General features: G+C 40.5%; 53 protein-coding genes and 1 pseudogene (1 of these 54 running past the window's edge). 10 read left to right on the top strand and 44 right to left on the bottom strand.

The genetic code is table 11. The annotated features are described in order from the left end of the window. The 9 genes from ftsH to pth form a co-directional block, all read right to left on the bottom strand. Nucleotides 1–465, bottom strand: partial view of an ATP-dependent zinc metalloprotease FtsH gene (gene ftsH, locus QOW94_RS05985; RefSeq protein ID WP_283679352.1) — the 5' portion only. It extends 1647 nt beyond the left edge of the window; the window shows 465 of its 2112 coding nt (coding positions 1–465); its start codon is at nucleotides 463–465; its stop codon lies beyond the left edge, outside the window. A gap of 68 nt (nucleotides 466–533) precedes the next feature. After that, nucleotides 534–1076: a hypoxanthine phosphoribosyltransferase gene (hpt, locus tag QOW94_RS05980; RefSeq protein ID WP_283679351.1), complete on the bottom strand. Its 543-nt coding sequence runs from the start codon at nucleotides 1074–1076 to the stop codon at nucleotides 534–536. 9 nt (nucleotides 1077–1085) lie between these two features. Next, entirely contained in the window at nucleotides 1086–2456 is a 1371-nt protein-coding gene (gene tilS, locus QOW94_RS05975) for a tRNA lysidine(34) synthetase TilS (RefSeq protein ID WP_283679350.1), read from the bottom strand. 93 nt (nucleotides 2457–2549) lie between these two features. Continuing rightward, entirely contained in the window at nucleotides 2550–3041 is a 492-nt protein-coding gene (locus QOW94_RS05970; protein WP_283679349.1) for a S1 domain-containing RNA-binding protein, read from the bottom strand. A 165-nt stretch (nucleotides 3042–3206) separates the two neighbouring features. Then, on the bottom strand, nucleotides 3207–3599 hold the full coding sequence (locus QOW94_RS05965; RefSeq protein ID WP_283679348.1) for an FtsB family cell division protein: 393 nt from the start codon (nucleotides 3597–3599) through the stop codon (nucleotides 3207–3209). A 94-nt stretch (nucleotides 3600–3693) separates the two neighbouring features. Beyond that, a complete protein-coding gene (locus QOW94_RS05960) occupies nucleotides 3694–3966 on the bottom strand; it encodes an RNA-binding S4 domain-containing protein (protein ID WP_283679347.1) in 273 nt (90 codons plus the stop codon). Continuing rightward, complete coding sequence (locus tag QOW94_RS05955; RefSeq protein WP_283679345.1) at nucleotides 3953–5554, bottom strand: putative polysaccharide biosynthesis protein; 1602 nt, start codon at nucleotides 5552–5554, stop codon at nucleotides 3953–3955. The genes QOW94_RS05960 and QOW94_RS05955 overlap by 14 nt, the downstream gene beginning before the upstream one ends. Then, on the bottom strand, nucleotides 5526–9056 hold the full coding sequence (mfd, locus tag QOW94_RS05950) for a transcription-repair coupling factor (RefSeq protein ID WP_283679344.1): 3531 nt from the start codon (nucleotides 9054–9056) through the stop codon (nucleotides 5526–5528). Before mfd ends, QOW94_RS05955 begins: the two co-directional genes overlap by 29 nt. 32 nt (nucleotides 9057–9088) lie before the next feature. Further along, nucleotides 9089–9646 (bottom strand): aminoacyl-tRNA hydrolase, encoded by a 558-nt coding sequence (gene pth / locus QOW94_RS05945; RefSeq protein WP_283679342.1) that lies wholly within the window; start codon nucleotides 9644–9646, stop codon nucleotides 9089–9091. A gap of 192 nt (nucleotides 9647–9838) precedes the next feature. Between pth and QOW94_RS05940 the strand changes: the two genes are divergently transcribed. Then, nucleotides 9839–10795 carry an L-lactate dehydrogenase gene (locus QOW94_RS05940; RefSeq protein ID WP_283679341.1) on the top strand — a complete coding sequence of 319 codons (957 nt, stop codon included), beginning with the start codon at nucleotides 9839–9841 and terminating at the stop codon, nucleotides 10793–10795. Nucleotides 10796–10994: 199 nt separating this feature from the next. After that, a complete protein-coding gene (cbpA, locus tag QOW94_RS05935; RefSeq protein ID WP_283679340.1) occupies nucleotides 10995–11636 on the top strand; it encodes a cyclic di-AMP binding protein CbpA in 642 nt (213 codons plus the stop codon). Between the two features lie 145 nt (nucleotides 11637–11781). Here cbpA and QOW94_RS05930 read toward each other — a convergent pair whose 3' ends face one another. The 7 genes from QOW94_RS05930 to QOW94_RS05900 form a co-directional block, all read right to left on the bottom strand. Further along, nucleotides 11782–12138 carry a type II toxin-antitoxin system PemK/MazF family toxin gene (locus QOW94_RS05930; RefSeq protein WP_283679339.1) on the bottom strand — a complete coding sequence of 119 codons (357 nt, stop codon included), beginning with the start codon at nucleotides 12136–12138 and terminating at the stop codon, nucleotides 11782–11784. Nucleotides 12139–12166: 28 nt separating this feature from the next. Further along, nucleotides 12167–12457, bottom strand: coding sequence for an antitoxin (locus tag QOW94_RS05925; protein ID WP_283679338.1), 291 nt, complete (start codon nucleotides 12455–12457; stop codon nucleotides 12167–12169). An 88-nt stretch (nucleotides 12458–12545) separates the two neighbouring features. Next, nucleotides 12546–13670, bottom strand: a complete 1125-nt coding sequence (alr, locus tag QOW94_RS05920; RefSeq protein ID WP_283679337.1) for an alanine racemase — start codon at nucleotides 13668–13670, stop codon at nucleotides 12546–12548. Between the two features lie 4 nt (nucleotides 13671–13674). Continuing rightward, complete coding sequence (gene acpS / locus QOW94_RS05915) at nucleotides 13675–14034, bottom strand: holo-ACP synthase (protein WP_283679336.1); 360 nt, start codon at nucleotides 14032–14034, stop codon at nucleotides 13675–13677. Nucleotides 14035–14103: 69 nt separating this feature from the next. Further along, entirely contained in the window at nucleotides 14104–15648 is a 1545-nt protein-coding gene (gene cshA / locus QOW94_RS05910; protein ID WP_283679335.1) for a degradosome RNA helicase CshA, read from the bottom strand. Nucleotides 15649–15891: 243 nt separating this feature from the next. Further along, nucleotides 15892–17268, bottom strand: coding sequence for a UDP-N-acetylmuramoyl-tripeptide--D-alanyl-D-alanine ligase (locus tag QOW94_RS05905; protein WP_283679334.1), 1377 nt, complete (start codon nucleotides 17266–17268; stop codon nucleotides 15892–15894). A gap of 67 nt (nucleotides 17269–17335) precedes the next feature. After that, entirely contained in the window at nucleotides 17336–18091 is a 756-nt protein-coding gene (locus QOW94_RS05900) for a hypothetical protein (RefSeq protein ID WP_283679333.1), read from the bottom strand. Nucleotides 18092–18228: 137 nt separating this feature from the next. On the opposite strand from QOW94_RS05900, the gene QOW94_RS05895 reads away from it, so the two are divergent. Continuing rightward, complete coding sequence (locus tag QOW94_RS05895) at nucleotides 18229–18696, top strand: low molecular weight protein-tyrosine-phosphatase (RefSeq protein ID WP_283679332.1); 468 nt, start codon at nucleotides 18229–18231, stop codon at nucleotides 18694–18696. On the opposite strand, the gene QOW94_RS05890 is transcribed toward QOW94_RS05895, so the two are convergent. Beyond that, the gene (locus tag QOW94_RS05890) at nucleotides 18693–19439 is read right to left on the bottom strand and encodes a class A sortase (protein WP_283679331.1); all 747 of its coding nucleotides are present in this window, start codon (nucleotides 19437–19439) and stop codon (nucleotides 18693–18695) included. The two genes, QOW94_RS05895 and QOW94_RS05890, sit on opposite strands and share 4 nt — an antisense overlap. Between QOW94_RS05890 and QOW94_RS05885 the strand changes: the two are divergent. Then, nucleotides 19417–20682 (top strand): annotated as a pseudogene (locus QOW94_RS05885) (multidrug efflux MFS transporter). The gene QOW94_RS05890 and the pseudogene QOW94_RS05885 sit on opposite strands and share 23 nt — an antisense overlap. Nucleotides 20683–20788: 106 nt before the next feature. Here QOW94_RS05885 and QOW94_RS05880 read toward each other — a convergent pair. From QOW94_RS05880 to QOW94_RS05860, 5 genes are all read right to left on the bottom strand, one after another. Then, nucleotides 20789–21040, bottom strand: a complete 252-nt coding sequence (locus tag QOW94_RS05880; protein WP_283679330.1) for a type B 50S ribosomal protein L31 — start codon at nucleotides 21038–21040, stop codon at nucleotides 20789–20791. Between the two features lie 109 nt (nucleotides 21041–21149). Beyond that, on the bottom strand, nucleotides 21150–22421 hold the full coding sequence (gene murA / locus QOW94_RS05875) for a UDP-N-acetylglucosamine 1-carboxyvinyltransferase (RefSeq protein WP_283679329.1): 1272 nt from the start codon (nucleotides 22419–22421) through the stop codon (nucleotides 21150–21152). A 244-nt stretch (nucleotides 22422–22665) separates the two neighbouring features. Further along, nucleotides 22666–24282: a CTP synthase gene (gene pyrG, locus QOW94_RS05870; RefSeq protein ID WP_283679328.1), complete on the bottom strand. Its 1617-nt coding sequence runs from the start codon at nucleotides 24280–24282 to the stop codon at nucleotides 22666–22668. 162 nt (nucleotides 24283–24444) lie between these two features. Continuing rightward, the gene (rpoE, locus tag QOW94_RS05865) at nucleotides 24445–25077 is read right to left on the bottom strand and encodes a DNA-directed RNA polymerase subunit delta (protein ID WP_283679327.1); all 633 of its coding nucleotides are present in this window, start codon (nucleotides 25075–25077) and stop codon (nucleotides 24445–24447) included. 44 nt (nucleotides 25078–25121) lie between these two features. Then, nucleotides 25122–25532 carry a YwiB family protein gene (locus QOW94_RS05860; protein WP_283679357.1) on the bottom strand — a complete coding sequence of 137 codons (411 nt, stop codon included), beginning with the start codon at nucleotides 25530–25532 and terminating at the stop codon, nucleotides 25122–25124. Nucleotides 25533–25751: 219 nt separating this feature from the next. Here QOW94_RS05860 and QOW94_RS05855 point away from each other — a divergent pair, with 219 nt between their 5' ends. From QOW94_RS05855 to yidA, 3 genes are read left to right on the top strand one after another with little or no spacing between them, the layout of a single operon-like run. Next, nucleotides 25752–26573, top strand: coding sequence for a lipoyl protein ligase domain-containing protein (locus tag QOW94_RS05855; RefSeq protein ID WP_283679326.1), 822 nt, complete (start codon nucleotides 25752–25754; stop codon nucleotides 26571–26573). A 14-nt stretch (nucleotides 26574–26587) separates the two neighbouring features. Beyond that, a complete protein-coding gene (locus tag QOW94_RS05850) occupies nucleotides 26588–27919 on the top strand; it encodes an HD domain-containing protein (RefSeq protein WP_283679325.1) in 1332 nt (443 codons plus the stop codon). A 10-nt stretch (nucleotides 27920–27929) separates the two neighbouring features. Continuing rightward, nucleotides 27930–28742: a sugar-phosphatase gene (gene yidA / locus QOW94_RS05845; protein ID WP_283679324.1), complete on the top strand. Its 813-nt coding sequence runs from the start codon at nucleotides 27930–27932 to the stop codon at nucleotides 28740–28742. 59 nt (nucleotides 28743–28801) lie between these two features. On the opposite strand, the gene QOW94_RS05840 is transcribed toward yidA, so the two are convergent. The 18 genes from QOW94_RS05840 to trpS all read right to left on the bottom strand — a co-directional run bounded on the left by QOW94_RS05840 (nucleotide 28802) and on the right by trpS (nucleotide 45620). Then, nucleotides 28802–29158, bottom strand: coding sequence for a DUF3899 domain-containing protein (locus QOW94_RS05840; protein WP_283679323.1), 357 nt, complete (start codon nucleotides 29156–29158; stop codon nucleotides 28802–28804). Next, nucleotides 29155–30138, bottom strand: coding sequence for a ribose-phosphate diphosphokinase (locus tag QOW94_RS05835; RefSeq protein ID WP_283679322.1), 984 nt, complete (start codon nucleotides 30136–30138; stop codon nucleotides 29155–29157). The genes QOW94_RS05840 and QOW94_RS05835 overlap by 4 nt, the downstream gene beginning before the upstream one ends. Before the next feature lie 62 nt (nucleotides 30139–30200). Continuing rightward, nucleotides 30201–31577, bottom strand: a complete 1377-nt coding sequence (gene glmU, locus QOW94_RS05830; protein ID WP_283679321.1) for a bifunctional UDP-N-acetylglucosamine diphosphorylase/glucosamine-1-phosphate N-acetyltransferase GlmU — start codon at nucleotides 31575–31577, stop codon at nucleotides 30201–30203. Nucleotides 31578–31603: 26 nt separating this feature from the next. After that, nucleotides 31604–32419: a pur operon repressor gene (gene purR, locus QOW94_RS05825; protein WP_283679320.1), complete on the bottom strand. Its 816-nt coding sequence runs from the start codon at nucleotides 32417–32419 to the stop codon at nucleotides 31604–31606. 96 nt (nucleotides 32420–32515) lie between these two features. Then, complete coding sequence (locus tag QOW94_RS05820) at nucleotides 32516–33316, bottom strand: metal ABC transporter permease (protein ID WP_283679319.1); 801 nt, start codon at nucleotides 33314–33316, stop codon at nucleotides 32516–32518. Next, on the bottom strand, nucleotides 33309–33992 hold the full coding sequence (locus QOW94_RS05815; RefSeq protein ID WP_283679318.1) for a metal ABC transporter ATP-binding protein: 684 nt from the start codon (nucleotides 33990–33992) through the stop codon (nucleotides 33309–33311). Before QOW94_RS05815 ends, QOW94_RS05820 begins: the two co-directional genes overlap by 8 nt. 56 nt (nucleotides 33993–34048) lie before the next feature. Beyond that, the gene (gene ispE / locus QOW94_RS05810; protein ID WP_283679317.1) at nucleotides 34049–34939 is read right to left on the bottom strand and encodes a 4-(cytidine 5'-diphospho)-2-C-methyl-D-erythritol kinase; all 891 of its coding nucleotides are present in this window, start codon (nucleotides 34937–34939) and stop codon (nucleotides 34049–34051) included. 113 nt (nucleotides 34940–35052) lie between these two features. Then, nucleotides 35053–35301 (bottom strand): Veg family protein, encoded by a 249-nt coding sequence (locus QOW94_RS05805; RefSeq protein ID WP_283679316.1) that lies wholly within the window; start codon nucleotides 35299–35301, stop codon nucleotides 35053–35055. Nucleotides 35302–35398: 97 nt separating this feature from the next. Beyond that, the gene (rsmA, locus tag QOW94_RS05800; protein ID WP_283679315.1) at nucleotides 35399–36295 is read right to left on the bottom strand and encodes a 16S rRNA (adenine(1518)-N(6)/adenine(1519)-N(6))-dimethyltransferase RsmA; all 897 of its coding nucleotides are present in this window, start codon (nucleotides 36293–36295) and stop codon (nucleotides 35399–35401) included. After that, nucleotides 36288–36851, bottom strand: coding sequence for a ribonuclease M5 (rnmV, locus tag QOW94_RS05795; RefSeq protein ID WP_283679314.1), 564 nt, complete (start codon nucleotides 36849–36851; stop codon nucleotides 36288–36290). Before rnmV ends, rsmA begins: the two co-directional genes overlap by 8 nt. After that, nucleotides 36848–37624, bottom strand: a complete 777-nt coding sequence (locus tag QOW94_RS05790; RefSeq protein WP_283679313.1) for a TatD family hydrolase — start codon at nucleotides 37622–37624, stop codon at nucleotides 36848–36850. The genes rnmV and QOW94_RS05790 overlap by 4 nt, the downstream gene beginning before the upstream one ends. Nucleotides 37625–37678: 54 nt before the next feature. Then, the gene (metG, locus tag QOW94_RS05785) at nucleotides 37679–39706 is read right to left on the bottom strand and encodes a methionine--tRNA ligase (RefSeq protein ID WP_283679312.1); all 2028 of its coding nucleotides are present in this window, start codon (nucleotides 39704–39706) and stop codon (nucleotides 37679–37681) included. Between the two features lie 87 nt (nucleotides 39707–39793). Then, nucleotides 39794–40639 (bottom strand): DUF72 domain-containing protein, encoded by an 846-nt coding sequence (locus tag QOW94_RS05780; protein WP_283679311.1) that lies wholly within the window; start codon nucleotides 40637–40639, stop codon nucleotides 39794–39796. Between the two features lie 16 nt (nucleotides 40640–40655). Beyond that, nucleotides 40656–41369: an NAD-dependent protein deacylase gene (locus tag QOW94_RS05775; protein WP_283679310.1), complete on the bottom strand. Its 714-nt coding sequence runs from the start codon at nucleotides 41367–41369 to the stop codon at nucleotides 40656–40658. Nucleotides 41370–41393: 24 nt separating this feature from the next. Continuing rightward, nucleotides 41394–42359 (bottom strand): IpaB/EvcA family protein, encoded by a 966-nt coding sequence (locus QOW94_RS05770; protein ID WP_283679309.1) that lies wholly within the window; start codon nucleotides 42357–42359, stop codon nucleotides 41394–41396. Nucleotide 42360: 1 nt separating this feature from the next. After that, on the bottom strand, nucleotides 42361–43626 hold the full coding sequence (locus QOW94_RS05765) for a hydroxymethylglutaryl-CoA reductase, degradative (RefSeq protein WP_283679308.1): 1266 nt from the start codon (nucleotides 43624–43626) through the stop codon (nucleotides 42361–42363). Nucleotides 43627–43648: 22 nt separating this feature from the next. Then, nucleotides 43649–44584, bottom strand: a complete 936-nt coding sequence (locus QOW94_RS05760; protein ID WP_283679307.1) for a Ppx/GppA family phosphatase — start codon at nucleotides 44582–44584, stop codon at nucleotides 43649–43651. A gap of 19 nt (nucleotides 44585–44603) precedes the next feature. Further along, entirely contained in the window at nucleotides 44604–45620 is a 1017-nt protein-coding gene (gene trpS, locus QOW94_RS05755; protein WP_283679306.1) for a tryptophan--tRNA ligase, read from the bottom strand. Nucleotides 45621–45959: 339 nt separating this feature from the next. On the opposite strand from trpS, the gene helD reads away from it, so the two are divergent. Further along, on the top strand, nucleotides 45960–48275 hold the full coding sequence (gene helD, locus QOW94_RS05750; RefSeq protein WP_283679304.1) for an RNA polymerase recycling motor HelD: 2316 nt from the start codon (nucleotides 45960–45962) through the stop codon (nucleotides 48273–48275). Between the two features lie 157 nt (nucleotides 48276–48432). Then, nucleotides 48433–49410, top strand: a complete 978-nt coding sequence (locus tag QOW94_RS05745) for a polyprenyl synthetase family protein (RefSeq protein WP_283679303.1) — start codon at nucleotides 48433–48435, stop codon at nucleotides 49408–49410. Nucleotides 49411–49469: 59 nt separating this feature from the next. On the opposite strand, the gene cydC is transcribed toward QOW94_RS05745, so the two are convergent. From cydC to QOW94_RS05725, 4 genes are all read right to left on the bottom strand, one after another. Continuing rightward, nucleotides 49470–51212: a thiol reductant ABC exporter subunit CydC gene (gene cydC, locus QOW94_RS05740; RefSeq protein ID WP_283679302.1), complete on the bottom strand. Its 1743-nt coding sequence runs from the start codon at nucleotides 51210–51212 to the stop codon at nucleotides 49470–49472. After that, complete coding sequence (gene cydD, locus QOW94_RS05735; protein ID WP_283679301.1) at nucleotides 51209–52945, bottom strand: thiol reductant ABC exporter subunit CydD; 1737 nt, start codon at nucleotides 52943–52945, stop codon at nucleotides 51209–51211. Before cydD ends, cydC begins: the two co-directional genes overlap by 4 nt. Before the next feature lie 135 nt (nucleotides 52946–53080). Beyond that, nucleotides 53081–54094 (bottom strand): cytochrome d ubiquinol oxidase subunit II, encoded by a 1014-nt coding sequence (gene cydB, locus QOW94_RS05730; RefSeq protein ID WP_283679300.1) that lies wholly within the window; start codon nucleotides 54092–54094, stop codon nucleotides 53081–53083. Continuing rightward, a complete protein-coding gene (locus QOW94_RS05725) occupies nucleotides 54087–55550 on the bottom strand; it encodes a cytochrome ubiquinol oxidase subunit I (RefSeq protein WP_502867249.1) in 1464 nt (487 codons plus the stop codon). The genes cydB and QOW94_RS05725 overlap by 8 nt, the downstream gene beginning before the upstream one ends. A 297-nt stretch (nucleotides 55551–55847) precedes the next feature. Between QOW94_RS05725 and QOW94_RS05720 the strand changes: the two genes are divergently transcribed. Further along, complete coding sequence (locus QOW94_RS05720) at nucleotides 55848–57491, top strand: NAD(P)/FAD-dependent oxidoreductase (RefSeq protein WP_283679298.1); 1644 nt, start codon at nucleotides 55848–55850, stop codon at nucleotides 57489–57491. Nucleotides 57492–57671 lie beyond the last annotated feature (180 nt).

Here is a 57671-nt window from a genome sequence, read left to right as displayed (position 1 = left end):
CATTACATAGATCATCCAAATGAATATGATTAGAGGCAGTACGTAAACTAATAAGTTAACCCAAAAACCACTAGATTCTTCGGGCTTAGCATTCATTTTAACGTCGTTAGACTGAGCAGCCTTAGTAATTTCAGCAATTGAAGAGTTATTTTCAAGAACACTAGACGTGAACTTCTTGACCTGCTTGGTTTGAGTTTGACCACCAATTAGAAGGCCAGTTTGCTCCTTAACTGACTGAGCTTTTCGATACTCACCGGTAATCTTATATACACCACCAGATGGTTGAATCGAGAAGTTTTTGATCTTATCGTCCTTAAGATTCTGGACGAATTGGCTAGACCGTATTTCTTCCGATTGAGTTGTGGTGTTGCTTCCGTTAAAGAAATAGATAACTCCCATAACCAACAAGAAGACCACGATGTAAAATAGACTGTTTCTAAAAAGCCCATTTTTATTTGAGTTCATCAACGTCCTCCTAGAATAAAATTTGTTTTTATATTTTTGATATTACCACATTTGACTAATTTTGACTATTAATTGTGCGAATAAACTTCAGGCTTTAAAACACCAATATACGGTAGATTTCTGTACTTTTCAGCATAGTCCAAACCATAACCGACAACGAATTCATTTGGAACCTCAAAGCCGATAAAATCGGACTTTGCCTCAACGACTCTCCCGGCTGGTTTATCAAGTAATGTACAAACCTTGATTGAGTTAGCTCCCCGTTCCTTCAAATTATCAATTAAAAATTTAAGGGTTCGACCAGTCTCAACAATGTCTTCCATAATCAAAACATCCCGACCACTAACATCAGTTGAGATATCATTTACTAATTGGACTTCTCCAGAAGATTGAGTCGTACCATGATAACTAGAAACATCAATAAAGTCCATTTCCATTTTCATATCGATATTTCTGACCACGTCAGTTGTGAAAAAGATTGCCCCCTTCAAAACGCTGATGACTACCGGAACCTTACCGCGATAGTCGTCTTTGACCTCTTCTCCAAGCCGTTTACAAGCATTTTGAATCTCTTCTTCACTATAAAGCACCTTTAAGATGTCGTTATCCATTTACAAATACTACCTTTCGTTTTTATTCACCAAGTAATACACTTTTGCACCGGCTCTATTCCGCTGATACGCAACCCGATATCCCAAAACCGCCAATATCGTTCCTTGATTGGAAACTAAAACTCGTATTAGCTCTCGTTGATCATTGGGAACCTTTCTATCGATCATCAACCTTGATACTTTTTGATGCTCAGTCTCACTAATGGCAAACTTATCACCTGAATTTATGGTTCGTACGGCTAAGGGAAAATCCCGTTCTGTCAGCAATAATTTTGCACATTGATAACCATCATGATTATCGATGTGCGTAAAAATGCCGAACGGTAACATCCCATCAAGCCGATTCCACCTGTCTAATACTAACATATCTTCAGTAGTTTTTTTATTGATTTTTTCGTGAATCTTATCCGCTTTTTTTATCGAAACAATCCCATACTCTTTAGACAAAAACGTCGATTTTGATAACAAGATTCTACCCTGCGGTTTTGATTCATTATTTATCAACTTAATTAATTGGACCAATTTTGAATCCGTAACGCTTTTAGTCTCCCCGTACCTACCTATGAGCTCCATGATTGCAAGTTTTTGAGTAGCTTCTGAGTATCGTTGTATTTTGTCAATCTCAAAACTGAAACGCTCCTTACTTGGAACTTTGATTTGACTAATGACTATATCAATCAGTTCTTTTTGACTGGCCAAAAGCTGGCGTAACTGGTTCGAATAACTCTCAAAATGGGCAAGCGCTTGGTCATTTTCCTGAACCAGGGCGGGCAAAATATCCAACCTTACCCTGTTACGAAACACATCACGTTCTTTATTAGTCTCATCTTCATACCAGTGAATATAATGGTTACTAGCATAAAAAATCAATTCTTCTTTTTTAAAACTTAACAACGGTCTAACTAATCGATACCCATGGAAGTTCCGAACTGGAGCAATTCCAATCAGTGAAGATAATCTACCACCACGAACCAATTTCATTAGCATACTTTCTGCAAGATCGTTTTGATGATGGGCCGTTGCCAAGATATCAATCCCAGTTTCATCTAAAACCCGCCTAAAGAATGAATACCTAAACTTACGACTCGCTGCTTCTACACCGGCTTTTGGATGATCAGATGGCATCCAATCTGCGGTGTACAGCGGTATGTGATTGCTCTCACAGTATTCCTTGATGAACTCCGTTTCTTCAACTGACTGCCGTCTCAAATGGTGATTTACATATGCAACTGCAACATTTAGTTTTAACTGAGAATGGAGTAACAGATTTAGTAACACCATTGAATCGACCCCTGTCGAAACTGCAACCAAAACTTTATTCTCTTCCTGAATCAGTCCGGAATGGACAAGATTATTATCAAACTCTTTTTGTAAATCCATTTAGATTCCCTTCAGTATAAAGAAAAAGCGACCATTTCAATTGTTGAAATGACCACCATTTTTCTATTTAATATCTCGTCTGCATAAATCAGACTAGCTTCGACGACCACCACGGCCACCACGTTTTCCTTCGGTGTTCTTCCGCAATGTGGATAACCGGTCCTCACTTTGCTTCAAAAATCCTGACATCAAGTCATCAAAACTATCGGTCTTAGATCCACCATGACCCTTGTTGCCTCGGTCATTCGAACGATTATTTTTTTCATGATAGTTTGAATGGTGATTACTCTCATGTTGAGAATCATGATTCCTATGACCTTCATGGTGTTCACGGTGCTCAGTTTCACTGTGCTCTTGAGCTTTTCTTATTGATAGGCTGATTTTGTTATCGCCTTCGATTTTCATTACCTTAACGGTAACCTCATCGCCGACTTTTAAAATATCATGAATATCCTTAACAAAGCCATCCGAAACCTCACTAATGTGAACAAGACCTGTCTTGTGTTCGCCTAAGTCAACGAAAGCCCCAAAATTAGTAATTCCTGAAACCTTACCGTTAACTTTTTCCCCAACTTCAATTGCCATGTAAACGAATGTTCCTCCTATGTAAATGTGGTTCAAGTATACCACATTTTATTTGATTTCAATTAACAGTCTTATAAAGATTTAACATTTCAAACAAAAAGTGTGTCAGAAGTTCCCCCGTTACTCTTCCAGACACACCCTTAGCTATTTAAATATCATGAAATCCTAGCGTAAATCGTCAATCGACTTATCTGGGAAGCTGTAAACAGTTTCTCCAGGTTTCGTGTAGTAATACCGCTGCCTTATCAACTTTTCAACGTAACTCTTATCGTTTAGCTGATCAACTTTGACGGTTAGCTCTTTATTCTTAGCCTTTTGTTGACGTAAGTTAGCCTGGCGATTTTCAATTTGACCATTAACTTGCATTAAGTTGGCTTTCGCTTGGATAATCTGAACAGCACAAATGAAAGTAAAAGCAACAATAACTGAGATCAAGCCAATTGCCCGTCTGCGCCGTCGCCGACTCAAATTAACAAAAATCTTGTGCTTTTGAAGTTCTTGTTCCTTTTTTCTTGTGAAGTCATTTTCTAATTTTTTTATTTTATTGGACTGTGTCATGTTAAATCCCCCGATCAAATAACACATCTTTCCTTTCATATTACAACATCCAGTTAAACATTGTCTAGAAAGAGTTCTTTAATCGGGAATTTTTTTACCGTTCGCGAAAATCTTGCTGATAATCTTCGCTTATAATTTCATACATTCTCTGAGCATCGTCCTTCTTTGTAGTATCCAATAACTCATGAACTTTGACGGTCAGGGTCTTATTACCAAATTTGATGACTAGTTCATCCCCCGTGGATACGTCTGTCGAAGATTTAGCTACCCGACCATTTACCGTAATTCGCCCTTGATCAGCAATTTCTTTTGCCACCGAACGACGCTTGATGATTCGTGACACCTTTAAAAATTTATCTATTCTCATATCTTGACCTTCTTCTTAAGATTTTGGAAACCAGTGGAATCGATAACCACTCTCGCCGATTAAACACAGAGAGCCACATACATAATGCAAAGAATGTAACTACCCCAACTGGAACACTGATTGCTACCTGAATTAAATCAGATAGTCTTGAAGTATCATTACCAAGTATGCTTACAACGATTCTACGAGCAAAGTCGACTATCATTCCCATGCCAACCCCAGTGACTCCTATCTTCAATATTTGACGGTGGTTGAAATATTCATAAATATTATGGCCATCAATTAGTCTAATGATAACAATCGTAACAACTAAGCCAATCAAAGTGGCATAACTTGCACCCATTATTGAGAAAGTAGCTACAAACATTCGATTGATCAAAATTTTAACCAGCAATCCGCCAGCAATTCCTATCATACTTGGAAGATAAGTGGACCGGCTTTGCATAAGAGTATTGTATATCAAAATGATAGAGGTAAGTAGGATGCTAAGACAATAAAATCCAATAGTCAGACTGTATTCATCAGTCGCAAATAGCAGCTTATTAACTTGAGCACACAGAACCAATATTCCAATACTCATCGCGACAGCTAATGCAACATTAACCGATGCCATCGAGGAGGCCAAGTGACGATACGTTTTATCTTGACGGAGATTAATTGCCTTAACGAGCCCTGGTAGGGCAGCACTAGTAGCAGAAGTTGTAATTACCAACCCTAGTTGGACCAGAGTTTGAGACCGATCATATACCCCTTTGATCGATTGAGCTTGTGGCATCGAGAAGCCATATTTTAACAAACCAGAAACAACGCTGAATGAATCCACTAACTGGAACAACAACATTACCGACACAACCAAGCAAATTGTGCCACCTTCCAGTAGCAAAGCTTTTAAAATCCCTCGTTTGTCAATAACCGGTCTTGTTTTAAAATCCAAGTTAACTCTATGGCGGTAATAAAAAATCAAGCATGCAGAACCAACTGTCGCAATTGGAGCACTCAACATAGCGAAAGTTCCCATTTCATGAGGTTCCAATGCAACCTTAGCAGACCACCAGGCAACAACTAAGATGACTGTCACCCGAATGACTTGTTCAAAAACCTGTGATACCGCGGTTGGAATCATTTGTAAGTTTCCTTGAAAATACCCCCGCCAACTTGATAAAAATGGGACCAGCAAGAACATCCAAGAAACCGACTGGATTACGGGAGCAAGCTGAACATCCGTCATCATTCTAGCGATAAAATTAGCCCCAATCTGAAGACTAAAGAATATTAGGATGCAGACTAAAGCCAAACTTTTCTCAACGAATCTTACCGTTTCAACCTGCTCAGCATGATTTTTTGAATCAACCACTAGTTTTGATATCAGGACGGGCAATCCGGTTAATGCAATTGTCATCGCAATACCGTAAAAAGGATAAATCTGCTGATATACGTAAAAGCCAACGTTGCCCACCATATTCTGAAACGGAATTCGGTAAATCGCACTCAGAAATTTAGCAACAAACGCAGCAATCGTAAGCATTGACGTTCCAGCAACAATTATCTGCCGGCGTGATTTAGTTTTCTGATTTCTCATCTTGCTCATCGTTATCAGCTCTACTCGAGGCAAGATCACTTAACAGTGCGTTAAGTTGATCCAGCCAATCCTTCATCGTTTTTTGAATCGTCAGCTTGATTTGATATTTATCATCCGCAGAGTTAACTGCCGCTCTGTATTTGGTCTGAGCGATTGCCTTCAACAACTGCTTACTATCAAACACCTTTGAAGCCATTTTACTAAACGTAATCGTTAATACAAAATCTTTTCGTTGAATTTTTTCGACAAGCGCGTTATCTGCGTTCATCTTAATTTCAGCGATTTTTACTAAGTTGGTTACTGCATCTGGAAAATCACCAAATCTATCTATCAAGTCATCGGTAATTTCATCAACTTGATCCTTGTTTTCAACTTGCCTAATTCGCTTGTACAACTCAATTTTTTGTTGGTTATCATTGATGTAGTCATCGGGCAGATAGGCTTCAATATCAAGTTCAATCGTCGCATCAGTTCTATCGACCACTTGCGTACCACGCTTTTTACTAACCGCATCCACAAGCATTTGAGTATACAAATCATATCCGACAGAATCAACAAATCCATGCTGTTGTTTGCCAAGCAGGTTACCAGCACCACGAATCGACAGATCTCTCATCGCTATTTTGAATCCAGAACCAAGCTCCGTGAAATCACGAATTGCCTCCAGCCGTTTCTCACCGACCTCAGTCAACACTTTGTTCGGCTGGTACATAAAATAAGCATACGCAACCCGGCTACTTCGACCAATTCGGCCCCGAAGTTGATACAACTGTGAGAGTCCCATTTTATCAGCATTTTCAACAAACATCGTGTTGACGTTAGGAATATCAACCCCAGTTTCAATAATCGTTGTTGTAACCAATACATCAAAATCACCATTAATAAACTGATACAGAACATCTTCAAGAGTATTTTCGTTCATCTGCCCGTGAATATATGCGATTTTTGCATCCGGCACTAACTGATTGAGTTGATCAACTGTCTTTTCAATATCACCCACTCGGTTATGGAGATAAAACACCTGTCCACCACGATCCATTTCGCGATGTATGGCATCCCTAATTGCCGGTGCATTCTGTTCCATCACGTAGGTTTGAATTGGATACCGATTAGTTGGTGGCGTCTCAATAACTGACAAATCACGAATTCCCATCATCGACATATTAAGCGTTCGAGGGATTGGCGTTGCTGTCAACGTCAACACATCAACGTCACTTCTAATTTCTTTAATTCGTTCCTTGTGTTTAACTCCAAATCGTTGCTCTTCATCGATTATGAGTAGTCCTAGGTCTTTAAACTTAACATCCTTTGAGAGTAACCGATGGGTACCAACCACCACATCCACAGTCCCGTTAGCTAAGCCCGCAAGAGTATCCTTAACCTGTGCTCGGCTCTGGAACCGTGATAACACGCGAACCTCAATTGGGTTGCCAGTAAACCGATCACTCATTGTCTCAAAGTGCTGTTCCGCCAAAATTGTTGTTGGAACTAAAAAAGCAACCTGCTTACCAACTTCGACGGCCTTGAACGCAGCTCTGAGAGCCACCTCGGTTTTACCATACCCAACATCCCCAACTAGCAACCGATCCATTGGTCTAGGGGTTTCCATATCTCGTTTGATTTCATTGATACTACGCATTTGATCTGGGGTCTCAGTATAGGCAAAGGCATCGTCAAACTCGTGCTGTAGGGTATCATCCTTAGGAAAAGCGTAACCCTTTTGAGCACTTCGTTTGGCATACAATTCAATTAAATCATCAGCGATGTCCTCAATCTTGCTAGCAACTTTTTGCTTGGTTTTAGCCCATTCACTACCACCAAGTTTATTGATGCGAGGCTTTTTGTCCTCAGATGAAACGTACTTCTGAATTAAATTTAACTGAGTGACCGGAATAAATAATTGGGCATTATCCTTATAGGTAATCGTTAGGTAGTCTTGGTGCTTCCCATCGACTTCCATCGTCTTCATGCCCTCGTAGCGACCAATTCCGTGATTGACATGAACGACGTAATCGCCTGGCTTCAAATCAGTATAGCTTTTGATTCGCTCAGCATTATTAAACGTAGTCATCCGTCGTTTTTTCTTGGTGACCTTTTGGAACATTTCCTTTTCGGTCAAAATGACTAATTTGGAAGCTGGAACTTCAAAACCACCCGTCAAACCATTATTTAATATCTGGACCCGATTTTCCATAATGTTATCGGCATCAGTACTGACCGCACTAATTTCGAAGTCATTTAGCGTTAATTTGACTTTCTGAACTCTGTTATTATCACCGATTAGAATCAAAACAGTAGTACCTAGCTTCTGCCACCGATCAATTTCGCCCTTAAGCATTGGCATCGATGAAAAGAACTGTTGAACAGGGCGGGTCGTGATTGTATTTAGCCCATCAAATTTCATATTACCAAGCCCTTTTTGGAACAGGGACAGCAGAATTTTAGCGTGTTTATCTCTTTTAAACTCAGTCTTGAAATCGGTTGTGTAACTAATACCAGGCAGAAACTGATGATCATCAGCTTTCGAAGCTAGCCAATCATCAATATCTAATTCAAGTTGTTTGTCAGATTCAACTTCTTTAGTGTATTCATCAAACAAAACAACCCCGTTGTCGGATAAGTAATCCAACAGCGAGTTATTCTTTGGATAAATTAGTTTTGAGTAAAGTAACCACGCTGGATCATTGATTCCGTTATCCAAGTCAGCAGTTTGGCGCTCAATATTGTTAGCCAATATTTTAAAAGCATCATCATCTAATTCAGCCTTTTCTGCATCAAGCTTTTCGGTCAACTGCGCGATTAAATCTTGGCGCTGATCATCAGTTAACAACAGGTCCGTTGCCGGCAATACCTTAACGTGGTCAATGCTTTTAATACTTCTTTGACTAGCAACGTCAAACGTTCGCATTGAATCAACTTCGGTATCGAAAAAATCAATTCTAATTGGCTCATCTTGATTAAGTGGGTAGATATCAACAATAGATCCCCTTATCGAAAAGTCGCCTGGGGCAGCCACCATTTTCACAAAGGAATACCCCATTTGATGAAGTTTTAGTTTTAATTTACCAAGTTCAAATTCACTGTCCATCCCAATTTCGAGATTAGCATCACCAAACTGTTCTGGGCTAGGAAGAAGGCGCCTGATTCCTGAAACGGAAGTAACGATGATCCCAGGTTTACCTGATAATAGATGGTTTAGCGCCAACACTCTGGCCGCTTTATACTCAGGAGAACTGGTGGCCAATTCACTTGCACCAATTTCTTCAACTGGAAATTCAAATACCTTATTTTCATCAGTAAGACTTGATAGGTCGCTCACAAATTGATCCGCCGCTGCGAGGGTTTCTAAGACGACTATCACGGGAGACTGTATGGTTTGTAGAATATTGTTTGCAAACACAGCCCGAGCAGAACCATTCATCCCAGTGACAAGTTGGCGACTATTGGGCGTTATTCCAGCAACCACCGCTTTAAATTCAGGAATTTGTTCAAAAATATGATTGAGTTGCAAAATGCCTACCCTCCTACGGTTTTACGGTAATTCTAATTATACTTATTTTCTAGTTCTTGGATTGTCATGCCCTTAATCCAATCTTCAATTGCTGAAACGGCATGATCCTTAGCTTGATTAAATTCTGGTAGCTGGTCCTTTGTAAACTTACCCAAAACATAATCAACCACTTTTGCCTTAGCCGGATGCTGAATTCCAACTTTAATCCGGGTAAACTCAGTCGTTCCTAAGTGGTTGATAATACTCTTTATTCCATTATGACCACCAGCGGAGCCAGAATTTCTTAGCCGAATTTTACCAATAGGCAAGTCCATATCATCATGAACGACGATGATATCATCCGTTGGAATATCAAAATAGTCACTGATTGGGTTAACGGCCCGACCAGACTCATTCATAAACGTTGTTGGTTCAACAACAATGACTTTTTCTCCGTTTACGATTCCCGTTCCGTACTTAGCATCCATTTTTCTCGTTGAAATTTCAATATTATTATCTTGGGCAAATTGGTCTACCACCATAAAACCAGTGTTATGGCGAGTTTCAGTATACTGAGGGCCAATATTTCCAAGGCCAACGATCATTTTCATTATAAATTCCTCACTTTTCTAGCACGAAAAGCTGAACAAAGGATTGTTCAGCAACTGTACTTTTGCATCCGATAAATTATAACACAAACCACTCTCCTCAACTCTAACCCGTAACAAAATTTTCAACCCAGATTGTGAAAATCAGAACTAATATATGATATACTTTACTTGTGCCAATAAAATGTTTAGGAGATGATCTTTTTGACACTAGAACGACAAAAAGTAGCTTTAATCGGTGACGGTGCTGTTGGTTCAGCCTACGCCTACGCAATGATGCAACAAGGACTTGCTGAAGAGTTTGTAATTGTTGATGTTGTTAAAGAAAGAACTGAAGGGGACGCTCTTGACCTTGAAGATGCCCAAGTATTTACTTCACCAAAACACGTCTTCTCAGGTGACTATTCTGACTGTGCTGACGCTGACTTAGCAGTTATTACTGCTGGTGCAGCTCAAAAGCCCGGCGAAACCCGATTAGACTTAGTTAACAAGAACCTCAAGATTATGCAATCAATTATCAAACCTTTGGTTGCTTCTGGATTCAAGGGCATTATCGTTGTTGCCGCTAACCCAGTTGATATCTTGACTTACGCTGCCCAAAAGTTCTCTGGCTTCCCAAAGAACAAGGTATTCGGTAGTGGTACTTCATTGGATACTTCACGTTTACAAATTGCTTTGAGCAAGAAGTTGAACCTTAACCCACAATCAATCAACGCATACATTTTGGGTGAACATGGTGATTCAGAATTCGCTGCATACACTGCTGCAACTGTTGGTGGCGAACCACTTCTTAACCGTGCAAAACGGGCCGGCCTTTCTGATAAGGACCTTGAAGAAATCGAAGATGGTACTCGTAAGAAAGCTTACGAAATCATTAACCGTAAGGGTGCTACATTCTACGGTGTAAGTACTGCTTTGATGAGAATTTCAAAGGCAATCCTTCGCGATGAAAACACTGTTCTCCCTGTTGGTGCTCCAATGGACGGCCAATACGGCTTGAACGACATTTACATCGGTACTCCAGCCGTTATTAACGCATCTGGTGTTGCTGAAGTAATCGAAGTTCCATTAAGCGACAGTGAAAAAGAAAAGATGCAAAAGTCAGCTGATACATTAAGAAAGACTACTGAAGACGGTATGTCAAACCTTTAATATCAACTAACATTTTGTGATTTTACTGATCCCCCACCTTAATTTGGCGGGGGATTTTTATTTGTAAATAACCTGGCTATCATACCTTTCTTATCAAAATTAGAAATTTTTTAATACTTTTGTCATCTTTTTTCGCCTTTTTGTCGGTATCCTATGGTATTATTAAAATGTAAGTTTTTAAAAATCGGGAGGAATTCTCATGTTATTAAAAAGCCTTGTAAAGCCTAAAGAACGGTTAGTCACGGTTACCGAAAATGCCACGCTTGAAGAAGCTCTGACCATTCTAGAAGATTCAGGCTATCGTTGTGTTCCCATCTTGGATGAAACTGGTACTATTTTCAGAGGGAACATCTACAAAATGCACATTTACCGCCATAAGTCACGTGGTGGCGACATGTCATTACCAGTAACTACATTACTAAAAAACGCCACCAAATTTATCAACATCAACTCAGCGTTTTTCCAAATTTTCTTCTCAATCAAGGATTTACCATTCATTGCAGTTCTTGATGAACGAAACAATTTCTACGGAATCCTCACCCATACCCGACTTCTAGACATGTTATCTCAGTCTTGGAATGTTAACATTGGTAGCTACGTTCTTACCGTTGTTTCCAGTGGCGAACGTGGTGACCTTGAAGAAATTGCCCGAATCATAACTAAGTATACTTCCATCGCAAGTGTTATTTCCCTTGATGCTCAGGAAGGAGAACTGGTTCACCGAATCATGTTCACCCTTCCCGCTGAAGTCGATGAAGATCGTTTAAACCGAATTATCGCTGCTTTAGAGCGAAAAGAATTCAGAGTTCCTGAGGTTGAAAATCTTAAGGACGAACAATAAATAGTACTGATAAAAAAGGACCAAAAGTCAAATGACTTTTGGTCCTTTTTTAACCCTCAAAATACAGTTTCAACCATTCATCTAGTTAAAACTACCCTCTAAAATAAGATAATTCGTACTATGTAAAGTGGCATCCTATTCAAAATCAATCATCGGCGATTCCAAGGCTAATTCGTAGCGCCTTATCTACCTTCACCATCTTGCCATTTGAGAGATGAGTTACCTTATCTCGCAAACGCTGTTTATCAATTGTTCTGACCTGTTCAAGAAGAATCACAGAATCTCTTTCGATTCCGTCCCCTGCGGAGATTCCGACATGAGTCGGCATTTTCGGTTTAGAGATTCGTGCCGTAATTGCGGCAACGATAACTGTCGGACTGTAATGATTGCCAATATCATTTTGGACAATCAGTACGGGCCGCATTCCTCCTTGCTCAGAGCCAACAACCGGTGAAAGATCTGCATAGAAAATGTCACCACGCTTAAACGCGACATCTACCATTAAAACATTCCCCCATTAAAATAAAAATTTAATTGGCCTGATTGTTCTCAAAGCTCTGGTTTCGAAACTGGGTTAGGTGCAGTTCAGCATCGTCCTCACTTGCTAAGAAGTCTTTTGTTATTTCACGATTTAAATTGGCCATCTCTCGATAACCAGTCATCAGAGAATTAATTGTCTTGGGATCCTCGAAAAAGTAGTTCAATAAGATGTTGGCTGACGACTTTTGGGAAGACTCCATTGTCTTGCAAAAATGCTCAACTTTCAGATTGAAATGGTCGTTGATCACTAACGAAAAATTCTTTTTACTCGCTTTTTCCATAGCAATACCCCTAATTTCTAAACTTTACCTACTAATATACCATTAAAAAGCATAAACAACAAAGGATTCCCAAAATTTATCCGGGCTTTTATACGTACTTACGTTTTAGTCGGTCGCTAAAACCGCAAATTATCTCATAGTTAATTGTCCCAACATATTCGGCTAAGTCCTCAACATTGATTTCAGCATCGCCTGATTTACCAATAATCACGACTGGTTCGCCAAACTGGTACTCTTTATCAAGTCGAATCATAATCTGATCCATGCAGACCCGACCAACAATTTCACATTTATGCCCATCAACCAAAACTGAAAATCCTTGTAACTTGCGACACAACCCGTCAGCGTAACCAATTGGCACAGTGCCAATCCATTCATCCTGGGCAGCCTCATAAGTTGCTCCGTATCCAATGTGAGAACCTTTCTTAACTTTCTTCACGTAAACTAAGTTTGATTCTAAACTCAAAGCTGGCTTTAAAGGATAAGGAGTAGAGGTAATTTCTCGTTGAGAAGGATTTAGCCCATAAGCTGCGATTCCTAGTCTGATCATATTGCCACCACAGGCTTTATGCCAAAGGCTAGCAGCTGAGTTAGCCACGTGAACGTATTTTGGCTTGCGACTAAGTTCAGCCATAAACTTTTTGAACTTAGTTACCTGACTATCAAAATAAGAAGTATTCCTCTCATCTGCGGTTGCGAAGTGGGTAAATACCCCCTCCACCTCAACAAAGTCACTAGCAGTTTTAATCTCATAAACTGCATCGGCAAATTCAGCTGGTTCTTGAAACCCAATTCTGCCCATGCCTGTATCAATAGCCAAGTGAATCTTAAGTTTGGTTTGACAGCCAGCCTTTTTAAGATGATCAGCTGCCAACTGTACCCACTTAGGTGAACTAACGGTCATAGAGATATCATTCTTTACCGCTACAATCGCATCCTCTGGATTACTAATTCCCAAAACTAGAATTGGTTGAGAGAACCCAGCTGCTCTTAATTCAAGCGCCTCATCCATCAAAGCAACACAAAAGCCATCAGCTCCAGCCTGTTCCGCCGCCCTAGCAACTTGAACCGCCCCGTGACCATAACCGTTTGCTTTAAGAACAACAAACAAGCTGTCACCATTTGTTAAGTTTTCCCGTGCATGGGTAATATTTTCTCTAATCGCAGCTAGGTTAATTAATAACTGCGTATCTCTCAAAGTAGCGACTACCATTGAGTTAATTCCTCTTTTCTAGTAATACTTCCGTCATTACCATTGAATTGGTATGCGAAATTGATAAGTGGGCAACTAAATCGTAAGGCTGCTCTTTAATAATTGGCTTGCCGTGATCGTCATTGACAATAGTTATATCCTGAAAATGGACTTTTGAACCCAGACCAGATCCGATTGCCTTTGAGTATGACTCCTTGGCCGAAAAGCGACCAGTAACAAACTCCAATTTTCGTTTATCTGACAAACTTGCCATGGCTTTAATTTCCGTTGGCGTCAAAATTCGATTTAAAAACTTCGGACTCCGTTCAAGAGCCGATTTTACTCTGTTAATTTCGGTGATATCAACACCAATTCCCAAAATCATGACAACTTCACCTACATTTCCAGTCTATATATTACCATAAAAAGCCAGGTATCCGGCTTTTTATCGCGGTTACCTGGCATTTTTTATTGTAAATTTATGATTACTGCTGTTGTTTGACTTGTGGTCACCCTTGATGCGTGAGCCAGACTTGTCATACTTCTTGTGGCTAGAATGGTTCCGATCGCGATCATTACTTCTTGAACGACCGCCACCATTGCGTCCACCGCCGTTACGGTTGCCACCGCCATTACGACGACCACCACCGTTACGACGACCACCACCATTACCACGACGACCGTGACGAGAAAGTGGTCGTTCGGGAGTGATTTTGACCTTAACGTACTCTCTAGTAGTATCGTTAAGTAAAGCGGCAACCAAATCAGTTGCTTCGTACTCGTCAAGAAGCTTAGTAGCCATCTTTTCGTACTTAGCAGTGTTAGTGTGCTTAACTAAGCGACCAATTTCTTCTTCAGCTGAGTTAAGTTGACCAATAAAGGCCTCATCGTCAGTAGGTGGCTTCAAAGGCAACATTCTCACCTTGGTCAATTTTTCAATTTCCCGAAGGTAATCCATTTCGTTTGGCGTAGCAAACGTAACAGAAACACCATGTTGGCCGGCACGACCAGTTCTACCAACTCTATGAACATAACTATCAGGATCTGAAGGAATATCGTAGTTATACACGTGCGTTACTCCAGAAATGTCAATTCCTCGAGCAGCCACATCAGTGGCAACTAAAATATCGATCCGGCCCTTCTTAAAGTCGTTCATAATTTGAGTTCTTCTTGACTGAGTCAAATCACCATGAAGGCCTTCAGCTTTATATCCACGAGCTTCAAGTCCCTTGGCAACTTCGTCAACTCGACGCTTAGTCCGACCGAAGACAATGGTTACCTCTGGGTTTTGAACGTCAAAGAATTTAGTCATTGTATCAAACTTTTCAAATTCTTTAACTCGTACATAGTACTGATCAATCAAGTCAGTGGTTAATTCCTTAGCCTTGATCTTAACGTGATGAGGGTCCTTCATAAATTGAACCCCGACCCGTTTGATTTCTGGAGGCATCGTTGCTGAGAAGAGCAATGTTTGCCGTTCTTCAGGAGTCTTGCTGATAATAGACTCGATGTCATCTAAGAATCCCATGTTAAGCATTTCATCTGCTTCATCAAGAACTAAGAATTTAAGATGTTCTAATTTAAGGGTATGACGACTAATATGATCAAGGATTCTTCCTGGAGTTCCAACCACAATTTGTGGATGGCTCTTCAAAGAGTTGATTTGGCGTCTGATATCAGCACCACCGTATACAACTTGAACCTTTGCCTTTTCGTCTTTACCTAATCGATACAACTCTTCTTGAGTTTGAATCGCTAATTCTCTAGTTGGGGAAATAACTAAGGCCTGGATGTCTGGATTATTTAAATCAATATTTTGTAAGATTGGCAAACCAAAAGCAGCTGTTTTACCAGTACCAGTTTGCGCTTGTCCAATAACATCCTTACCTTGCAACACCATCGGAATTGTTTCCGCTTGGATTGGGGTTGCCTCTTCAAAACCGCTGTTAGAAATTGCTGTTAATAAGCGGTCTGATAATCCTAATTCACTAAACTTCAAAAATGTTTCCTCCTAAAATTCGAAACAACAGGGTACCACCAACCGCTGGGAAAAAATCCGTTTTCCTTGGAGCGCGCTTGGCTTGACCTAATGATTCCTAAATCAATAACCTGACAAGTATACAACGTTCACCTTTAATTAGCAAATAAGATTGCAACTGTCAACAACATAAAAAGGGCTCAAAGTAGTCACTGATCCACTCTGCCCCCTCACTACGTACTATTCTACTACAAACGTTTTTATCTATACTAGCTGCGAAACAATATTTTCTAAATGAATCCCATGACTCGCTTTCAACATGATTGCATCGCCTGGTTTAGCCAGACTCTGAAGCTCGCTAGTCACCTGATCAAGTGAATCTTTACTAAACAGACGAACGTGATCACCGTATTCTGGAGCTAGCTTATCATACAGTGCCTTGATGTCCGAACCCACTAAGAAAACATCATTGATTTTACTTGGATTGAGCTCGCTTGCCAACGATGCATGCATCGCAGGCGAATCCGTACCGAGTTCAAGCATGTCACCTAGCACGACTATTTTTTTACCAGCCACTTCAGTCCCCGAGAAAACAGCGAGAACTTTTTTAGCAGCCGTTGGGTTTGAATTATAGACATCACTTAAAATCGCAACATCATTCTTACCATTTAACCATTCAGTCCGGTTTTTAGTTAAATCAAGTTCCTTCAAACAGTTAACCGCGACTTCTGGCCTAATTCGGAACACTTTACCAACTGCTAATGCCGCCAAAGCGTTTGTAACGTTATATTCACCGATTACCGGAATTGTATACTCGATGTCTTCAGAAATATTAGCCTTGAATTTTGTCTCGTACTTACAATCAATAATTTCTGTTGGATATAGATTATTGTGTTTATCAGTACCAAACGTCATCTTTTGAAAATCAAGAGATTCAGCCCTTTCATTCAACAATGGTTCGTCGCCATTATAAATGAAAAAGCCATCTTCTTTAAGGCCGTGAGTAATTTCCATTTTGGCATCAGCAATCTTATCCCTAGTCTTAAAGAACTCAATATGGGCTTCACCAATCATTGTAATGACCGCAACATCAGGTGATACTAACCTGCTTAGAAAATCGAGTTGACCTGGTCGATCCATCCCTAACTCAACAACTAAAAACTCAGTATTAGATTCCATCTGCAACACAGTATACGGTACACCAATCTCATTGTTGAAGTTATCATGCGTTTTTACCACGTTGAAATTCTTACTTAAAACTGCTGCAACCATATCCTTAGTGGTTGTTTTACCATTACTACCAGTAATAGCAACGACCCGTGGATTGATTTTATCAAGGTAATAACGACTCAACGCTTGAAATGAAGTTAATGGGTCATCAACAATCAATACCGGAATAGAAACTGGCAGTTCCTCGAGATGGTCACGAGCAAACAAAGCAGCGGCCGCACCATTAGCAGCCGCACTATTGATGTAGTTATGACCATCATGCTCTCCCTTTAGTGGAATAAACAACCCATCCTGCGTAATATTGCGACTGTCAAAATTCACATTCGTTATTTCTATTTGAGCCTGTTTATCAGACACGTATGTAGTATCAGCATCGATTGCCTTAGCAATCTCAGCAATTGTCATTCTCATTTAAATACTCCCGTTAACAAAAATATTGTAAGTGAAACTATTATATCATGAGTAAGCCCTCTGGAGCCTACTCATCCCACTCAAGTTCCCAATCAGATTTTGCCAAATCATAGGTTAACTCACCAACTGGGTGGGTATTTTCCATTAACCTTGAAGTTTTAATAACCGCTGAAAGTTGTTCAGGATTATTAAGCATTCTCAAAGGAATTGGATATTTTTTGTGCTTCTCACTGACTGAATCAAACACAATAAACAGACCGTCATTTGCTCTAGTGATCAAATCAATTAGCATCGCGTTGTCGATATCCTTGATTGCAAGTGGCCGCAGAAATACCCGCCGAGAATTGTGGATCTCCCGAAGCTTTCGTTTAATGGCAATTTCAAGAATGTGATTAAATTCGGAAAATCGGCGGTAATAGGTCCTTAATAGTCCATCACCGTCGGTCAAATAAATGTACCGATTAAGCAACTTTGAAGAGAACGGTCTAGACGACATTGGCGTTTGCATGTGACCTAAATACAATAACTCAGCAATTTCATAGGCCGTTAAACTATTTAAACTTTCTTCACTAGCAAAATCAATTATCTTCTTTTCAGTATGCGGATCCCTCAAAAGATACCTTCTTAGGTCTCCTGATCCGCGCAACAATTCGAATCTAGAATGAGAATTATAACCATTGGCAGCATTACGATTGCCATCGAGCAAAATGACATTATCAGGCAACTCTTCCAATCCGTTCATAAAGTCAGCAGCAGTGATTCCGCTAGACATTATCATGTTTGCGATTGGATTCGTATTGATAAATAAAAAGTTGCCTTTCATCTTGGTTATTCCCCATTCCGTTTTATAATTTAATTGTACTCTAAAAGTTTAATTTATGCTTTGCAAAACTTAAATAAATTTGCTCTTTATGATTAAGATTGGTAATATGACTCTTAGTGAATTAATGAGGTGAAATAATGGCTAACGTTTTATTTGTTTGTCTTGGCAATATCTGTCGCTCTCAGATGGCCGAAACCATATTCAAAAAAATGGTTTCCGATGAAAATCTTAGCGATGTAATTGAAGTTGACTCTGCTGGAACTAGTTCTGAGGAACAGGGGAACCCTCCTCACCCAGGAGCTGTTGCTGAACTACAAAAACGTGGTTTGAGTATGGCAGGCCAAGTTTCCAGACCAATTACCAACGAAGACTTTGATTGGGCAGACCTAATTATCGGAATGGACAATCAAAATATCTTTAACTTGAACCGGGTTGCCAATAGTGATGACAAGGCAAAGATACATCTTTGCTTGGACATTGTTAACGGTAAAAAAGGAGAAGAAATTCAGGATCCTTGGTATGATCATCGATTTGACCGAACATACCAACAATTATCCGAATCTCTTCCTCTATGGTTGGATTACGTTAAGAATAATCTACTTTAACTATTGACGGGCCTCTCGAAGGCCTGTTTTATTTTGGCGCTAACATCAGAGAGTTTCTGCTTACCAACGTATGAACCACGAACCATCAGCCGATTTGTTCCTGTTTTATCACAAGTGACAAGCGTGATGATTTTTTTCTTTGTTTGGTTAACTACTGATACTTTATATGCGGAAATAAACTTTTTTTCGTATATCTTGTACTTGAAGACATTTTTCATATCAGTAAGGTATAAATTTTCGCCGACTTTAGTCCGATAGTATAGCGGTCCAAATAAAACATCATGGTTGATCATATGATGGCCAGCAAGTGGATAATTACCGACTCCCATTTTCTGATCAGGGCGCATTGTTCCTGCAGCCAATGCTAGTGTGTTATTACTAACACCCAGGCCAATCGGTAAGTGGATTTTTGACTTTGGAACCAGAATTTGGCCCACAACTTGGACCGCATTCTTCTTAAGCCTAGCCCTGGTAGTGGTTTGTAAATCTAACGACTTTACCCCACCAAAATCATATGAGACTCCATGGGATTTTTGGTTAGCTCTGGGCGATTTCCGTTTTGCATTACTATTACTAGCTTGGCGTTGGAGCTTTTCAGATTTAACCACCGCATCTCTGGTAACCTTAGGTTGATATGATTTTATTAAATAGGTTTTTATCTGCCTGTTAAATATTAGGGCCAATGAGAGTACGAATAGGCAGACTAACAACGCTCCACTAATGATCTTAACGATTTTTTTCATTTTCACTACTCCATTTTTGAAAGGAACTGATTTATTGGCAAAAAAATATTCGTGGCAACAAAACTTAATTGTCCTGTGGTTTGGAACATTCATGGCCGGAGTTGGTTTCTCAGAAATTATGCCATTTCTATAGCTCTACGTTGATACCTTAGGTAATTTTACAAGAGATCAACTTAGTTTGTACAGTGGAATGGCCTACGCCGCCAGTTACTTAATGACTGCCATCGTCTCGCCACTTTGGGGTAAACTAGCCGATAGAACGGGACGAAAACTAATGCTGGTACGAGCATCATTTGGAATGGCCCTTGTGTTCTTTCTAATGGGATCTGCCACAAACGTTTGGCAATTGATTGTCTACAGACTGATCCAAGGAATTTTCTCGGGCTATATAAGTAACGCAAACGCATTAATCGCCACTCAAGTTCCTAAAAACAAAAGCGGTCAGGCCCTTGGCACCCTTGTCACAGGTAATGTTTCCGGAATGCTAATTGGCCCACTGCTAGGTGGAATTCTGGCTTCTTTCTTCAGTTATCGGGTCACATTTTTCATAACTGGTGGCTTATTGATGTCTGTATTTATTTTAACCCTTTTATTTGTCCATGAAAACTTTAAGCCCGTTGGTAAAGAAGCCATGTTGACAACTCGAGGGGTGGTTAAATCACTGGGAAACGCCCCGTTGGTATTCGGAATGTTTGTGACAACTATGATTATTCAGGCTGCTAACAATTCAATTGCTCCAATCTTGGCTTTATACGTTCGGGAGATTATGCATAATGCTCCGACAACCACATTTTTTAGTGGAGTCGTTGCCGCGGTACCAGGAATAGCAACCCTATTTGCTGCTCCCATTCTTGGTCGAATAGGTGACCGAATCGGCTCTGATAAAATCTTGATGATTGGGTTTGCCCTTGCCATTGTGGTCTACGTGCCAATGGCATTTGTCACCAATGTCTGGCAGTTAATTGGTCTTAGATTCCTGATTGGAATTTCAAACGCCTCGATGCTTCCTGCTGTCCAGGCAATCTTGGCTAAAAACACCCCAAATGAAGTCACCGGTCGGGTGTTCAGTTGGAATCAATCATTCCAAGCAATGGGCAACGTTGCTGGCCCCATGATTGGGTCAGTCGTTTCCACTACTTTTGACTACGCCGGAGTATTTATTTCGACTGCTGTATTAGTGGTCATTAACCTAATCTCCGTTTATCACAACACAAAATCAATGCGAAAATCAATCTCAAAGTAAATAAAAATCCTCGGTAACAAATCAGGTAGTCGTAATTAACTACAAATTCTGATTCTCGCTGAGGATTTTTTGTATAAAAAAAAGCAGGCAAAGACTGCTTTTACTATTAGTTGTTTGTAAGACCGTACTTCTTGTTGAAACGATCGACAGCACCATCTGCTTGAGTAAACTTTTGCTTACCAGTGTAGAATGGATGTGAATCTGATGAAATTTCAACACGGATCAATGGGTAAGTGTTGCCATCTTCCCATTCAACTGTTTCGTCAGAAGTCTTAGTAGACCCTGAAATAAACTTGTATCCGGTACTTGAATCTTGAAATACAACTGTGTGGTAATCTGGATGAATTCCTTGTTTCATTATATATCGCTCCTTTGCCCTGAACCAATGTGATGGCCCAGAGATTATCGATTAGTCAACTTTGTAAGTGTATCATATAATATTATGTTCTTCAATACTATTATGAAAATTAATCTCTAACCAACCTAACGTCTGCGCCGATTGCCGTCAATTTTTCGATGACACTTCCGTATCCTCGCAGAATATTATCAGCTTGATCAATTGTAGTTGTGCCCTTTGCCATCAATCCAGCAATTAGTAGACAGGCTCCGGCTCTAATCTCACCGGCAGAAACTTCTGCTCCCCTTAGATCATCAGTTTGGTCTACCACAATAATTCCCTCATCCGTATCTTCAGACTTAACTTTTGCTCCAAGCTTGTTTAGCTCAGAAATATGCTTGATTCGTTTAGGGTAGATTGTATCAACAATCACGCTTCGACCATTTGCCTTAAGCAGCAGAGGTGTTAACGGCTGCTGAAGATCAGTAGCAAACCCAGGGAACGGCATAACCTTAACCTGAATTGGTTTTAAATCATCAGTTGGAGTGACAAATATCTTATCCTCAGATACCTGGAGATCACAACCCATTTCTTCCATTTTGGCAATATATGATTCCAAATGCTCTGGGATCACATTATCAATCATAATCCCATCACCGACCGCTGCAGCTAATGATAGATACGTTCCAGCCTCGATTCGATCAGGGATAATAGTGTGGGTGTTGGAAGCAATTAACTTCTCGACCCCTTCAATTCTAATAACATCCGTACCTGCTCCCCGAATGTTAGCGCCCATATTATTAAGGAATGTAGCAATATCAATAATTTCAGGCTCTTTTGCAGCGTTACCAATGACCGTAGTTCCAGGGGCCTTAACAGCCGCCAAAATGGCATTAATTGTTGCTCCTACAGAGACCATGTCCAAGAAGATTTGCGCCCCGTGAAGCCCATTTTCTCCCGTAGTAATCGTTACAGTCCCGTTTTCTTCAACCACTTCAGCTCCAAGGGCCTTGAACGCCTTAATATGCTGATCGATTGGTCGAGGACCAATGTTGTCCCCGCCAGGAAAGCTAACCGTTGCTCGGTGAAAACGTCCCAGGAGAGCTCCCATAAAGTAATAAGATGCTCTTAAACTCTTAATTGCTTTACTTGGTAAGGGAGCTTCCACAATATGGGTTGGATCAATTGTTAATACATCATGTTTGAATTCTGAAGAAACGTTCATTGACTCTAGAATCAGCATCAAATTATGAACGTCTAATATATCTGGTACTGAATCAAAACTGACCGGAGTATCCGCTAATATAGCTGCAGGGATCAATGCAACAGTACTATTCTTTGCCCCACCTATAGAAATCTCTCCGGAAAGCCGCTTTCCCCCGTTGACAATTAATTTACTCATTGTAGCTTTCCTCACTTTTTTTGTTCCCGCATTTTTTATGCCATGAAATATATTATAAAAAATAGCAAAAAAATACAATACTTACAGTTGAATTATGCAAGAAAGCATTAATTTCAAACATAAGTTGATTTTACGTTTGGTCGTAAAAAAAGAACCACAACATGATTGTAGCATGTTGCAGTTCTCAATATTATAAACTTGACCGTTTCTAATTAAACCCTTAGAAAACTATTCAAATCTGTAATTATTTTTCATTCTCAAGGTGGAGGTCATTTGCAGCAGCAACAAAATCCTTAAATAGTCCCTCTGGTCGGTTAGGACGAGAAAGGAATTCTGGATGATATTGAGCAGCGACAAAGAACCGCTTCTCTGGAATTTCTACAACTTCAACTAGTCGATTATCAGGAGAAGTACCTGAAATTACGAGCCCCTTAGACTGAACTTCATCACGGTAGGCGTTGTTAAACTCATAACGGTGACGGTGACGTTCTGAAATCACATCTTGGTTGTCATAAGCAGCTGCTGCTCGACTACCAGGCTTCAACTTGCATGGATAAGCACCCAATCTTTGAGTACCACCCATGTCAGAAACATCCTCTTGGTCAGCCATTAGGTCAATAATATTATGTGGTGTATTTTGGTTCATTTCAGTTGAGTTAGCATCCTTATAGTTAAGAACATCGCGAGCAAACTCAACACAAGCCATTTGCATTCCAAGACAAATTCCAAGGTAAGGAATATCATTCTCACGGGCGTATTGAATTGACTTGATCATTCCTTCGATTCCCCGATCACCAAAACCACCAGGGACGATAACTCCATCAGCCCCATCAAGGACGTCAGCAACGTTTTCATCAGTGATTGTTTCTGAATCAAGCATTTGAAGATCAATATCAGCATCCACTACATAACCGGCATGCTTAAGAGCTTCAGCAACTGAGATATAAGCATCTTGAAGACCAACATACTTACCAACCAGTACGATTTTAACAGTCCGCTTAAGGTTTTGTACGTGGTTCTCAAGTTCTTTCCACTCAGACATATCGGCCTTAGGCTTATCAATACCAAAGTGTTCAAGGATTTGTTGATCCATCCCCTGCTCTTGAAGTCTCAATGGAATTGAGTATAGAGTTGGGGCATCTAAAGATTCAATAACAGCTTCTTTTTTAACATCACAGAACAGAGAAATCTTCTTTTTCATCGAATCAGTAACTGGCTTTTCAGATCTAACTACCAGCTGGTTTGGTTGAATCCCAATACTTCTTAATTCTTTAACAGAATGTTGAGTAGGCTTGGTCTTCATTTCCCCAGCAGCTCTTAAATATGGAATCAATGTTGTGTGAATGTAGAAGACGTTTTCGTCTCCTACTTCCGTTTTCATCTGGCGAATTGCCTCAAGGAAAGGCAAAGATTCAATATCTCCAACGGTACCACCAATTTCAGTGATAACGATATCGGCGTCAAGGGTCTTAGCGGCTCGCATGATTTTGTCTTTGATCATACCAGTAATGTGAGGAATAACCTGCACAGTAGCTCCAAGATAATCGCCATGACGTTCTTTGCGGAGTACTTCATCATAAATTTTTCCAGTTGTTACGTTAGAGTATTTATTCAAATTGTTGTCAATAAACCGTTCGTAGTGACCAAGATCCAAATCAGTTTCTGTCCCATCATCGGTAACAAAAACCTCTCCGTGTTGATAAGGGTTCATAGTCCCTGGGTCAACGTTAATATAGGGATCAAACTTTTGAATCGTAACGTTAAGTCCACGATTCTTTAAAAGACGTCCTAGTGATGCAGCAACGATTCCTTTACCTAGTGAAGATACAACCCCACCGGTTACGAAAATATATTTGGTCATTTGAATAATCCTCTCCTCTTAGTAGTTACGGGGAACAAAAAAATAAAAAATCCCTATCCAAATATGAATAGGGAACAAATTAATCATCGCTCAGATGCCCTCGGTTCTATCCCGAGGAGCCCAGAAAATATAATACACAAATCAGAGCTCCGAGTCAAGAAGTTATTTGTTTTTATCTTCGTAGTCGGAGTCGTCTGAATCATCATCAAGTGAGTCATCATCATCCTTAAGGTCAGATAATTCACCTTCGATCCCATCAGGCAAATCATCATCGTCCGCGTCATCAGTATCATCGTCAATATCGGATAAGTCACTGTTGTACTTATCGATATCAGCTGAGTCACTTTCTGGTGCGTCCTCATCATCCTCGTCTTCGTCTACAAATTCATTATCATCATCTTCTGGATCATCTGCATCGTAATCAATAACATCGTCATCGTCAGATGCATCAGCAAGAAAGGCATTAACCTTTCTACGCTTTTTCTTCTTTGGTCTATCTTCATCATCAAGGTCAGTGTGAACAGTGGCCTCATCGATAGATTCGTAGGGATACCAGGTTCTTAAGCCCCAAAGATTATCACCAAGAGAAATGAAACTGCCATCGATGTTCAAATCAGTATAAAACTGCGACAAACGATCACGAATTTCCTTGTTACTATCGCCTAAATACTCTTGAACTGCGTTTGCCAGATCTACAAATGGCATAACGTCACCGCGCTCCGCTAAAATTGCATGAGCCACTTCAATCATCGACAGTTCATTTTTGTTTTGGCCTTCAAAGACTTTTAATTCCAAACTGGTACACGTCCTTTCAACAGTCTAAAAGTAACTATACTCGATTAGACAGTAAATTGCAATGAAATATTATATTTCCCAAGTAATTCACTGCCCCCATAAAGAAGGTAATCGACCTTGATATCACCTCTAAGTGGATTATCAAATAATGAAATTTCCATACTTGGGGTAACCGTTTCAATATCAACCGCGCCGTAAGGAGTCCGATACACGGCAGAAACTCGTTTACCCTGACTGAACAACAATTGAGATTTATTCTCTGCTGTTCTGGTGATTTTTAAGTCCCCACTCGGTAAGATTTTAATTGTGACCGGAACCTTCTTCCCATCGTTGTCTTCTTTGTAGCGCAGGTATAGTGTATTGCCAATTTCAACTAACTGGCCATCAACATCAAGCACGTAGTCTTGACTCTTCCCGTCTTGAATTGTCGTGGTTTCCAAATGAATTTGGACCATGGTACCGTTCCGTTCTTCCACAATGGTTCACCCCTCATTTAATTTCAGCCAATACCATAATTATATATCGTGAGCTCTATTTTGGCATCTTTTTACGTAATTAGTATGATAGACGACATTTTTCAAGTAACCAATAAATTACGCCATTAATATGCTCCGGTAACAATCATTAGATATCTGATATAATAAGGGTTATTAAATCATTTTAAGGGTGAGATAATGAATAATTTCAATTCAATTCACGTAATCGACACAAGCTACTCAATTGCCGATCAATTAGACTCATTTGCGGATACAAATACTCTATTAGAGCTTTGTGAATCCACTCAGGAGGCTTACCTCCACTTCTGGACTACCAAATCTCAAACGATGATTCTGGGCATCAATGATCGGCACGTACCAAACCTGCAATCTGGCCTTCAATACCTTCATCAACAAAACGTTAGTTATTTCCTACGTAATTCAGGTGGGTTAGCAGTAATCTCAGACCCGGGGGTCCTAAACATTTCACTCTTTCTTCCGACTAAAAACACGCCTCTATCGGTTGACGAAGCGTTCACTAAGATTGCTGACCTAATGAAGATGGCCGTTCCAAATTTCAAAATCGATACGTTTGAAATTGAGCACTCGTACTGTCCCGGAAAATTTGACCTAAGCATCAACGGCCAAAAAATAGCGGGAATTGCACAAAGAAGAAATCAAGACGCTTTGGTATTAATGCTCTATCTAAGCGTGACTGGCGATCAGGATAGAAGGTCGGAAATCGTCTCCCAATTTTACCAACAATCCGATGCATATTCTCAAACTAAATGGCATTTTCCAACGGTAATCCCAGAGACAATGACCACTTTATCCAATCTGGATAACTCGTTTACGGGACTTGAAACCGTAAAACAGCGCCTTTATGACGTATTGAGTTCCCAATCGATTTCCGTCACCGATGATACCGACATTACCCTTACTAGCACTGACTACCACCAAGAGCTTATTAAGCAACGGCGTAAAATGGAACTAAGAAACGAACAAATTCCAAGATTTTAGGAGGCACCAATAGTTTGACATATAAAAGTAACCAACTTGACCGCGAAAAGGTCTTTCGTGATCCAGTCCATAATTATGTATACGTAAAATATCAAGTAATTCTTGACCTTATCAACACCAGCGAATTTCAACGATTAAGACGGATCCACCAACTTGGGACAACCCCACTCATTTTTCACGGAGCTGAACACTCACGGTTTTCTCACTCCCTTGGGGTCTATGAAATTGCCAGACGGATTACTGAAGCCTTCCAAAAAAACTACCCAAGCAAATATCGAGGAGATGGCCTTTGGAACAATGATGAAGAATTAGTCACCCTTTGTGCTGCCCTTCTTCACGACATTGGTCATGGCCCTTATTCTCACACGTTTGAACATATTTTCCACACTGACCACGAAGCGATTACCCGTCAAATTATTACCTCACCAGAAACGGAAATCAACCAAGTCCTTCGTGGAATTGGCGATGACTTTCCAGAAAAAGTTGCCTCGGTTATCAACAAAACGTACCCCAATAAGCAGGTGGTCGAAATTATTTCCAGTCAACTTGACGCAGATCGAATGGATTATCTACTTAGAGATGCTTACAATACTGGGGTAAAATATGGTACATTTGACATTGCTAGAATTCTCGAATGTATGCGGCCATACAGTGATGGCATTTGTTTTGAAATGAACGGTATGCACGCGGTTGAAGACTACATCGTAAGTCGGTTCCAAATGTATCAACAGGTATATTTCCACCCAGTTTCACGCTCAATGGAAGTAATTCTTAACCGGTTATTATCCCGGGCAAAAGAAATATTCACTGATAACCAAGTTACCAATGCTCAGACGCCATACCTGTTATTACCGTTTTTCGCCAAAAAGTTCAACTTGGATGATTACCTTCAGCTAGATGACGGCGTCCTTAACACCTACTTCATCCATTGGAAACGGTATCCGGATGATATTCTCAGTGATTTGGCGACCCACTTCATTGACCGGAAACCACTCAAGTCGGTTCGGTTCACAGACGAATCAAAAAAACTGATTCCGGAACTCCAAGAATTGATTGAACGAGCAGGGTTTAATCCGAAGTACTACACCGCTACCGATGATAGTTTCGACCTGCCGTACGATGCTTACACGCCTGCTAAAAAACAAATTCAACTGATTCAAAAGGACGAAACATTGGTACAACTATCCACTGTTAGTCCGATTGTTAGTGCTATTGCGGACAGGTCCGAGGGAGATAACCGCTTCTTCTTCCCCAAAGATATGTTAGGGAAAAAGCCAAGTATTGACCTCTTCCAACCAGAATACGATGAATTCTCAAGCCATATAAAAAACGATACGTTAATTTAAGGAGATTTTTATGGACATCAAACTAATTGCCATTGATATCGATGGTACGCTACTCAATGACGATCATGAGTTGACCCAAAATACGATTGATGCGATTACTGCAGCCAGAGAGAAAGGAGTAAAGGTAGTACTCTGTACCGGCCGACCTCTAAGTGGGGTTAAACCTTACCTCGATAAGTTAGCCATCGATGGCAAAGAAGAATACGCCATTACATTTAACGGGGCAATGGCTCAAAACCTTGAAGGAACTGTAATCACTCACCATACCCTGGCATACGATGACTTTCTGCTGACTGAAATGTACAGTCGAAAATACAATGCTCACTACCAAATTGAAACCACCGACGAGATTATTGCAACCAACCAAGAACTTAGCCCATTTACCATTGGTGAAAGCTACTTGGTAAGATTGCCAATCGTCTACAAAACACCCGAGCAGATTACGAATGACCTAACAATCTCTAAGGCAATGTTTGTTGATTTTCCTGAAGTGATTGATCGGTTGAAAACGGAATTACCAAAATCACTGAGCGAAGACCTTTATGTAGTTCAAAGTGAACCATACTTCATCGAAGTCATGAATAAAAAAGCAAGTAAAGGTAATACCCTTTCTGAGTTGGCCGAACAATTAGGTTTGACAGCTGAAAACGTGATGGCTATCGGCGATCAGGGTAATGATTTAACAATGGTCAAATATGCTGGGATGGGCGTCGCAATGGGTAACGGAATTGATGATGTCAAGGCAGCTGCCAATTTTGTAACTAAGACAAATCAAGAAAATGGGGTTGCCTACGCAATCAACAAGTATGTAAACGAAAAATAGTCCAGTAAAAAACCTTTCAAGCTAAGACTTCTTAGTTTGAAAGGTTTTTCTTCTGCTAATTATAGTTCAGGTAACACAATTCCCAAGAGAATCAAGATGGCCCCGACCGCCAGCAAGACTCTGGCTAATCGATTCACCTTGATTGGTTGGTTCTTAACCTGGGCAACATCCTTAGTTGCCACTTGAGGTCCTAAGTTTTCTTGTTCCAAGTCGGTTCTCTTTTTTCCAGGCCGTTTCCAGCCAGTAAACAAGTGACCATCTTTCACGATGAGAAATGCCGCCACCACGACTGCAGCTAACCCCAACATAAAGTTAACATTGCCAACGTCAAGTGGTTTAAAAAAAAGCATCGCTAACCCATCGACAACGATTAACATAACAACTGCTGTTAGAGTTGGATACTTTATTTTTTTCATTTAGGCTCCTCGCCGTGGAATCGGTTATTAAACAGAGGACTAACCGGTTTGTTTTCATTAATTCTCTTAATAGCATCCCCAATAAGTGGACCAACTGAAACTTGAACAACTTTATCCAATTGTTTGTCCTTAGGAAGTTGAATCGTATCTGTAACAACTAGCTTCTTAATAGGTGACTTACTAATGCGATCCATTGCCGGTCCAGATAACACTGGATGAGTACAGCAAGCATAAACTTCCTTGGCACCGGCATCCATTAATGCTTGGGCTCCAAGAGTAATCGTTCCAGCTGTATCAATCATGTCATCAATCATCAAACAGCGTTTTCCCTTAACGTCACCAATAATGTTCATAATCTCGGCAACATTTGCTTCTGGTCGTCGCTTATCAATAATGGCAATTGGCTTTTCCAAAAATTCGGCCAAGGCACGGGCCCGACTAACCCCACCATGATCGGGAGAAACAACAACTGTATCCTCCTCAAAATCGTGGTTTAAAAAGTAGTCTGCCAGCAATGGAGCACCCATCAAATGATCGACAGGAATATCAAAAAATCCTTGAATTTGAGCGGCATGGAGATCAAGGGTAAGAACTCGGTCTACCCCGTCCTTTTGGAGCATGTTCGCAACTAGCTTAGCGGTGATTGGTTCGCGGGAACGAGCCTTTCTATCTTGACGAGCATAGCCGTAATATGGAATGACAACGTTGATGGTACCGGCACTTGCTCGTCTAAGAGCATCAACCATGATTAATAATTCCATCAAATTGTCGTTAACCGGAGCTGAGGTTGATTGGATAATAAAAATATTATCCCCCCGAATACTTTCATCGATATTAATTCGAATTTCGCCATCACTAAACCGGTCCACCGAAGTTTTTCCCAGTGGTACCCCAACCGTTTCGGCAATTTTTTCTGCCAACGGTTTATTGGAATTTAGTGCGAAGATTTTCAATTTTTCATCAAAATAATGCTGAGCCATAGGATCCTCCAAATTGGTTTTTGCTACCTAAATTATACAATGAATTTACTTATTTATCATTGCTAATCTTTTTGATAAGGTAATTTTTTATAGTACCCCGGTTTATTCGTCTGTCTTTCCCTAGCAATAGCCATATCGTATTTTTCAACATCCTTATTGATTGTTGACCCCGCTGCGATAAATGAATGATCTGCCACGTTAAGCGGTGCAATCAAGTTAGAGTTGCTACCGATAAATGAATCGTCGCCAACCACTGTTTCGTGTTTCTTTGCGCCATCGTAATTTACGAATACGACCCCACAGCCAACGTTAATATTTTTACCTAACTTGGCGTTACCAACGTAAGTTAAATGGCCTACTTTAGTTCCTGCGCCAATAGTTGATTTCTTTACTTCAACGAAATTACCAAGGTGAACACCCTCACCAATCAATGAGTCTGGTCTCAAATGACTATTTGGCCCAATATCTGAACCGGTCATCATTTCAGAATTCTCAATCATTGAGGAAGTTACTTTAACGTTATCGTGTAAAGTTGAATCCACGATTTCTGAATGAGCCCCAAGATAACAACCCTCACCAATCACAGTTTGACCCTTTAGTTGAACACCAGGTTCGATAACTGTGTCAGCGCCAATCTTAACATCAACGTCAATGTACGTTGAATCAGGATCAACAAACGAGATCCCATCTTTCATATGACTTTCGTTAATACGCTGCTGCATGATTTTAGTTGCCTTTGACAGAGCAACTCTATCGTTAACACCCATTGATTCGTAGAAATTGTCCATCTTAAATGCGGCAATGGTCTTGCCCTGTTTCTTGAGGATTTCAATAACATCAGTTAAATAGTACTCACCCTGGGCATTATCATTACTGATTTCATGGAGTGCAGCAAAGAGTGATTTATTATCAAACGCATAGACTCCAGTATTAATTTCAGTAATTGCCTGTTCTTCTGGGGTGGCATCTTTTTGCTCAACGATTCGTTCAACGATGCCCAAATCATTTCTAACGATCCGACCATACCCCGTTGGATTATCGGTTTGAGAAGTTAGAATCGTTACCGCTGCTTTTTTATTTTGATGATATGCAAAAAGGTTATCGAACGTATGGGCGGTAAATAATGGAGTATCACCTGATACGACCATCGTGGTTCCCTCCAAGTTACCTAATAAATCCTCTGCTTGAAGGACAGCATGACCAGTCCCCAACTGCTCTTCTTGAACCGCATACTTAGTTCTATCGCCAAGATTCTCCTCAACAGCTTCAGCTCCATGGCCAACGATTGTTACTACGTTATCAATATTGGCTTTTTCAACCTCTGTTAGGACGTGATCAACCATCGTTTTACCGCATAATCTGTGAAGCACCTTGTACAATTTTGATTTCATTCTTGTGCCCTTACCCGCAGCAAGAATTATCGTGTTTTTAGTTGCCATTTTATTAAATTACTCCCAATATTTCCCTAAAATACTTTTTCTAAAAAGTTTCCTCGCTTAGCTCGAATACCGTTATTTTCAGCGTCAACCGTCATGAGTGATGTGTAGTCACCAACTCCTCGGTTTTCACTTCTGGTACTTTCAGCGACGACACCAACGCCAATCAAATTGGCCTCAAATTCCTCTACCATTGAGATCATCCCACTGATGGTTCCACCACCACGCATATAATCATCAACAATTAGAACATTGGCACCCTTTTTCAAACTTCGCTTCGACAATGACATTTTTTCGATTCGTTCGCTAGAACCAGAAACGTAGTTGACATTGACGGTAGAGCCTTCGGTAATCTCTGTGTCGTGGCGAACAATTACAAACGGTACATCCAGTAACGTTGCAACAGCCTGAGCGATTGGAACTCCTTTAGTAGCAATCGTCATAACCGCATCTACTTTTTGGTTTAGGTATTGAGTCGCAAAAACTCGCCCTATTTGCCGTAGAGTTTCTGGATCACCAAGTAAATCGGACATGTAAACATATCCACCTGGGAGATACCGATCAGATGACTTCATTTGCTCAGTCATCTCATCAACAAATTCAGTAGCCTCTTCTTTAAGGATATACGGCAAAAAACGGGTCCCTCCTGCGGCGCCCGGAATTGTTTCTAATAAGCCAGTTCCCCGGTCTTGAAATGTTCTTTTTAAAATGGTTAGGTCTTCACTAATTGAAGACTTTGCTGATTCATATCTCTCTGAGAAAAATGTTAGCGGCACTAGCGTATGAGGACGCTCTAGTAGATACCGTGTCATATCAATGAGTCTGTCACTTCTGCGTACTTTCAAAATCCCACCTCGTTACATATGTAATATCTACTAAATTTTATCATAAATGTTCGGGTTTTGGCATAAAAACTGCTAATTTAACCAAATATATTATTCCTATCCTCTGGTTCTTACCGAATTAAAAATCAATGCACACCCGTATATTGCGGTTTCAATCGTTGAAATGAAGAAAGTTACTGGCCAATTCGTAACATAGCCTAAATAAAGTCCTAGCCAAACACCAAACAAGGCAAATCCTGCAGCTAAAACAATCATGTGACTTACTGTGTGGGCAAAGTACTTAGCCGCTGCAGCAGGTAATGTTAAGAGGATAAAAATCAATAACGAACCAACTATCTGGGCAGCCACACTAACGCTCATTGCCAATAAAACTAAAAAAATAATTGAAATGATTGCTGGGTTTACCCCGTTGATCGTAGCTCCAACTGGATCGAATGAATCTGCTTTTAGATTACGGTAAATGAACATAACTATTACAAGAACGGCAGCCGACAACCATGCCATTAAAATAACGTCTTGATGACTAATCCCAATAACGCTACCAAACAAAATGTTAGTGGCATAACTAGCATTCTTATTCGCCAATGATAAAAATAAAATGCCGAGTCCAATAAACAAACCAGAAATTGCAGAAATCACCGCTTCTCGGCGCGACTCAACCTTACTACTCAGTTGGCCAACCATAATGGAACTAATCGTAGTAAAAGTAAGCATTCCAACTAACGGCATCCACCCCATAAAAATGGCAAACGATGCCCCAGCAAATCCAATTTCTGATAACGTATGCGTCATAAATGACATATTTCTTGCAATAACAAAAACACCAATCGTGGCACTAACGATAGCAATTAGCGTTCCTGCTACGTAGGCGTTTCTCATAAAATCTAAACTAAACATGATGATTCTCCTTCACTTCGCTTGGTAACTCGGCCATCGTTCCCTTTACATACCCATCCTTTTTAATCCATAAAAAGTGGTCTGGATACTGGTCAATCAAACTTAAATCATGGGTAACAAACAAAACCGACACGTGTTCTTCGCGATTGATTTTTGAAATCATGTCTAGCAATTCAATCTTGGTATTTGGATCTAGACTGGCAGTTGATTCATCAAGAATCAATAAGTTTGGTTCATTTACTAGTGCCGAGGCCAGGTAAGCCTTTTGCTTTTCTCCACCTGAAGAAAGTCCTAGTGGATGGTCGGCAATCTTGGTCAGTCCCGTCAGCTTAATCACCCGTTCAACTGCCTTTCTTTCTCGGCCTGATAGAAATGGCAATTTGATTCCCGTAAAGCTAAGTGCTATAAAATCACGAATTGACAGTGGGTACTCTACATCGATATTCCTAAACTGAGGAACATAACCGACTTTGATGTTCTTGGACCGAAAGACTGTTCCGGTTGTTGGTCGCAGTTTATTGAGTAAAACCCTGATTAAGGTTGTTTTCCCAATTCCGTTTTCACCGATAACAGTTAAAAACTCACCCTGGTCAATCGCAAAGGTGAGATTTTTAAATAAAGTTCGCCCCGAAAAGGCAACTTCAAGATTATTCACTTTAATTAATTCTGACGTCAAACTATCTCTCCTCTGGTAAAAAGTAATAATTACTTTTTAAATTTAAAGGTAAGTAACTATAAAGTCAAGCTTTCCTTAGGATTATAACCAAATGTTCCCTTCATTATTTGAACAAGATAGACTTCATCACAAAACCCAGAAATACTGTTATAGACTCGTTTTGCCCGTGACTGTTGACGACAAATTCCAAAAACAGTCGGCCCACTGCCAGTCATCAGTGCCCCATCAGCACCATATTTAACGAGCCGTTCTTTAATTATCTGAACTTGCCTATTACGAGTGCTAGTAATTGTTTCCAAAGAATTTCCTAGATTATTAACAATTCCTTGAAGCGAACCTTTTCTCACCGCATCAAGGAGAGCATCAATGTCGGGATGATCAACCTCTTGTTTGAATAATTGTCTAACAACTCGCGGAGTGGACACACTAATATTTGGTTTTGCTAACACTAACCACATAGAGGGCAAAGAACCAAGGGGTTTGATTATCTCCCCTTTTCCAGTCATGTGAGCCGTTTTACCGTAAACGCAATAAGGAACATCAGCATCGATTTTTAGCCCCATTAGTGCTAATTTTTCGAGGGAGTAGCCCGTCTTGAAGATTTGATTCAACCCTCGCAGAACTGCTGCTGCATCAGATGAACCCCCACCAAGTCCGGCAGCTACCGGAATATGCTTTTCAATCTCAATATTGACTCCAGATTTGATCCCGCTAGTCGCAAAGAAAATTTTAGCGGCTTGGTATGCTAAATTATGATTATCTTCAGGTAAAAAGCCACTATCCGACAAAACACTAATCTTATGATCATTAGTTATTTCAAGCGATACATAATCACATAGGGTAATTGAAGTCATCACCATATTCCACTGAATCGTTTTTTCGTCACTATCGATGATTGCATCAAGGCCAAGGTTTAGTTTGGCTGGCGCCCTAACGATTATTTTCAATGACTTCACCCCCCACAGATACTGTTTAAAAAAAGTATACTAAAAAAGTGATTAAAAGTCAGTTTATGACTAATTTTAGGCAAAAAAAAAGGACCTTATGGCCCCCCAACAATTTAATCACCCTGGACTTCAGCAAATTCAATCTTAATGTTCTTCGTGAGAATGTCTGTATAACTATACGACACTCTTTCCAAACTAGAAGCATTCGGATCAAGCTCGACAACAAACACAGCAGGAAATGTTTCCCGCAAAATCCCCTCGCGCGTTGTCGTCTTTCTTCGTCCAATTTGAGAAGTAACACTAACATGTTGTCCAATATGATCATCAATCTTATGTTTGATCACAGATAATGTGACAGGCATAATCATCACCTCACGATAATCAATTATACCGCAATTTTTAAGAAATTGCAAATTTTACCATAAGAATCCTTTTGTATCAACACTTATTTAATTAAACTTATTTTAATAAACTGTGAGAATGACATACGTTACAGAGGTCAACAAACTGATTGACGCTTAACTCTTCTGGCCGAGAATTATCCCCTAGTTCTAACTCAGTCATTACAGTCCGAATCGTCTCTTTAACAGTTTTGTCCTTACCAAAGACTCCTTGAAGATTATTGTAAAGACTCTTCCGGCGGTGCATGAAGCATCCCCTTACAAACCCATAAAATTTCTGTTGGTCAAACGGGGAATTAGTGATAGTTTCCTTGGGAGTGATTTTGATAATTGCAGAATCAACGTTTGGACTAGGAACAAACGATTTTCTATCCACAATAAACGAAACCTCAACGTCATTTTGCTGTTGAATAATGACTGATAAGGAACCGTAAGCCTTTGTCCGTGGCTCCGCAGTTAACCGCTCGGCTACTTCTTTTTGCATCATCACAACGATTGCCTCAAACTTTGCTGGGTTTTGAATCAAATCCAACACAATTGGCGTGGTGATGTAGTAAGGCAAGTTGGCAACTACTTTAACTGCCCCCGTTTTAAACTCAGCCCCGATAACTTCAGGTAAGTTTGCTTGTAAGATATCTTCGTTAAACACCTTGATGTTTCGGTATTGCTCTAAAGTTTCGTCCAAAACCGGAATCAAATTAGCATCAATTTCGAACGCCACCACTTTTTTGGCAGCCTTAGCCAGCTGTTCGGTAAGGGCCCCAATTCCAGGACCAATTTCAATTACGCCATCAGTATCGCCAATTTCAGCAACCTCAACAATTTTCTTGAGGACATTTAAATCAACCAAAAAGTTTTGGCCTAAGCCCTTCTTAGCGGATAAATCATAGCGATTTAAAATTGCTTCTGTTCTTGTGGGGGTTCCAATATCTGGAATGTTATTACTATCAGTCATTTTCTGTCCCTTCAACCTTTCGGAGTGCTTCTTCGAATTCTGCCTTACTAATCCCAAACATCGATAGCCGGTGTTGGAGTTGTTTACCATTCACATACCCGATATTAAGGATTTCAGATAATTCCCGGCGCTTATTTCTAGCTGATTTTGCCCCAACTAGACCGTGAGCCATCAATTCTTCCATGGATATCAATTCAACCGGGTCATCCTCTTCGGTATAGACTGAGGCCAACGCTTCCCGGATATCTTCAGGGGTTGCGTGTTCAACTCCCAGCGAGCCGTGGCTCCGAGTGGGAACTGCTTTTTTCTTGGTTAAAAAAGCGTGCTTAGCGTTTGGCACCGCCGCCGAAATAATTTTTCTGATTTTTTCACCAGAAAAGTCGGGATCAGTGAATACTATGATTCCCCGAGTATCGGCCACTTTCTCGATCAAGTTCAAGGTATCATCATCAATTGCTGATCCCCTTGTTTCAATCGTATCTGCGTCCACAGCATCTTGAATTCGTTTTGTGTCGTCCTTGCCTTCAACGACGATTACTTCTTTTATCTTTTTCATTTATCCTCTAATCCAAACAATCTTAACGTGTTCTGGTAAGTATGCGCCGCAATCTCATCTGGGTCAACATCCCTCAGCCGGGCCAATGCTTCGACCGTATAGAGTGTATACCCCGGCTCATTTTGCTTCCCACGGTATGGTTCTGGGGCCAAGTAAGGGGCATCAGTTTCGACCAGCATTCTATCGATAGGAGTCTGTCGAACAGAATCGTGAACCTCATGGGTTTTCTTAAAACTAGCAACCCCACTATACGAAACATACATCCCTAAATCAATAAACTTCTTAAGCCATTCTGGATCACCATTAAAACTGTGCATCACACCAGAAATTGCTGAGATATCAACTTCTTTGAGTATTTCATAAGTATCTTCAAACGCATCCCGATTGTGAATTGAAACTGGTAAATTAAACTCCTTAGCAATCTCCAATTGACGTCTAAAAACATCCTTCTGGACTGACCTTGGTGATGCGGTCTGGTAGTAATCCAGTCCAATCTCACCTATCGCAATTACCTTATCATCATTTAGATGATTACGAAGCCAGTTTTCTTCTTCTGCTTTAAAGTAGATAGCATCTTCTGGATGCCAGCCAATAATGGCATACATGTCATCGTGACTGTGAGCAAGGTCTAACGCGAGTTCATTCAGCTTCATGTTAGAGCCAACGTTGGCAATTTTCTTAACCCCTAGTTTTTGAGCATGTGCAAAGTACTGCTCAGCTTCTGGGTATAAATGGTCATCATTTAAATGTGTGTGTGAATCGAATATTTTCATAGTCTTCCTCTAAAAAACAGAGCTGCGGTATATTCACCTCAGCTCCGAATATTATTATTCAAGTGTTTCGCCGTTCTTTAGAGCATCAGGAACAGTTACTAATTCAACGTCACCGTTATCATGCTCAACGGATAGGAGCATTCCTTGACTAACTTGTCCCTTCATCTTACGAGGCTTCAAGTTAGAAACGATGATTACCTTCTTACCAACTAGCTTTTCAAAATCAGGGTACCACTTGGCAATTCCTGATAAGATTTGCCGATCGCCATCATCACCGGCATCAAGTCTAAATTGGAGCAGCTTGTCAGCCCCTTCAACCTTGTTAACAGCCTTCACTTCAGCAATCTTAAGTTCAATCTTTTCAAAAGTGTCAAACTTAATCTGGTCCTTAGTTAGTTTCAAGTTGGTAGTTTCTGGGTCGAATGATTGCTCCCCAGCTTGTTTCATTGCAGCACGACCTTTAGCCTTATCAGTCTTGGTCATTTGTTGCTTAATGAATTCAACTTCTTCATCAGTATCAAGTCGTGGGAAAATTGGCGTTCCCTTAGCAACCACCTTTTCACCACTAGGAAAATCAAAGTAATCAAGATTTTTAAGGTTGATTTCTTCTGATAAGCCTAATTGTTCAAAAATTTCCTTTGGTGCATGAGTCATCACCGGACTGATCAGCTCAGCGATAACTCTAAGTGAAGCAGCAAGGTGAGCCATAACTGAGGCCAATTCTGCCTTCTTAGCATCATCCTTAGCCAATACCCATGGTTCGGTTTGATCGATATATTTATTTGAGGCCGAAATCAATTTCCAAATTTCGCTGAGGGCGTCAGCGAAGTGCATTTTATCCATCAATTCTTTAAAGTTAGCAATAACTTCCTTAGCGGTATCTTCAAGTGGCTTATCAAACTCAGTCACGGCAGACTTAAGTTCTGGAAGAACCCCGTCCTCGTACTTGTTGATCATCGATACCGTTCTGTTTAACAAGTTACCTAAATCGTTTGCCAAATCGTAGTTGATTCTGTCAATAAAGTCCTCAGGAGTGAAGATTCCGTCATTCCCGTAAGGCATTGCTCGAAGTAAGTAGTAACGAACTGCATCAAGGCCATAACGTTCAACCAATGTTTCTGGGTAGATTACGTTACCCTTTGACTTCGACATCTTGCCGTCCTTCATCAATAACCAACCGTGACCAAAGACCGTCTTTGGTAGTGGCAAGCCAAGTGCATGCAGGATGATTGGCCAGTAAATAGTATGGAAACGAACAATTTCCTTACCAACCATGTGAACATCCGCTGGCCAAAATTTATTAAAGTTAGTTTGGTCATCTGAACCATAGCCCAAAGCAGTGATATAGTTAGTCAGCGCATCAATCCAAACGTAAACCACGTGTTTAGGGTCTGACTTAACTGGAACTCCCCAGTTAAAAGTCGTTCTGGTAACAGCCAAGTCTTCAAGGCCTGGCTCGATGAAGTTCTTGATCATTTCGTTCATCCTGGCTTCTGGCTGGATAAACGTTGGGTGTTCTTTGTAGTAATTGAGCAACCAGTCAGCGTACTTACTCATTTTGAAGAAGTATGATTCTTCATGAACCAATTGCACTTCGTGGCCAGAAGGAGCCTTCCCACCAATAACCTTACCGTCATCGTCACGGTACACTTCAGCTAGTTGGCTTTCTGTAAAGTACTCTTCGTCAGAAACTGAGTACCAACCTGTGTATTCGCCAAGGTAGATATCACCTTGATCAAGCAATTTTTGGAAAATCTCAGCAACTGCCTTTTCGTGGTAGTCATCAGTTGTTCGAATAAACTTGTCGTTTGAAATTTCAAGTGTCTTCCATAACTTCTTGATGGAAGCGGCCATTTCATCGACGTAAGCTTGAGGTGTGGTATTCAATGCCTCTGCTTTTTGTTCAATTTTCAATCCATGTTCGTCAGTTCCGGTTAAGAAAAAGACGTCATAATCCATTGCTCGTTTGAACCGAGCTTCGGCGTCACAAGCAATGGTGGTATATGAATTTCCAATATGTAACTTTCCTGAGGGATAGTAAATTGGAGTTGTAATGTAGTATGTTGGTTTACTTTCTGTCATGAAAGTACCTCTTTTCGTTCTTTATTCCTGATTAATTAAATTTTACACTCAAGTATAGCAAAAAAAACGCCGTTATGCGACGCCATTCTAAAACAAGTCAAGCTGAAGTGGTGATAAATCATCGTACTGAATATTCAAAAGTTCCTTAAACCGCAATGCATTTTCTGCGGCATCATGACCAGCGTTATTATTGAAAATGACTAGAACTTCCTTGGAATGTTTTTCTAGTTCGAGCGTAGTGGTTGCTAATTTCTTTAGCTCCTCGTCGGAATACCTATACAAAGTTCGCTTCTTCCGCCACTCAGATTGACTGACCCAACCCTTTGTGTTGCGACCATGAAGACTAATCATCACTAAATCCTGATTCGTAACCTTCGAAAAAAAGGGCACCCCTACATTAGCGGTATGAGGCTCATCAGCAGCTACCAATGTAATGTGAAGATCAGCCAGATAGCTAGTCAAATCATCAACCAAATCAGATTCAAACCAGCTATCATTTCTAAATTCAACTGCAACTGGATAGTCTCCCATTTCAATTCGAATGTGCCTAAGAAATTCAATTGAGTTAACATCACGCCTAAATGTTGGTGGAAATTGAAACAAAACTGTCTTGAGTTGGCCTAACGCCCGCAGTTTTCTCACTGCTAACTTAAACTTTCTAAATTCAGCATTTCTCGTCATTTCGTCAACTTTTTCACCAGTCGCGACATCATGCATCGTCATTAATTTGTTAGCTTTTAATACGAACTGAAAATTATCGGGAACTTGGTCAGCCCATTTCAAAATCGTCTCTGCTTTCGGCGTAGCGTAAAAAGAAGTATCCAGTTCAACGACCGGAAAGTGAGCACTATATTCACTTAACGTTACGTTTCGATTATTCCCGTTGATCAACGCGGGGTGATCGGTAAACGTAGTCAGCCCAATCGTAATCATTTGGATTCCTCCCTACTTAGTTCACCTGCAGCGATTCAAACAGGTTAACGGCATCATCGGTAATCATCGTAAATGGGAACGGAAATGACAGCTGTTCTTGGTTAATAGCAACCACTTCCGCATCGTTAGCCCTGTAATCAATTAGACCAGCAAACGGATAGACCCGCATTGAGGTTCCCACAATTACCACTAAATCAGCGTTGCTCATTGCCGTCACACTCTGGCTGATTGCATTAGCATCAAGTCCTTCACCGTATAAAACGATGTTTGGCCGTAACACCCCACCGCAACCTTCATGGGTCATCGACTTTAAATAATCATGATAGTCAACGTGCTGCCCGCATTTCTGACAGTACACATCAAACAAGGTTCCGTGAAATTCCACCAGGTTAGTTGCGCCAGCCTTTTGATACAGGCCATCGATGTTTTGGGTAATGATGGTGGCATTCTTTTGCTTGGAGAACGCCGCCTGCTTTTCGTGAATTACATTGGGCTTGGCATCTGGATAATACATATTCTTCATCATGTAGTCATAGAAAACCTCTGGCTCTCTATTCAGACACTCACTACTTAGGTAATACTCTGCGGGTTTATCACTCTTATCATTCGTGTATAAACCATTTTTCGACCTGTAATCAGGGATTCCAGATGGCGTCGATATACCGGCACCTGTCATAAATACAATATTGTTAGCACTGTCAAACTTTGATTGAAGTTCAGCGGAAATCATATTATCACTTCCATCTTCAAAATATTAACGCAGGATATATGGCATTTTTAGTTCTTCCAATAATTCCTTAACGGTTTTATCGTAGGTCTGTTTAAAGAACTCCGCAACATCGACGTTGGCAGGAGCTTCCAAAACAAACGAATTCTGATCATCAGACTTATTAAAACCAACGTAAGCCCGGCTGTTGGTGTCCTTAACCATTAATTCAGAGTGAAAGATTTCGAATTGTTGGCGAACGGACAGATTAAGTTGGCGTTGTGACAACACGTTTGATAAAGTCGTAAACTCTGTGTTATGCAGTGGTGGCAATTGCCATTCCTTAAGTTGCTCATCAAACGCTTTGAAAAGTTTAACCACGTTTCGCCTTAATCCAAATGGCGAATCGGTTGGTTTTTCAGTGATAAGGTCGTACAGTTTTTTCGCAGCCTCAAAAGTGACTGGAAAATCCTTTTTTAATTTGGCTGAAACCGAATCAATTTTGTCACCGTAGAACACCATCGCATCAAGAACGGTAAGCAACCTCAATGTCATCTGATCATCAAGCGGTTCTGGTTCCGGCTTAATTGTATGGTAAACCCCATTGAGGTACTTTTCTTCAATTTCGTCATTGATCAAACCGTGCTTCTTTTGCTCTGAAACCACAACAAAGTGGGAGACAATATCAAACAGCTCTGTTCCCATCATTTGCAGTTGCTCATCAAGTTGTGAATTTCCCGTTGTCAGTGGGAAAAATACTTGGGGAAAACCGCGTAACGTCATCAAAACATGAATTAATTCATGTGACGCGGTGTAATTTGGAGCACTTAAATCAGAAATTTGAATCATCACGTTCTTCCCGTCTTGGACAACTTGGGATTGATCATGCCGAACAAATCCAGCTTGTAATTGACCAATGAATTGAACACTGACATTGCCTTCAAAAAAGTGGTCGACAGTATTTATTAGGTCTTGAACCTGATCATTTAGTTCGATATTTGATTCATTATCCATTTTATTTCCCACTCCTTAGTTTTAATAAAATTGTTTTAATATCACTTGATGTCGGTTTTTTATTGCCCTTTAGCTCAGCCAAAATTTGAGGTATCTCTGCCACCGTTGCACCATTAGATAAAGCCAGTGAACGTTTGACAAGGTTGAGATGGCCCTTTTGGATACCATCCGTCACGATTGCCTTGATGGCCGCTAAATTTTGAGCTAAACCAACCGCTGCCAAAAGTTCCATTTCTTCTTGCCGATTATTAATACCAGCAATCTTTTTATTGATTGAAACCATTGAGAGGACTTTAGTAGCCCCACCAACGAAGCCAACTGGAATTGGTATCGTAAGTGTCCCTACCAATTCGCCATTTATGATTTCAAATTTACTAAGGCCACGATAGTTGCCATCCTTAGCCGCATATTCATGAACGGCAGCCTCAATTGCACGCCAATCATTACCAAACGCAATGGCTGCGGCATCAACCCCGTTCATAATTCCCTTATTATTAGTAACAGCCCGTTTAGAATCAACTGTCGCAACCTGGCTGGCAAACACAATATCATTGGCCACCAGCTCACCATCGGTTGCATCACTTGCCAACCGATCAATCGCAACTTTTCCAGTCGCTGTGACTAAACAATGGCCCCCTGAGTTAGTGAGAATTGCCATTTTAACGGCAATCTCTTCCTCGGTCAACCGACTTGCGATTGCTTCAAGCATGGTATTGACGATATTTGCTCCCATTGCTTCACCAGTATCGACTAGTAACTCAGCCGAAACAGCGTCAATTGATCCGGTCAACCTTTCAGCATTAATCGAAACAGCTCCGCGACCATAGTTCAAAACTGAAGGATGACTTTGATTGGCGATTTGTAGTAACTCATCTTCATGACCGGTAACAAACTCAATTATTTGTTTCTCGTTGCCCCTTGCATCAATAATAATCTGTCCTTCAACCAATGGTTTTGAAAGGGAAGTCGTAATACCATCCTTATTCCCAGCGAATAACTTTGCTCCATTACTACAAGCCGCAATTACGGAGGGTTCCTCCACTACCATTGGAACAAGGTGGCTACGCCCATTAACAACCAGATTAGTCGCAATTCCTTCAGGGAGACCAAAGTTGGTCAAATAATTTTCAACCAGCTCGCCCGATTTAGCATCGTTGTTAGCACCAATTATCGCAAGTTCCTCTGGCGTTAAGTATGCCTCATCACTGATTATCTCAAGTCGATCACGATAATTATTTTTATAAAAGTGTTGAAATTTATCGCTCATGGTTGTTCCTCCAAGGATGCGATTAATTCTGGTTTCGGTACTTTTTATTTACGTACTCCGTAATAATTCCTTCACGAACACCACTCTCTGAGAAGTAAACTTTTCGTGAGTTGATGCTTTCCATCAATACCATCAGTGGTAGTAAGCCACCGATGATGATATCGGCACGGTCAGACTCTAATCCCGGAATACTGGAACGGCGTTTAAGATTGCCCTTTAAGAGATTCAAAAACGTCCGGTTTACTTGCTCACTTGATAAATGATACCCATGAATAGCATCGATTCTAGTCATTTGCTGGCGCTTCCTATTGATTCTGGCTAGGGTTCGGTTGGCTCCCCCCAGTAGCACGAGTGGTTGCCGACGAGATTGATTGAGCCAAGAAATCTTGTCGTATTCCTTTCGAATATGGAATTGGGCATTAAACAGATTAGAACCCGATACTCGATCGCTTAGGTGAAACCGCTCAGACAGGTTGACTGCCCCAAACGGAATGCTGATCAAATTAGTGTTTTCACCTTTCTTGACCGCAATCAATTCACAACTTGCTCCACCAATATCTAAAATCAAACAATTTTTGATTCCTAATCGGTTGACCACTCCAAGGTAATCATAATAGGCTTCTTTATCACCTGATAGAACCACCACGTCAATCCCAATTTCCTTTTTAACGCGCTCTAAAAAGACAAGCTGATTTTTGGCTTGGCGAACGGCGGCAGTGGCAATTCCAATCACATGAATGGAATCATACCTGCTATAAACCGTCTTAAAATCTTTTAATGACTGGATAGTGCGGCTCATTGCCACTTCCTGCAGAAGTTTTTGCTTTCCCATTCCTTCAGACAGTCGGCTACTACTCTTGACCCGCTTGATTTCACGGTAAGAACCATCCTGCTGAATTTGGTTGATCGCCATTCTGACGGAATTAGAACCAATATCCAAAATTACAAGGTTTTCCATTTTGAACACCTTCTACTATCTATTTGAAGTAATTGATTCCGATTGCGTCACGCACTTCTTGCAGCGTTTGGTTGGCCACTTCGTTAGCCTTATCGCTACCCCGTTTCAAAATATCGTATACTGACGCGATATCCGATGCGTATTCATCACGACGAGCCTTGATTGGACCAAGGACTGATTGCAAAACCTCATTGAGGTAAAGCTTGATTTTGACATCCCCAAGGCCCCCATGAGTATACTGAACCTTCAGTTCTTGAACCTTAGCTTTATCATCGTCGAAGATATCAAGATAAGTGAAAACAGTATTACCTTCAACTTGACCTGGGTCTTCAACGTGAATATGGTTCGGATCGGTGTACATTGACATTACCTTTTGCTTGATGGTGTCAGGGTCATCTGACAGATAAATTGCATTACCTAATGACTTACTCATCTTGGCATTACCATCAAGGCCTGGAATCCGTCCCATTCCCTTAGGAGGGAAATATCCTTCAGGTTCAACCAAAATATCTTGGTTGTAAATTGAATTGAAAGATCTAACGATTTCCCGGGTCTGCTCAAGCATTGGCTCTTGGTCATCACCAACAGGAACGGTATCTGCCTTAAAAGCAGTAATATCAGCTGCCTGGCTAATTGGATAAGTAAAGAAGCCGACTGGGACACTTTGACCAAACTTCTTTTGTTTAATTTCAGTCTTAACCGTTGGGTTTCTTTCAAGTCGTGAAACTGATACCAAGTTAGAATAATGCTCAGTTAACTCTGACAGTGCGGGAATTTGAGATTGAACTAAGATTGTTGATTTTTCAGGATCAATTCCGACAGCCAAGTAATCAAGAGCGACCTGAATAAGACTGTTTCGAATTTTTTCTGGATCACGGGCATTGTCCGTTAATGCCTGCATGTCAGCGATCATGATGTATGAATCGTAATCACCGGAATTTTGAAGTTCAACCCGGTTTTTTAGTGAACCTACGTAGTGACCAATATGAAGCTTTCCAGTTGGCCGATCACCCGTTAAAATTACCTTTTTTCCCATTATTAATGTTCCTTCCTTTCAAAAAACGCCCTATTGAAATAATCAATAGGACGCTCAAGCGTGGTACCACCTAAATTGCGACATTTGTCGCCACTCAAACGATAAGGAGTTACCCATAATTTTTTTCCATTTCGATTTGTCATGATTATTTTCAGCGCTGATAATCTCTCTGTTTTTTGACTAATCTACTACGCATTAAGTACGATTTAATTTTACTTATTATAAGGCCAAATGTCAAAGCCTCCTTGATTGACAGTTAGACAAAATCACACTAAAATGTGCAAAGGTTTTATAAAACGTTGATAGTCAATTTATCGCATTAAAGAAAGGACAACCCATTTGGAAAACTCAGAGCAAAAAAAAGAACAATTAAGAGTAGATGACGTTGTCACTAAACTACAGGGTAAGATTCAGTCGACCCAAGCAGAGTTCGACCGGGCTCATTCAGAAACCAAGCAAGTTCAACAAAATTACGCTGCCAACACCTCAGTTAACTATTTTGAAGTGGATGACCGAATTGAAACTAGTGCTGAGCTGCAACAGCAACGGGGCCTTGTTTCCCGGTTAACTGAAAACGAAGCAATTTTGAAGAGTCAGCTTTCCACTTTTAAGGAACTAAAAAAATCACCATATTTTGGGAGAATCGATATCCAAGATGATGGCGATGATGATGAAAAGTTGTACATCGGGATCGCCTCTTTTCAAGACCTAGATGGTGAATTTCTGATTTATGACTGGCGAGCACCAATCTCCAGTATTTATTACAACGGGACCCTTGGTAAAGTAGAGTACGATACTCCGATGGGGCCACAAACAACCAACCTAAAGAAAAAACGCCAGTTTCAAATTGTTGATGGCGAAATCAAGAATATGTTTGATACCAACGAAACCGTTGGTGACGAAATGCTCCAAGATGCCCTTGGTCAGCAAAATGACGAATACATGCAGAATATCGTATCAACGATTCAACACGAACAAAATGACATTATTCGCGATACCAGAAGTGATTTAATGGTTGTTCAGGGAGTGGCCGGCTCAGGTAAAACATCTGCGATTCTGCAGCGAATCGCCTTTCTTCTTTATCACAGCCGTAACGATCTAGAAGCTGATGAAATCATCCTCTTCTCACCAAACAAACTATTTAGTCACTATATTTCAGAAGTGCTTCCAAGCTTGGGTGAAAGAAATATGCGGCAGGTAACATTTGATGAATTTGCAGCTAACCGATTTGAAGGAATGCACGTTCAGAGTTTGTTCGAACGATACGAGGATGAGTCAACCGCAACACCAGAAAACGAAACAATCAAGAACATTAAGTCCACAGCTAAGTTCATGGACGAAATCAAACAATATTGCGAACAACTAACGCCAAGTGAGCTGAAGTTTGCTGACATTACGTTTAATCAAGAAGTCTTCTTCTCAAAAACTGAAATCAAAAATATATTTGCTTCGTTTCCACGAGCAATGGCGACGGCTGATAAGTTCAAGAAAACTAAAAATGAGCTGATCAAGCAACTAAAGGCTAGAATTGCTGATGAAACTAAACAGGATTGGGTTAACGAAGAAATCGACCAATTAAGTGATGAACGTTATCATGATTTGCTTGAGGGCAAAAAGCTTGGTGACTTTCAAGATGAAGAAGCGGAGCGCTTTTACATCGCTAAAGTCATCGTCACTAAACGGTTGACCAAAGTCTACGATGCAATATTTAACAACTTATTCCTCGACCCATACCTTCAGTACAAAGACTTCTTAAGTCAGTACGAAGTTGAAACTGAGAATCAGCAAGCTTGGAATGACAGTCTCCATTCATTCATGTTATCGATCGAGTACCATACCATCCCGTTTGAGGATATTGCTCCACTGCTTTACCTCAGAGATACTATTTGTGGTGGCGGGCAAAATTTGGCAATGAAGCATTTATTTGTCGATGAAATGCAAGATTACAGCATAGCCCAGATGAAGTATTTGCGTTACGCATTTCCTAACACCAAGTGGACTCTTCTTGGTGATAGTGAGCAAGCTTTATTCGATAAGGTTCAATCGCCAGCTACACTACTTGGCAAGCTAAACGACGCCTTCCACACTCGGCATTCCCGCCTAATCAGTCTACTAAGGTCATACCGTTCAACTTACCAAATCACATCCCTCGCAAAATCAATTCTGCCAAACGGTAGTGAAATTGAAGCTTTTAAGCGTGATGGTGAGAAACCGGAATTACTGGTATGTAATTCTCAATCCGATGCAATTAATCAATTAGCTCACAAAGCTAGCAATCTTGAAAACCAGTTTGGCACAATTGCTATCCTTACTAAGAACCAGGCTGAAGCTGACTTACTAGGAGAAAAGCTGCATTCAAAGTTACAAATCACTCAATTAAAGAACGCAGATAGAACCTTACCAAAGGGAATTATCCTGATGCCAATCTATCTAGCTAAGGGATTAGAATTTGATGCCGTAATTGGTTGGAATATTTCAGCCAATAACTATCCCAACGAGGAAACCGTTGGCACCCTCTACACTATGTTCACCCGCGCTATGCACCAACTTGTGTTAATTAGTATCGAAGAACCTCCTGCTTGCATCATCAATAATCACGAAGCACTTGAACAATTAAGAATTGAGCATGTCGTTTCAAACGATAAAAATGATTAAATGGCGTTTAATAACAACGGATAAGCATTCGGCTAATGGCCACCAAAGTGCTTACCCGTTTTTTTATTCCCGTTTTGCACCACGCGTTCAATTGACTTTAAGCTGTCAAATTTGTATCTTAGATAATGTAATTATTAAATAATATTGGGGTGGCTTCATGGTTCATCAACTTTGGCACCAATTTCCAACCACGGAAATAAAACTGCAATCGCTACAAGATTACTTGCTAAATTCAATCGACTTACCCATCAAACCTATTCAATCACGGGTAATTAAATTATTTAAGTCGGGGGGGAAACTACTTAGGCCAGGCTTCTTTTACCTATTCTCAGAGTTCGGAGATGACCAGGACACTAGTGCTCTCCAGGCTGGTGCAGCAGCAATGGAAATGCTTCATGTCGCAACTCTGGTTCACGATGACGTTATTGACCAATCAGACCTCCGCCGAGGTATCAAAACCATTCATAAAGATTTTGGTCAGCGAAACGCAATTTATGCAGGCGATTACCTGTTTACTTGCTACTTCAATGAGCTGTTAAAAACCAGGCCGAACACAAGCGAACTCCACACCCAAGTTGAATCAATGAAAAGAATCTTGACGGGCGAACTTGATCAGATGAATCTCAGATTTAACCTCAAGGAAAACCCCGCTCAGTATTTAAACGAAATCACCGGCAAGACGGCCGAGTTATTTAAATTAAGCTGCGCTCAGGGAACAATTCTCACCCATTGTGATGACTCAATTGTCCAACTTAGTGAAAAAATTGGTCAGACAATTGGCCAAGCCTACCAAATAATCGATGATATTCTTGATTACACAGGTGATTCTGGGAAAACCAAAAAACCAATTCTTGAGGATTTGAAGACTGGCGTTTACACGCTACCCTTGATTTACGCACTCAAGATAAATAACAAAAAGCTGAAGCCCCTACTTTCTAAAAAGGACAGCCTAGATATTGAAAGCATCCAAGAAATTCAGAACATCGTCATTACTGATGGTGGTTTAGATGCCGCCAAACAAAAAGCTGATGAACTGACTCAATTGGCGCTTAGTCTGATTAAAAAGCTTCCTAATCAACAAGCTCGTGATGATATTTACTCACTAACTAAAATGTTATTGGATAGAAATAATTAAATTTGCTAATAAAACGGCCACAATTTCGGATTTGAAATTGTGGCCGTTTTGTTAATTATTTATTTTCCTCGATCCAGATCATACAACTGTTTGAAATGATCATTACTTTGATAAAGGTCACCTGGCTTGCCTGCCATTGTAAATTCACCATGATTCAAAAATCTAACTTGGTCAACGTGAGCAACTCCAGCCAAATGATGAGTTACCCAAATAATCGTCTTGTCAGCCAAAAGATCAAATACTTGGTCTAGTAGCTTCCGTTCTGTAATTGGATCCAAGCTAACTGTCGGTTCATCCAGAATTATGATGGGAGCGTCTTGTAACAACAATCTAGCAAGGGAAAGGCGTTGCCGTTCTCCTCCAGAAAAACGTTGGCCCGCTTCCTGAACCTCTGTATTATACTTGTCGGGAAGCGATTCAATCAGGTCCTGCAATCCAACCGCGGCGACGGCCTCTTTGACCCTGTCATCACTTGCATTTGGGTTTCCCAAGCGCACGTTATTCATCACAGTAGTATTGAACAAATATGGGTTTTGATCTAGCACTCCAAAAATACGGGATCGCTCTGCTTGCAGTTTTGCCACTGACATCCCATTAATCGTCACACTACCATCGGTGGGAAGCTCATCCCCAATTATTAATTTAAGTAACGTGCTCTTCCCTGTTCCGCTCGGACCTAGAAGGGCGACCTTCTCTCCCCGTTTTACAGTCAAGGAAAGATTATTGATAATGTTTTTGCCACCATCGTCATAGCTAAAATTAAGATTTTCAATTGTCAGATTTTCAAACTTACCTGCCAAATCACTCTGCGCGGGTAGCTTCCGTTCTGTATCTTGATCAAGTTGATTTACTCGTTCAATTGAGCGCCGGTATATAGGCCACTCTGAGGCAGCTTGACTGATACTTAGGAACGGATCAACAGCTGGGAACAACGCTAAAGCAAACGCTGCTACCCAATCTGCATGCCACTTTGTGTCGGTAAACTGGATCCCAGTCCAAATCAATAACACCAGAACTGCTAACAAAATGATAAATTGGACGAACAACCCCCGCCACCATTGATAGAAATGGTCCTTTCGTCTTAAAGCAGCAATCTTATCAATTGGATCATCCTGCAATTTAAGGAAATCGGTGTAGCGACCAGAAATCAACCAGTCAGATAGGCCAATAACTTCATCCGTTAAATTAGTATAAAACTGGTGTTGAATTTGATGTTGCTGAAACTCACGAGCCCCGTTAGTCAAAACTGACACTAACGGTAATAAAATAACAATTACTCCAGGTAAAATTGCCATGATTGCTGCAGTAACAAGATTAAAGTACCCAACTCCAACAATCACAAAGATATACAGCAACCAGCCAATTACCATTGGGAACACAGTTCTTAGGTATAAGTTTTCAATGTGTTCGATATCATCGGCTAAGATACTGAGGATATCTCCGGTTTGGTGCGAACGCTGAATTGCCACTGCCTTTCGCTCAACCGTTTGATACAGTTTCTTTCTAAAATCAGAAACAATTCTTAACACCCAATTATGACTCGTCAATCGTTCGGCGTACCTAAATACTGGTCGAGCAATTCCGAATGCCCGCGCGAGAACAACCGGAATATAGATATAGATGATGCTTGATGGCATTCTTGCAGCTTCACTGATTAGGTAGCCGGAATTAAACATCAAGGCGCCAGCGGAGAAGAATGTCATGAATCCGAGAAAGAGAACCAAGAGTAATAGTCCTTTGTATTTGCGGAGATAGGGCATTACCCATGAATCATTTTTGAATGTTTTTCGCAAATTTTTCATAGTTGGTTTTCCTCCATTTCTTTCCTAAGCTCGACATACATCCCGTTTTGACTAGCCAATTGATCAGGGGTTCCCTGTTCAACAATCTTGCCATGATCCATAACCAACACGTAGTCCATCTCATTTATCCAGTGAAGCCTGTGAGTTGCAAAAAAGACCAAATGGTCATTTAGCACGGGAAGAATATCTCTTTTAAGATTAATTTCGGTTTCAATGTCCAAATGCGCAGTGGGTTCGTCGAATAGGAGAATTCGCCGAGAATCATCAAGAAACGCTCTGGCAAGTGCAATCCGTTGAGCTTGTCCCCCACTCACTGATCGGCCACCCTCACCAATCAAAGTATCCATTCCATCAGGAAGAGTATTGATCCAATCCGATAACCCGGCTTTTTCACAGGCCTGATTGATTTGAGCGGGCGTTGCTGTTGGCGTGTAAAAAGCAATGTTCTCAGCTAATGTGAGGTGGAAAATGTATGGGTTCTGCGGAATATATAGAAATTGGTTTTGCCAGTTTTTTTGATTAAGGTGAGGCACTCGCTGACCATTAACGGTGATTTGGCCACCATTTTCGTTATCTGGAGTCAAAAAACCACTAATTGTATTAATTAGGGTCGATTTACCAGACCCAGACTTGCCAATAATCCCAATCTTCGAGTAACCCCGTGCGGTGAATGAAACGTCTTTTAATGCCTGTCTTTCCGCATTTGAATACGTTACGTTTATATCGTTAAAAGCAACCTGACTATTTAAATCCCAAGTAATTGGCTTTAAAACCTCGTTATCCTTAATTTCCGGTTCATTCAAAACTGACAAAACGGCGGTCATCGCATTTTTCCCATTTAGGGTTGCATGATAATCATTAGCAAAGTTTCTAATTGGTAAGAAATACTCTGGTGCCAAGGTTAAGATTGTCAACGCTGGCAACAACAAGACTTTTCCGTCCATTAAATCAAATCCAAGAAAGACGGCCACAACTGCAATCGATAAGGTTGTGAAGAAATCAAGGGCGAAGGTCGAGGTCATAGCGATCGTTAGCGTCGCCATCGTTTGTTTGCGATATGACTCACTAACAGAATATACGTTATCCGCATACTGTTTAGACAACCCCAACTGTTTCAAAGTCGAAAGGCCCCGCAAAGTATCAACAAAGTGATTAGACAATCTTTGATAGCCCTCATACTGTGAGTCTGCTTTGCTCTGAGCAGCTAACCCCAAAATAATCATAAACAGAATAATTACGGGATAGATAATCAGCAAAAAAGCTGCCTGCTTAAGTTGCAGAACCCCAATATAGACTAATATCAGCCACGGGGTAATGGACATATCAAGCACCTTGATCATCACCAACATCAAGTACGTCTGAACCTGATCAATTCCTTCGAGAGCCATTGTTACCATGTTCCCGGTTCCCCGTTTTTCAATTTCGGATGGACCTAACTTAAAGATTTTCTTCATTAAGTCTTTTCGCATTTTACCAGAGGTTTCTTCCACAAACGGAAAGAAAGTTCTGTTCTCAACTACCGTAATGACATGGCGCATCATAAAGGCAATTGCAAAAATGCAACTGGGAAGGATAATTGTTCCTAATGGTTTTAATTCCCACAGATTAACAATTGCAACCGCAAGGTATCTAGCTTGGAGGATAATCATTATCGCTTGAATCAGTACCAGCCCAGCTAACGTGACTACTTTTTGCCTCATTCCTGGCAAATCGAAGAGTCGTTTATCAATCAATTTTCTCACTCCATCTCAGTGAACAAGTCTTAATAGGCTTGTCCATATGTACGCAAGGTGGGTAAATATTCTCGTCATCAGTGAAAATATTTACCCACCCTCGCTTAGTTATTAACTTATTTTTATCCTGCAGAACTATTCCGCAGCTTGTTTTGGTGATTTAATTCGTTTGTAAAATACCCAATAACTCCAAATGAAGTAAATCAACATAATTGGCAATATTGTGAACGTGATAATTGTCATGAGTTTCAACGTATATGGAGAACTTGAAGCATCCTTGATCAAAATTGAGTTAACGTTGTTAGCTCCAACCATGACCCTTGGGAAGATACCATTAAAAATCAAGACAACGATTCCAATTAGAGTCAATCCACTGGAGATAAATGAACCCCAATCATGCTGTGACTTTGCAAAGTACCAAGCCAAAACGGACATGATAACGATGAATGCCAAAATGGCAATACTTGAAACTGGTTTATTCTTAATAAAGTCAGTCATGAAGTAAAGCAATACTGCAAAGACAACTTCACCAGCTAACAAAACTGGATAAAGATACATAGACCATTTCTGAGCTCGTTCACGAAGACTACCTTCTGTCTTTAACCGGATAAAGTTCAACCCGTGAATATAACAGAGTAGCGAAACAGCAACGCCACCAACGATTGAAAAGATGTTGACGTAAGTTGTAAATGTCGCACGCATGTTACCTTCAGCATCCAAAGGAACCCCTTGAATCATACTTACAAACATCATTCCAAATAGGAATGCGGCGCAGAAACTACCGATAGTAGCCGCCCATTCCCAGAAGTTTCGCCAAGTATCTGTCAAAACGTTTGCCCTAAATTCAAAGGAGACCCCTCTAAAAATCAAGGCTAATAAAATTAGGAATAGAACTAGATAATATCCTGAGAATAGTGAAGCATACCACATTGGAAACGATGCAAACATTGCACCACCAGCAGTTAGTAACCAAACTTCGTTACCATCCCAGTGAGGCCCAATTGTTTGAATGATCACGTCTCTCTCGGCCGTGGTTTTAGCAAATGACCGAACAGCCATTCCAATCCCAAAATCAAAGCCCTCAAGGAAGAAGAAACCACTAAACAGAACCCCAATCAATAAGAACCAAATAAATTGTAGATTAGTCATGGTTTGCCGCCCCCATTTCATAAGGGTCATTCTTCAAGTCACTGTCGTTGCCAGAATCGTCGACGAGGTAACCGTGTTTGAGTTCAGCATCAGGACCGTTTTTCAGTACTCGGTGACTCAATACGATCATAACCGCACCAAGTGATGCAAACACAAGGAAGAAGACGATATTAGTAAATAATAACGAACCAACTGTAGATGTTGGTGATACCGCATCAGCGATTGTTAGTAATCCATAAACAACCCATGGGTACCGACCAAACTCAGTAATAAACCAACCAGCGGTATTTGCGATAAATGGTAACCAGAGGCAGAGTCCCATGATGTATAAGAACCACTTCTGCTTAACGATAGCATCGGATTTCTTCCGGTTGAACCACAGACCGACAATTGCAACTAATGCAAACAAAGCAGCTGAACCAGCCATTACCCGGAAGCTCCAGAATAACGTCTTAGTTGGTACATAATAGTTCTTCACGTCTTTTTGCTTGTCGCCATACTTAGCCTTTAATTCCTTGTTAACCTGTTCTTGTCCTTTAATTGTTGGCCCGTTTAAACGGTGATAAGTCAAAATGTTAAGAACCTTAGGAACTTCAATCGACCAAGTCTTCTTGTGACCATCAAAGTTAGCAACCATTGTCCAGTCACCATTCTTATTGGAATTCTTGTATAGTCCTTCCATAGCGGCAAACTTCATTGGTTGATTATTGACCAAGTACTTAGTTTGCAAATCGCCGGACCAAATTGATCCTAAACAAGCAACCAACCCAACGATGAGAGAAACTTTGATCGTTTTTCTGTAGAAATGTACATTGTCTTTTTTTAATAACCGCCATGCTGAACAACCTGCGACTACAAAAGCAGCTGTCAAGAAAGCCCCAAGCACAACGTGTGGAAATTCATACCATAATTGTTTGTTACCAACCACAGCGCTAAAGCTTGTCATCTGAACTCTGTGAGTTTGAGAGTTGATGATGTAGCCAACCGGGTTCTGCATAAAACTATTTGCAGCAAGAATCCAGAGAGCTGATAACGAAGAACCAAATGCAACTAACCAAATAAACAGTGAGTGAATTGCGGGCTTAACTCTATCCCAAGTAAACATCCACAAACCAATAAAAGTTGACTCGAGGAAAAATGCAGCTAAAGCTTCGATAGCAAGTGGGGCACCAAAAATATCACCCATGAATCGAGAGTATTCAGACCAATTCATACCGAATTGGAATTCTTGGATAATCCCGGTAACGACACCTACCGCAAAGCTGTATATAAAGATTTTTCCCCAGAACTGTGCCATCTTCTTGTACGTTTCGTCTTTTTTCACAACGTACAAAGTTTCCATTATAGATACAATAAAAGCTAAACCAATTGAAAACGGAACGAAGAAGAAGTGAAACACAGTTGTCATCGCGAACTGAAACCGCGACAAAAACAGTACAGACATAGCAACGTTCATCATTGCCTTATCCCCCCTTTAAAATACGTCCAATAATAACGTACGTTTCTACTCCTTCATTATAGAAATAAGTTTCACAAGTTTCAATTAATATATGTGATTATTATTACAATAAATGCCATTAACCAATTAAAAATATAGATATATCAAGGATTACTTACTTATTTTATACAACCGATTATTAGACAAAATAATTCGATAAATCTATAATTAAACGTAACGAGGGTGTTGTAACTGCTATCATTATTATTCTAAAGGCACCTTCTAACTTCACAAAGTCTTAGGGGGGAATTATAAATGGCAAAAAACATTGTGGTCATTGGAGCTGGTTTTGCTGGCGTTTACGCAACCAAGCGCTTGTCTAAGCACTTCAAGAGCAATCCAGACGTTCACATTACATTAATTGACCGTCACTCGTATTTCACATACTTAACACAACTTCACGAGGTCGCTACTGATCGAGTAGACCCAGAAAGTATTCAATACGATTTACAAAGGATTTTTCATAGTCACAAAAATGTTTCTCTAGTTACTGACACAGTTACCCAGGTTGATAAGGAGAACAAAAAGGTAATAGCAGAAAACGGCACATACGACTATGATAGTTTATTAATCAGTATGGGTGGCGAACCAAACGACTTCGGAACACCAGGAGTTAAGGAAAATGGGTTCACACTCTGGTCGATGGAGGACGCAATTCGTCTGCGTAACCACATCAGTGAAATTATTAGAGCTGGTGCAATTGAACGTGATCCACAAAAACGTCGGTCAATGTTAACGATTGCCGTGTGTGGTTCTGGTTTTACTGGTGCAGAAACCGTTGGTGAACTTATTGATTACCGAAAAGTACTAGCTAACCAGTATAAGCTTGAACTTAACGAGATTAAAATTGTCCTCGTTGAAGCTGCTCCTGCTATTATCAATATGCTGGATCGAACTAACGCGGCCCACGCCGAAAGCTACTTCAAGAAAAACAACGTTGAAATTTTAACCTCATCGGCCATCACTCAAGTAAATAAGGATAATATTGAAATAAAGGGTCATGATCCAATTTCTACAAACACATTGATTTGGACAGCCGGCGTTAAAACTAATCATGTCGCTGACGAATTTGGCATTGAGGCTGGTCGTGGTGGCAGACTAATTACTAATGAGTACCTACAAGCCAAAGGTTTTGAGGATAAATCAATCTATGTCGCAGGTGATGATGCAAACGCCACAGAAAAGGGAGCTGAGCGAGCTGTTCCTCAGACCGCCCAAGAAGCAGAAAATGAAGCAATCGTTGCTTCCAATAACATCATTTCTGACATTGAGGGTCGCAAGGAGTACGAAGAATTTAAGGACAAAAACATGGGCTTCACCGTTTCATTTGGTGCTCGTTATGGAATTGCTCAGGTATTTGGTGGCAAACGAGTTAGAGGTTGGCTGGCAACCATTATGAAGCATTTCACCAATTTTATATACTTCACTCGTATTTCATCAGGATATTATCTATGGAAATACATTTTGGATGAATTCTTCTGGGTTAGAAATGGCCGAACAGTCTTTTCATATCACACATCTAGGAGAGCAAACGTTTTGTGGGCTGTTCCACTAAGAATTTTCTTTGGATTGTCCCTATTTATTGATGGTTTAGCCAATATGAATGGTGGGAATCCCTGGATTATCACTCAACACGGTGGGGCTGGCTGGCTTGAAGCAGTTCTAGGCTGTTTGATATTCTTTGGATTATTTACGTTTATAGCAAACTTGATTGTCATTTGCCTATTCTTCTTCACGATGATGAGTACCACTACTCTTTGGGTGCCATTCGTTGCCTTTGCCCTTTTAAATGGCTCAGGTCGTTCATTTGGCCTCGATTATTGGGTAGTTCCTAAGATTCAAAAATCCTGGGGCAGAGCGCGGTACGGCGTACCTCAACCGATATATACTAGAAAATAACGGTTCTACAATATCTGTTGTTGGTGATAGATTTTTCTATCACTGATAGCAGATTTTTTGTATATTCTAAAGGTACACAAAAACGGAGACCTTCCGTTTTAAACCACCCTACTAAAAGCGTTCAAAGAAAGGACTCCGCATGGATAATATTAGCAAAAATTTACTAAGTATTAAAGATGA

Source organism: Lentilactobacillus sp. Marseille-Q4993, assembly GCF_951230165.1.
In the GTDB taxonomy this organism is placed as follows: Bacteria; Bacillota; Bacilli; order Lactobacillales; family Lactobacillaceae; genus Lentilactobacillus.
This window is presented reverse-complemented; position numbering and strand designations above follow the sequence as displayed.

What these genes read in the sequence shown, in the direction of transcription:
- trpS (WP_283679306.1), bottom strand. Translation starts at nt 45,620, where the DNA reads ATGGGAAAAAAGGTAATTTTAACGGGTGATCGGCCAACTGGAAAGCTT.
- QOW94_RS05745 (WP_283679303.1), top strand. Translation starts at nt 48,433, where the DNA reads ATGGTTCATCAACTTTGGCACCAATTTCCAACCACGGAAATAAAACTG.
- rsmA (WP_283679315.1), bottom strand. Translation starts at nt 36,295, where the DNA reads ATGACTGATAGTAATAACATTCCAGATATTGGAACCCCCACAAGAACA.
- QOW94_RS05860 (WP_283679357.1), bottom strand. Translation starts at nt 25,532, where the DNA reads ATGGTCCAAATTCATTTGGAAACCACGACAATTCAAGACGGGAAGAGT.
- QOW94_RS05725 (WP_502867249.1), bottom strand. Translation starts at nt 55,550, where the DNA reads ATGAACGTTGCTATGTCTGTACTGTTTTTGTCGCGGTTTCAGTTCGCG.
- QOW94_RS05765 (WP_283679308.1), bottom strand. Translation starts at nt 43,626, where the DNA reads ATGAGCGATAAATTTCAACACTTTTATAAAAATAATTATCGTGATCGA.
- QOW94_RS05955 (WP_283679345.1), bottom strand. Translation starts at nt 5,554, where the DNA reads ATGAGCAAGATGAGAAATCAGAAAACTAAATCACGCCGGCAGATAATT.
- hpt (WP_283679351.1), bottom strand. Translation starts at nt 1,076, where the DNA reads ATGGATAACGACATCTTAAAGGTGCTTTATAGTGAAGAAGAGATTCAA.
- QOW94_RS05925 (WP_283679338.1), bottom strand. Translation starts at nt 12,457, where the DNA reads ATGGAAAAAGCGAGTAAAAAGAATTTTTCGTTAGTGATCAACGACCAT.
- QOW94_RS05720 (WP_283679298.1), top strand. Translation starts at nt 55,848, where the DNA reads ATGGCAAAAAACATTGTGGTCATTGGAGCTGGTTTTGCTGGCGTTTAC.
- QOW94_RS05895 (WP_283679332.1), top strand. Translation starts at nt 18,229, where the DNA reads ATGGCTAACGTTTTATTTGTTTGTCTTGGCAATATCTGTCGCTCTCAG.
- alr (WP_283679337.1), bottom strand. Translation starts at nt 13,670, where the DNA reads ATGGTAGTCGCTACTTTGAGAGATACGCAGTTATTAATTAACCTAGCT.
- cbpA (WP_283679340.1), top strand. Translation starts at nt 10,995, where the DNA reads ATGTTATTAAAAAGCCTTGTAAAGCCTAAAGAACGGTTAGTCACGGTT.
- QOW94_RS05775 (WP_283679310.1), bottom strand. Translation starts at nt 41,369, where the DNA reads ATGATTTCCGCTGAACTTCAATCAAAGTTTGACAGTGCTAACAATATT.
- QOW94_RS05790 (WP_283679313.1), bottom strand. Translation starts at nt 37,624, where the DNA reads ATGAAAATATTCGATTCACACACACATTTAAATGATGACCATTTATAC.
- murA (WP_283679329.1), bottom strand. Translation starts at nt 22,421, where the DNA reads ATGAGTAAATTAATTGTCAACGGGGGAAAGCGGCTTTCCGGAGAGATT.
- cydC (WP_283679302.1), bottom strand. Translation starts at nt 51,212, where the DNA reads ATGAAAAATTTGCGAAAAACATTCAAAAATGATTCATGGGTAATGCCC.
- QOW94_RS05855 (WP_283679326.1), top strand. Translation starts at nt 25,752, where the DNA reads ATGAATAATTTCAATTCAATTCACGTAATCGACACAAGCTACTCAATT.
- QOW94_RS05820 (WP_283679319.1), bottom strand. Translation starts at nt 33,316, where the DNA reads ATGTTTAGTTTAGATTTTATGAGAAACGCCTACGTAGCAGGAACGCTA.
- QOW94_RS05905 (WP_283679334.1), bottom strand. Translation starts at nt 17,268, where the DNA reads ATGAGAATGACAATTGCTGAGATTGCTAAGGCAATCGATGCTGATACT.
- QOW94_RS05960 (WP_283679347.1), bottom strand. Translation starts at nt 3,966, where the DNA reads ATGAGAATAGATAAATTTTTAAAGGTGTCACGAATCATCAAGCGTCGT.
- tilS (WP_283679350.1), bottom strand. Translation starts at nt 2,456, where the DNA reads ATGGATTTACAAAAAGAGTTTGATAATAATCTTGTCCATTCCGGACTG.
- acpS (WP_283679336.1), bottom strand. Translation starts at nt 14,034, where the DNA reads ATGATTTTGGGAATTGGTGTTGATATCACCGAAATTAACAGAGTAAAA.
- rnmV (WP_283679314.1), bottom strand. Translation starts at nt 36,851, where the DNA reads ATGAAAAAGATAAAAGAAGTAATCGTCGTTGAAGGCAAGGACGACACA.
- pth (WP_283679342.1), bottom strand. Translation starts at nt 9,646, where the DNA reads ATGAAAATGATCGTTGGCCTTGGAAATATTGGCCCTCAGTATACTGAA.
- QOW94_RS05770 (WP_283679309.1), bottom strand. Translation starts at nt 42,359, where the DNA reads ATGGATAATGAATCAAATATCGAACTAAATGATCAGGTTCAAGACCTA.
- cydB (WP_283679300.1), bottom strand. Translation starts at nt 54,094, where the DNA reads ATGACTAATCTACAATTTATTTGGTTCTTATTGATTGGGGTTCTGTTT.
- QOW94_RS05970 (WP_283679349.1), bottom strand. Translation starts at nt 3,041, where the DNA reads ATGGCAATTGAAGTTGGGGAAAAAGTTAACGGTAAGGTTTCAGGAATT.
- QOW94_RS05840 (WP_283679323.1), bottom strand. Translation starts at nt 29,158, where the DNA reads ATGAAAAAAATAAAGTATCCAACTCTAACAGCAGTTGTTATGTTAATC.
- QOW94_RS05760 (WP_283679307.1), bottom strand. Translation starts at nt 44,584, where the DNA reads ATGGAAAACCTTGTAATTTTGGATATTGGTTCTAATTCCGTCAGAATG.
- glmU (WP_283679321.1), bottom strand. Translation starts at nt 31,577, where the DNA reads ATGGCAACTAAAAACACGATAATTCTTGCTGCGGGTAAGGGCACAAGA.
- QOW94_RS05835 (WP_283679322.1), bottom strand. Translation starts at nt 30,138, where the DNA reads ATGGCTCAGCATTATTTTGATGAAAAATTGAAAATCTTCGCACTAAAT.
- QOW94_RS05880 (WP_283679330.1), bottom strand. Translation starts at nt 21,040, where the DNA reads ATGAAACAAGGAATTCATCCAGATTACCACACAGTTGTATTTCAAGAT.
- QOW94_RS05940 (WP_283679341.1), top strand. Translation starts at nt 9,839, where the DNA reads ATGATCTTTTTGACACTAGAACGACAAAAAGTAGCTTTAATCGGTGAC.
- QOW94_RS05780 (WP_283679311.1), bottom strand. Translation starts at nt 40,639, where the DNA reads ATGATTACGATTGGGCTGACTACGTTTACCGATCACCCCGCGTTGATC.
- QOW94_RS05965 (WP_283679348.1), bottom strand. Translation starts at nt 3,599, where the DNA reads ATGACACAGTCCAATAAAATAAAAAAATTAGAAAATGACTTCACAAGA.
- metG (WP_283679312.1), bottom strand. Translation starts at nt 39,706, where the DNA reads ATGACAGAAAGTAAACCAACATACTACATTACAACTCCAATTTACTAT.
- pyrG (WP_283679328.1), bottom strand. Translation starts at nt 24,282, where the DNA reads ATGACCAAATATATTTTCGTAACCGGTGGGGTTGTATCTTCACTAGGT.
- yidA (WP_283679324.1), top strand. Translation starts at nt 27,930, where the DNA reads ATGGACATCAAACTAATTGCCATTGATATCGATGGTACGCTACTCAAT.
- QOW94_RS05805 (WP_283679316.1), bottom strand. Translation starts at nt 35,301, where the DNA reads ATGCCTGTCACATTATCTGTGATCAAACATAAGATTGATGATCATATT.
- QOW94_RS05930 (WP_283679339.1), bottom strand. Translation starts at nt 12,138, where the DNA reads ATGGTAGATGTCGCGTTTAAGCGTGGTGACATTTTCTATGCAGATCTT.
- QOW94_RS05890 (WP_283679331.1), bottom strand. Translation starts at nt 19,439, where the DNA reads ATGAAAAAAATCGTTAAGATCATTAGTGGAGCGTTGTTAGTCTGCCTA.
- QOW94_RS05900 (WP_283679333.1), bottom strand. Translation starts at nt 18,091, where the DNA reads ATGAAAGGCAACTTTTTATTTATCAATACGAATCCAATCGCAAACATG.